Source organism: Nocardioides sp. (assembly GCF_036267815.1).
GTDB lineage: Bacteria > Actinomycetota > Actinomycetes > Propionibacteriales > Nocardioidaceae > Nocardioides.
Genome location: NZ_DATAVI010000058.1, coordinates 1 through 55,128, shown reverse-complemented (window position 1 = coordinate 55,128; position 55,128 = coordinate 1). Strand labels below are relative to the sequence as shown.

The following is a 55,128-nucleotide window of genomic DNA, read 5'->3' as shown; positions in this document are numbered from 1 at the left end:
GGCTCGGGTCTGCTGGAGTACGTCGACCGGGGATTCCTGCCCGAGGGGCTGCTCAACTACCTCGCGCTCCTGGGGTGGCGGATGGGTGACCGCGACGTGTTCACCATCGACGAGATGGCCGCGGCGTTCGACGTCCGTCAGGTGGGGCCCGAGCCCGCGCACTTCGACCTCCACAGGCTCGAGGCGGTCAACAGCGCGCACATGCGGCGGATCTCTCTGCCGGACATGACCGAGCGCGTGATCCCCTTCCTCGCCGACGACGGGCTCGTGAGCGAGCCGCTCACCCCCGACCAACGCCGGCTCCTGGACGCCGCGATGCCGTGGGTGGCCGGCCGGATGAGCACCCTGTCCGAGGTGGTGCCGATGCTGGGGTTCCTGTTCGTCGGGGAGACGGAGTTCGCGCCGGTCGACGAGATCGACGACGCCGACCGCGACGTCCTGCGAGCCTCCTACGAGGCCCTGTCCTCGCTCGGCGACTGGACGACGGCCGGGATCGAGAGGGCCCTTCAGGAGTCCTCCGCGCCGACGGAGGGCGACGAGGCACGCGAGGCGTTCGGCCCCGTCCGGGTCGCGGTGACGGGGCGACGGGTCAGCCCGCCCTTGTTCGAGTCCCTCGAGCTGCTCGGCCGCGAGCGGTCGCTGGGCCGTCTCCAGGCGGCCCTGGGATGACTCAGGCACGCAGGCCGGACGACATCGAGGTGCCGGCCGGGCTCCCGTACCACCGCATCCAGGAGGCCGGCCTTCCTGGGCTCTGGCGACCCCTGGCCGGCATCGTCTTGATGTTCCTGGGCTTCGCCGTGATCGGCGCCGTGGTGGCCGAGGCTGCGTTCGCCGCCTACTTCGCCGTCACCGGCCAGGCGCAGGTGCCCGTCAGCCAGCTCGCCGACCTCGACCATCCGTCGCCGGAGCGGCTCGCGTTCCTCAACGTCGCGCTTGCGACGTTCATCCCGCTGGCGATGGTGGGCAGCAGGCTGCTGCACGGGATCGCGCCGCGCTGGCTGGCCTCGGTGAGACCGGGGATCCGCTGGCGCTTCCTGGTCGCCTGCCTCGGGGTGTCTGTGGTCGCACTCCTGGCCACGCTGGTTGTCGGTGCGGTGCTGCCCGGTCAGGGCGGCGACGTCAGCGGCTCGGCCAACGCCTTCACGACCACGACGTTCCACTACCTGCTGGTGATCGCGCTCCTCACGCCGTTCCAGGCGGCGGGGGAGGAGTACGTCTTCCGTGGCTACCTCACCCAGGCCGTCGGCGGGATGTTCCGCTCGGCGTGGGTGGCGGTCCTGGTGCCGGCATTCCTGTTCGGCCTCGCACACGGACTCGGCCAGAGCGTGCCGGTCTTCTTCGACCGGTTCGCCTTCGGCGTCGTGGCCGGCATCCTGGTGATCCGGACCGGGGGACTCGAGGCCGGCATCGCGATGCACGTGCTCAACAACTTCCTCGCCTACGGCGCCGCCCTGGCCTTCGGTGACATGGCCACGACGCTGAACCCCACGGGCGGGAGCTGGTGGAGCATCCCGGTCACCCTGACCCAGTCGCTGGTCTACCTGTGGCTCGCCGTCGTGGTCTGCCGGAGGATGGGCCTGAGCACGACCACCGGCCCGCGCGTTTTGGAGGCCCCGCGCAGCCGCGTGTAGGGTTTCCCGGCGGTCGGCTGAGCGTCCGCCAGTCCCTGCCGGTCCCGGGTCGGAGTGGGTCGCGGAGCAGCGAAAGCCGCTCAACCATTGGGGTATGGTGTAATTGGCAGCACGGCTGATTCTGGTTCAGTTAGTCTAGGTTCGAGTCCTAGTACCCCAGCGACAGTCCCGGTCCGGGCCGGAATCGCTCAGAATTTTGTCGCCTCTGAGACCGACCGATACAGTCTCTCTTCGCGTGTCTCACGTGCCCGCCCCCGTTGTGTAGTGGCCTAGCACGCCGCCCTCTCAAGGCGGTAGCGCCGGTTCGAATCCGGTCGGGGGTACCGCTCCGAAGAGCGGTCCCGACCAGCGGAAACGCTGGACTTGACCGCTTCGTCATCTCCCGCGAAATCCGGCTCGGGCAACACTGGGGCAACACGGGGCAACGCGCTCAGACCGGCTCGCCGTGCTCGAGCCGCCTCCCGGGCGGCGTCCAGCGCGCTGCCGACCTCGTCGAGCCGGTCCTCGAAGAGGTGCCCGTAGGTGTCCAGCGTCATCGTCGCCGAGCTGTGCCCGAGCATCTGCTGGACGACCTTGACGTCCGCGCCGCTGGCGATCGCCAGACTGGCCGCGGTGTGCCGCAGCTGGTGCGGGTGCAGGTCCGGTACGCCGATCGCCCTGGCGGCCGAGCTGAACGCGGTCCGGAAGGTGCTGACGCGCAGGGGTTGGCCGCTGCGGATGCCCGCGAAGACCAGATCGTCCGGCTGCTTGCTCCAGATGTGTTCGCCAAGCTCGGTCGCGAGGAACTGCGGGATCGGGACCTCGCGGCGTGGTGTGAGGGACTTTGAACCGCTCCAGCTGGACACCGCCGGGATCGACCACGGCAACGGCGTGTTCGGTGCTGGCCCAATCGATGCCCGCGGTCGGAGCAGTCGGAACCGGGGTACCGGCCATCTCAATCTGATCAGGCTGGTCAATCTGATCAATCATAGTCTCGTGCTCCCTCGCTGTTGCCTCAGCAGGTGGCACCCCCAACGGTTCGGGACACGACTGCCGGTCGCTCACTGATCGGCGCTCTGATGGCGCACAGCCCTGTCGCCAGTCGGCGTGTCCTGGGCCGTTGGGCCCCGCATTACTCATCGGGGACCTCACAGGTCTCGCGGTCGTGGCGATGACCCAACGGGAACCAGGGATGCGCCGGTGACTCCATGTCACCGACACCCATCACGGTGCCGGATCACCCCACCGACCACCACACCTTCGACCAGTGAGCGGTCGGCTGGGCTCCCCGGCATCTAGTCTTCGTCCGTGCCGAGAATCGAGGGTGTCACGCTCTGGGACGCCTTCTGGTCTTCCGTCGCCTTGAACTTCGGCGCCTCGTGCGTAGGTCTGATAGTCGTGGTGACCGGCCACTTGGATGCTGGATTCCTCATCCCGCTCGTCTGTATGGCGCTATGCGGAGCGGTCAGCCTGGCCGCGACTCTTCCCGGACGCACTCGGCGCATCGGTGGCGGCGGCCTACTCGGCGTCTTCGTGTCCGTGCTCGGGTTCGTGGTCGTCGTGGTCGCAGTGTTCGTCGGCTACTTCGTGATCGGCGGAAATGAGGTCTCGTAGCGACCGCCGCTGACATGACGGTCGGAGGCCGTTGCTATCAAGTCGGGGTTGCCGACTCCCGCCGCATCTGTGAGGTGGGTGTGTAGCCTTCCGCGGCGAGCCAGGCTCGTGCTCGTCCGCGATGTCTGTCCTCGGAGTAGGCGTACCAGCGGCTTTGAAGGTCGGGCCAACGCGCCAGTTGGTCCTTGAATCGACGGAACGCACCTCGACCGTCCAAGGCCCTCCCGAGCCCGTCTGCGATATCGGGGTCCTCGATGCTGGCAGTGAACAGTTCCATGTCGTGGTAGCCGGCACGTGAGCCCTCGCTGTGGACCCACAACCAGTGCTCGGAATCGTCTTCGTCCGCCTCTTCGTCGCCGACCTCGATCGCGTACTCGACGGCCGGCATGGGCCACACCTCGCCGTCGTCTAGGTCGATCCGGCCGCCACTGGAGACCGGGTCCCCTTCGAGCACGTCGGCGAGTTGTTCGAGGTCGACTGGCAGCGGCTTCAACAGCCGCGTTGCCCCGGTACCGAGTCGGGCCGCCAGCGCGGTGGAAAGCTCCTCGTCACCCTCCCAGTCCCGCTCACCCAGCGCGGTCACGCACTCGACCGCCGCCTCCCGAGCACCGGTGGCTCCGCGAGCCAGCGCCTCCAGCAGCCCATCGCCGATCAGCTGGAGCGCGTGGTCGGGCCACGATCGCTGCAGCAGGGACAGCAACGTCTCGCCGTCTGCCGTGGCTACTGCGGCGCGCAGCTGGCGCCGGCGTTCCAGATCGTCCATCGAGACATTGTCCCCACCTCTGCGCGCCCCCGGCGCCGGGCGTCTGCCGCAACGGTCCACCGCCACACGCCGGAGGACAAGGCCGAACTCACGTCCGGACAGAGGCCGGAGGGGGTGCCACGCCGCGCCTACCCGGAGACGTGAGGACCACGGCGGAGGGACGATCCGCTCCGCGGCTTGTGAGTGCGATGCAGCCGTAGCCTGAGCGCATGTCGGACTGGCCTTCGCACGTGCTGGCTTCGGGAGTCCTGGTGTGGGACACCAGCGGGCGACTTCTGATGGTGAAGACTCACAACCGCGACACGCTGATCCTCCCTGGTGGGATTGTGGAGCCAGCCGAGTCACCGGCGGTCGCGGGTCAGCGCGAGGTCCTGGAAGAGGTCGGCCTTGAGGTGTCCGTCGGGCGACTGCTGGCGGTGCAGCACCTGGGGCCGGAGGGTGAAAAGCCCAGCAGCGTTCAGTTCGTGTTCGACAGCGAGCCGCTCGTGGGGTCACCCGAGTTGACGCTGCAGACGGAGGAGATCGAGGCTGCCCATTGGCTCGACCCTGGCGAGGCAGTCGCTCTTCACGGTGCGCGAGGTCAGGCTCGAATGAGTGCCGCGCTGCATGCGCACGCGGGAGGGCCTGTCGTGTTCCTCGACGCGACCCGTGCGCCGTAACAGGACGCCCTCACATCGGCAGATGAGTGCGTTTCGGGCAGATGTTTCAGGCCAGCTTTCGGGACTCGACCCAGGAATGCGCACGTTCGATTGCTGCCTTGTGCCCGCCCGCAACCCTTTCGACGCGACGCATGACCTCTTCGCCGTCGACGAGTCCATCATCGACGAGGGATCCGACGAAGTTGAGATCCTTCTCGCGGAAGGCGATCAGCTTCGCGACGCAGAGATCCTCCTTGTCGGGGCACCAGCCGGTGAAGCGCCGCTCTCCCGAGGGCGCGGCTGTGTTCGCGTTCTGCAGTGGGACGAGGCGGTCGCGCCAACCCTCGGGCAGGACGGCGGTGTCGAGGTCGACGCCGTCGATGCTGAAGCCGTGGAGTCCCTCGAAGGGGGAGAACTCGCCCGCGACGCCCTCGATGAGATCGGCCAGCCGAGCAGTTTCCTCATTGCTGTCAGCGATCGGAAGGATGTCGACCTCGATCGACATGGTCGCAGCAGCAGGAAGCTGCGACTCGTCGTAGGTGCCGAGGATGGCCTGCGAGCCGACCACGATCACCTCGGGCTCCTGGATGATCTGGCAGGTCGTACGGATCGCGTGCTCAAGCTGGTCGCGACGCATCAGCCAGCCAGCCTCAGGACTTCGCGGCGCTCCTCGTCGGGGAGCAGTCCGGACATGGGGGAGACCTCGCGCATCTCGATCGAGTCCCGGTCCAGGCCGGTCATGACCCGGTGCAGGCCGGGAAGATCGCCGCGGTCGATCAGGTGCCGCCACCGGTCGAGATTCTGCTCGTGCGGCTGGCCGGTCACCCGTTCGCCGAGACGGTCGAGGTTGCGCTCGATGGTCGGCTCCCAGTCCTTGAAGATCTCGCGGTTGAGCAGCGTCGAAAGTCGCCGGTGCAACTGCCAGGACCGGCGCTCGGAGCGAGTCAGCTTGGGGACGACCGGGCGCCTGACCACTTCGAGCCGGAACCCCATGCACGACAGCAGTCGGTCGAGCTGGTCGTCGCTGAGCTCGACCTTTCCGGACAGGAAGCCGCTGATGCTGGGCTGGCGCACACCGCTGAGCCGGGACAGGTCTGACTGGGTGGTGCTCGTCTCGAGCATCACGTCGCGCAGCACCTCGCCTCGGCCGGTCATGGTTCTAGTATAGCGGTTTCTGCTATAGGGCTCGGGCCGTCGATGTGGAACTCGGGCAACACTGGGGCGACACGCGGTCCAGAAACAGCCCTCGACGGCCAACCGCAGCCAATACCGCAAAGTGGCTCTGGCCTGCACGTTCATCGGCTCTCGTCATCCTTCGTTGACCCTTGAATCCCTCTCTCAAGGCGGTAGCGCCGGTTCGAATCCGGTCGGGGGTACCACTCCGAAAAGCTCTCCTAACCAGCGAGAACGCTGCCGAGGGCCGCTTCTGCGCTTCCGGTGAAGTCCCGCTCGGGCACACTCGGGCCGACACTGGGGCCACACCCGGCAACGCGCGCAGGCCGGGCCCGACGTGCCCGAGGCGCCTTCCGGGCGGCGTCCATCGCGGTACCGACCGGTGAGCCCGACGCCACTTGTGCGATCCCGGAGCGAGGGCCAATCTGAGGTCCGAGGCGCCGAGTCGGCGTTCGCGAGGGGGTCGGCGATGAGCTCACGTCTGCGAATGCTGGCGGTCGGCTCGGGGATCGTCGCCTTGATGGTCGGGGTCGGTGCCGCGAGCGCGCAGCCTCAGCTCCGGGCGCCCGATCGGGCACCAGTGCCGAGAGCCGTGTCGCCGGAAGCCTTGCTCGCGGCCGACCACGCGGCCGGCCACGCCGCCAGCGAGTTCCATCCGGTCAAGCTCTGTCGCATCGTGTCGACCAAGGGTCATGGAGGCCCGATCTCCAAGAGCGGCGGCCGTTCGTTCCATGCGGCCGGGAAGAGTGGTTTCTCCGGGCAAGGCGGCCACGGGTCCGGGTGCGGCATCCCCGTGGGGGCCACCCTGGTCCTCGCCCGGATCACGGCGATCAAGCCGCACAAGTCCGGAGTGATCGCCGCGTTCGCCACGGGGGCCTTCTCCCGTCTGGGAGCGTTGTACTACCAGGCGCACACGACCACCTCCACCGAGGCGACGGTCGGCATCGCGTCCGGCAACGGCAAGAGCCTGGCCGTGCACAACGGCGGCAAGAGCCCGGTCAACCTGACCATCGACGTCGTCGGCTACTACCGGCCGCCGATGCACGGGCTGATCTACACCGGTTCCTCGAGCACACCTGGAAGCGTGTACAGCGGGTCGCCGAGCATCGTGTCGGTCACCTGGGTATCCGTCGGCGTGGCAGACGTGACCTTCGATCGCGACGTCACCTACTGCACCCCGATCGCGGGGGCCTACTACGACTCCACCTACTACGCCAACGCGAAGGCGTTCGACGGCCGCACGGTCCGGGTGTACAGCTGGTACTTCGACGCCATCACCCAACAGATGGTCGAGGTCAACAACTACGTCTACCTCACCGTGATCTGCTGACACGCGGCAGCATCTGGCGAGCAGCCGCGCGGGCCTTCGGCGCGTCGGCCCTAGGATCGGCGCATGTCCTCCACCGCGCTCGTCCCGTCCCTGGTCCATCCCCGACACCGGGTCGCCGCCCTGGTCGCCGACCTCGTGCTGGTCGCCGTCGGCATCGGCGTGGTCGCGCTGTCGGCGCAGGTGTCGATCCCCCTGCCGCACACGCCGGTGCCGCTCACGGGCCAGACCTTCGCCGTGCTCCTGGTCGGCGGTGCCTACGGCGCGACCCGCGCGTCGGCCACCCTGGCCGGCTACCTCGTGGTGGGGGGCCTCGGGTACGGCGTCTTCGCCTCGCACGGATCGGGATGGGACGCCCTCCGGCTCTCGTCCGCGACGGGCGGCTATCTCGTCGGCATGCTGGTCGCAGCCGCCCTGGTGGGCTGGCTCGCCGATCGAGGGTGGGACCGTAGGGCGGCGCGTTCCCTGCCCGCGATGCTGCTCGGCAACGTCGTCATCTACGCGTTCGGTGCCACCTGGCTGGCCCACGCGTACCACCTGACGGCCGGCCAGGCCTGGGACGACGGCGTGAAGGACTTCCTGGTGGGCGACGCGATCAAGATCCTGCTGGCGGCCGGCCTGCTTCCCGCGGCGTGGAAGCTCGTCGACTCCATTCGTCGCTGACCCCTCGCAGGTCGGGGTGTCGCAGCCGAATGCCTCGACGGCCGTGTCCGATTCCCGCCAGAGACTGTCGGCGGCGTCGGTCATGATGGAGGCATGACATCGTCGACGGCCCCGATGCACCTGGACCGGGAGTCGTGCTACGGCGCGGTCAAGAGCCGCGACCGCAGGTTCGACGGCGTCTTCTACACCGCGGTGCGGACCACCGGCATCTACTGCCGCCCCTCATGCCCGGCGCGCACGCCGGCGTACCACAACGTCACCTTCCATGCGACCGCCGCGGCGGCGCAGGCCTCGGGCTACCGCGCCTGCAAGCGCTGCCTGCCGGACGCGACGCCGGGCAGCCCCGACTGGGACGTCGCGGCCGATGTCGCCGGCCGCGCGATGCGCCTCATCGGCGACGGGGTCGTCGACCGCGAGGGCGTTGACGGGCTGGCTCGCCGCGTGGGCTACACGACGCGTCACCTCTCGCGCATCCTGACCCAGGAGCTCGGTGCCGGCCCGCTCGCGCTGGCTCGCGCCAAACGCGCTCAGACCGCCCGCGTCCTGCTCGAGACCACGTCACTGGGGGCGGCCGACGTCGCTTTCGCGGCGGGGTTCAGCAGCGTGCGGCAGTTCAACGACACGGTGCGCGAGGTGTACGCCGCGACACCGACCCGGCTTCGAGGCGGACGCGGAAACTCTCGCGCCGCAGGGGCGCTCCAGCTGCGGCTGGCGGTCCGCACGCCGTTCGCCGGGCGGGCGCTGCACGAGTTCCTGGCCGCGCGCGCGGTGCCGGGGGTCGAGCTGGCGGCCGACACGACGTACTCGCGCACGCTGCGGCTGCCGCACGGATCCGGCGTGGTAACCCTCGCCCTTGTCGACGTCGACGACGCGGGAGCGACGGCGTTCGTTCCGGCGACGTTCCGATTGACCGACCTGCGCGACCTCTCGGCGGCCGTCGAGCGCGTACGCCGGCTCATCGACGCCGACTGTGACCCGGTCGCGATCACCGACGCCTTCGCCGGCGACCCGGTGCTCGGCCCCTTGGCGCGGCGGGCTCCCGGTCTGCGGGTGCCGGGGCACGTCGACGGCGACGAGCTGGCGGTGCGCGCGGTCCTCGGCCAGCAGGTCACGGTGGCAGCGGCGCGCACGGCCGCGGCCCGGCTCGCCCAGTCCTACGGCGAGCCGCTCGCCGAGCCCGTCGCCGGGCTCACCCATCTCTTCCCGGTCGCGTCCCGGCTCGGCTCGCTCGAGCCCGAGGCGCTGCCGATGCCGCGCTCGCGCGGCCGCGCCCTGATCGCCCTCACCCGAGCCCTGGGCGAGGGCGACCTGAGCCTCGACCGCGGTGCCGACCGTGACGACGTCCGGCGTCAGCTGCTGGCGATGCCGGGCATCGGCCCGTGGACCGCCGACTACGTCGCGCTGCGTGCGTTGGGACACCCCGACGTGTTCCTGCCCACCGACATCGGCATCCGCGACGCACTCCGTGCGTTGGGCATCGACCCGGCGGATGCGGAAGACCTGGCCGAGCGGTGGCGGCCCTGGCGCTCCTACGCCCAGCTCCAGCTGTGGCACTCACTGTCGGCAACGAAAGGACCCTGACCATGTGGACCCTCATGGACTCTCCCATCGGCGATCTGCGCATCGTCGAGCACGGCGGTGCGGTCAGCGCGATCGAGTTCTCGCCGTTCCGCGACCACGACGGCCGGCCGCGCGGCGACCGCGACGACACGGTGCCGGTCCTGGTCGAGACCGTGCGTCAGCTGCGGGCCTACTTCGAGCGCGACCTCAAGGAGTTCGACCTGCCACTCGACCCGGCGGGCACCGACTTCCAGAAGTCGGTGTGGGCCCAGCTGGTGCGCATCGGCTACGGCGAGACCGCGTCGTACGGCGAGATCGCGAGGCGGCTGGGCAAGTCGAACGCCGCGTCGCGCGCCGTCGGCCTTGCCAACGGCAGCAACCCCATCCCGATCGTGATCCCGTGCCACCGCGTCATCGGCGCCGACGGCACCCTCACCGGGTACGCCGGGGGGATCGAGCGCAAGCAGACGCTCCTCGAGATCGAGCAGGACGCCTTGTTCTAGGGACGTGCTGATCAATGGCGCCGGCGCGCAGCAGGCGGGATTGATCAGCACTTCCCCAGGCCGAGCCCGACTCGGCTACTCCGCGGCGGCGCGCCGTAGTGACTCCGAGAGGCGCTCGGCGGCCGCGACGACGGCGGGAGCGTGCATCCGGCCAGGCTGGCGCGAGAGTCGCTCCAGAGGGCCGCTCACCGAGACGGCGGCGACGATCTTGCCGGACGGCGAGCGGACCGGGGCCGACACCGACGCGACGCCCTGCTCTCGCTCGCCCACCGACTGTGCCCAGCCGCGGCGGCGGATGCCGGACAGCGCGGCCGCGGAGAAGGCGGCGTTCTGAAGGCCACGGTGGATGCGCTCGGCGTCCTCCCAGGCCAGCAGCACCTGAGCGGCCGAGCCGGCCCGCATCGTGAGCTGGGATCCGACCGGGATGGTGTCGCGCAGACCGGAGGGCCGCTCGGCCGCCGCGACGCACACCCGGTGCTCGCCCTGGCGGCGCCACAGCTGGGCCGACTCCCCGGTGATGTCGCGGAGCCGCGCCAGCACCGGTCCGGCGGTCGCCAGCAGGCGGTCCTCGCCTGCGGCGACGGAGAGCTCGGAGAGGCGAGGGCCCAGCACGAAGCGACCTTGCAGGTCACGCGCAACCAGTCGATGGTGCTCCAGCGCCACGGCGAGCCGGTGCGCCGTCGGCCGGGCCAGGCCGGTCGCGGTCACCAGCCCGGCCAGCGTGGCCGGCCCCGACTCGAGTGCGGTGAGCACCAGGGCAGCCTTGTCCAGCACCCCCACACCGCTCGTGTTGTCCATATGGCAATACTGACGTCTCAGATCATGGGACGCAAGATATACGATGGGGAGGTACCCCAAGAGTTCCTTGCAACCCCCGAGGGAGTAGTGATGGGCAGGACCCTGGCCGAGAAGGTGTGGGACGAGCACGTGGTCCGCTCCACCGAGGGGGAGCCCGATCTGCTCTACATCGACCTCCATCTCGTGCACGAGGTGACCTCCCCCCAGGCCTTCGACGGGCTGCGCCTCGCGGGCCGGCCGGTACGCCGTCCCGAGCTCACCCTGGCGACCGAGGACCACAACGTCCCGACCGTCGACTGGGACCAGCCGATCAAGGACCCCGTCAGCCGGGCCCAGGTCGAGACCTTGCGCACCAACGCGGAGGAGTTCGGCGTCCGCCTGCATCCTCTCGGCGATCTCGACCAGGGGATCGTGCACATCATCGGCCCGCAGCTCGGGCTCACCCAACCGGGGATGACCATCGTCTGCGGCGACTCCCACACCTCGACCCACGGTGCCTTCGGCGCGCTCGCGTTCGGGATCGGCACCTCCGAGGTCGAGCACGTGCTCGCCACCCAGACGCTGCCCCAGTCACGCCCCAAGACCATGGCCGTGACGGTCACCGGCGCTCTCCCCGACGGTGTCACGGCCAAGGACCTCGTGCTCACGCTGATCGCCCACGCCGGCACCGGCGGTGGGCAGGGGTACGTCGTCGAGTACCGCGGCCCCGCCATCGAGGCGCTCTCGATGGAGGGCCGGATGACGGTGTGCAACATGAGCATCGAGTGGGGCGCCAAGGCCGGCCTGATCGCACCCGACGAGACGACGTTCGGCTACTTGCACGACCGACCGGAGGCGCCGCGGGGCGCCGAGTGGGACAGCGCAGTCTCCCACTGGCGCACCCTGGTCACCGACGACGACGCGGAGTTCGACCGCGAGATCGAGCTGGACGCCGGTGCGATGGCGCCCTTCGTGACGTGGGGGACCAATCCCGGGCAAGGCGTCCCGCTCTCCGGTTCGGTGCCCGAGCCGGAGCTCTTCGAGGACGAGAGCGACCGCGTCGGAGCACGCAAAGCCCTGGAGTACATGGGGTTGCGGGCCGGAACGCCGATGCGTGAGATCCAGATCGACACGGTGTTCGTCGGCTCCTGCACCAACGGCCGCATCGAGGATCTCCGTGTTGCCGCCGACGTCGTCCGGGGTCGCAAGGTCGCCGACGGCACCAGGCTCCTGGTGGTCCCTGGCTCGGTCCGGGTCCGGCTCCAGGCCGAGGACGAGGGCCTCGACGTGATCTTCAAGGAGGCGGGCGCCGAGTGGCGCGGTGCCGGCTGCTCGATGTGCCTGGGCATGAACCCCGACCAGCTCGCCCCGCAGGAGCGCAGCGCCTCGACCTCCAACCGCAACTTCGAGGGCCGCCAGGGCAAGGGCGGGCGCACCCACCTGGTCTCGGTGCCGGTCGCCGCCGCCACCGCGGTCCGCGGCACCTTGAGCTCACCGGCAGATCTGGAGGCCCGGTGATGGAGGCGTTCACGACCCACACCGGCATCGGCGTTCCCCTGCGCCGCAGCAACGTCGACACCGACCAGATCATCCCGGCCGTCTATCTCAAGCGAGTGACCCGGCACGGTTTCGAGGACGGGCTGTTCGCGGCCTGGCGCAACGACCCGGCGTTCGTGCTCAACCACGCGCCGTACGACGCCGGCACGGTCCTGGTGGCGGGCCCCGACTTCGGCACGGGCTCCTCGCGCGAGCACGCCGTGTGGGCCTTGCAGGACCACGGGTTCAAGGTCGTGGTGTCACCACGCTTCGGCGACATCTTCCGCGGCAACTCCGGCAAGGCCGGGCTGCTGACCGCCCAGGTCGACGACAAGGTCGTGCAGCGGCTGTGGGAGCTGCTCGAGGCAGAGCCGGGCACGGCAGTGACCGTCGACCTGACGGCGCGGACCGTGCGGGCGGGCGATGGCCCGGGCGCGGTCGAGGACTCCTTCGACATCGACGACTACACCCGGTGGCGCCTGCTCGAGGGGCTCGACGACATCTCCCTCACCTTGGCCCACGAGGACGAGATCTCCGCATTCGAGTCGGGCCGACCGTCCTGGAAGCCCGCGACTCTGTAGGGTTGCCGAAGGCTCAGAGAGCCTCGGTTGAGCCTGATTGACTCGAAAAAACCGTCGAAAGACCCGGCGTGGTGATTGTGGCGAACGCCGCGAATACCTAGCGTTCACCGGGAAGCCGGGCAAAAGGTCGGCCATGATCGTTCATTGGAAGGGAAGCCGTGAACAAGTCTCAGCTCATTGACGCTCTCGCCGGGCGTTACGAGGGGAACCGCAAGCAGGCGCAGCATGCGCTGGAATCCGTCCTGGACACGATCACGCGCGAGGTGGCCAAGGGCGAGAAGGTCGCGATCACGGGTTTCGGCTCGTTCGAGAAGCGAGTGCGTGAGGCCCGCTGGGTGCGCAACCCCCAGACAGGTGCTCGGATCAAGGCGAAGAAGACAGCAGTGCCGAAGTTCACCGCGGGTGCCGATCTGAAGAACGTCGTGTCGGGTGCGAAGAAGCTGCCCAAGCTGACGTTCGCTGCCGGCGCGGCCGCTGCCAAGAAGGCGACCGCGTCGACCAAGAAGGCGGCGCCGGCGAAGAAGGCCGCGCCCGCCAAGAAGGCTGCGGCCAAGAAGGCGCCGGCGACGAAGGCCGCGCCCGCCAAGAAGGCACCGGCCAAGAAGGTGACGGCCAAGAAGGCCGCGCCCGCCAAGAAGGTGACGGCCAAGAAGGTGACGGCCAAGAAGGCCGCGCCCGCGAAGAGGGCACCGGCCAAGAAGGTGACGGCCAAGAAGGCGCCGGCGAAGAGGGCCGCGCCCGCGAAGAAGGCACCGGCCAAGAAGGTCGCGGCCAAGAAGGCGCCGGCGAAGAAGACCGCCAGGAAGCGCTGACGCACCAGCAGCACTCGACGTTGCAACGGGGTCGCCGCGGATCCGCGGCGGCCCCGTTGTCGGTGTCGGTGTCGTGGTCGGTGCCGTTGACGTCTCGTGGTCAGGGCCGGAGCAGCATCGCCAGGCGGGTATGAGCTCCCAGGCCGAGCGCCTCGGCCCCGGCGAGTGCGCGAGCGTCGTCGACGTCGGCGCGCAACGTGAGCAGCTCACCCGCGATCTCGCGGGCGCCCGCGTCGAGGTGGGCCTGTCGCGAGCCGGCTCCGAAGTGGGGGTCGAAGTCGTCGTACGGCGAGGTGTAGAGCGTCGTCCCGACGCCGTCGCGGTCGGCGACGAACGCAGTGACGCCCCACGTGCTCACGGTCGTGAGGGCTTCGTCGAGATCCGCTGCCCTCAGCGCCGGAAGGTCGGCGCAGACCACGACCGGCACGCGGTCCGGCCACCGACGACGTCCTTCGGCCGCCGCGAGACGCAGCGACTCGTTGAGGTCACCGGCGACGCCGTCCGGGATCGCGTCGCAGCCGGCATCGCGAAGCTCGTCGGCGAACCGGGCATCGTCGGTGACCGCGAGCACGGACGCGACCCGTGCGGCACCCAGACACGCGCGCGCCGTGTCGAGGGCGAACGCCGCTGCCAGAGCCCGACGGCGTCCGGGATCGACCTCGAGCCGCGACTTGCCGCGCGACGGCGGCTTCACCGGCAGCAGCACGACGTAGGACGCAGTCATCTCGGTGATCTTGTCAGGCCCGACGACCCCGCGGTCCGGCGGCCGCGACCGAGTAGCCTTTCCCGGACGCCGGCACGATGACGGGCGACGACGACGGCCCACGACGGGAGGGACGCAGGTGAGTGTGCGACCCGTGCGCAAGCTCCAGCAGAAGCGGGGCTGGGCGTTCGACCTCGCCGTGCCGGTGGTCAAGTCGGCCCTGTTCGCCACGACCAAGCGCACCTGGATCGATGGTGAGAAGATCCCGGCCACCGGTGGCTGCATCCTGGTCTTCAACCACGTCTCGCACGTCGACCCTCTGACATCGGCGCACATCGTCTACGACCACGGCCGGATGCCGCGCTACCTCGCGAAGTCGGGCCTGTTCAAGAACCCCGCGATGTCGCGCTTCCTCACGGCCGCGGGCCAGATCCCCGTCGAGCGGTTGAGCAAGAGCGCCAAGGGCGCCTTCGATGCCGCGGTAGCGGCCGTACGAGCGGGGGAGTGCGTCGTGGTCTACCCCGAGGGGACACTCACGCGCGACCCCGACCTGTGGCCGATGGCCGGAAAGTCCGGAGCGGCCCGGATCGCGCTGGAGACCGGGGCGCCGGTGATCCCGATCGGACAGTGGGGGGCGCACGACCTGCTCTACCCCTACGCCAAGAAGCCGCACCTGTTCCCGCGGACGCGGATCACGATGAAGGTCGGTGACCCGGTGGCACTCGACGACCTGCGCGAGCAGCCCCGCACGCTTGCGACCATCAACCAGGCGACCGAGCGCATCATGTCCGCACTGACCGCGCTCGTCGCCGAGCTCAGGCACGAGGTGCCGCCGGCCGAGCGCTTCGACGCGCGTCGGGCCGGCGTCCGCGCGACCGGCAACCCGCGCAAGGGCGGGCAGAAGCCGAGCGACGCATGACCCAGGTCTCCGTGCTCGGGGCAGGGAACTGGGGTACGGCGTTCTCGTTGGTCCTCGCCGACGCGGGCAACGACGTCACGCTGTGGGCACGGCGCGAGGAGCTGTGCCGGACCATCAACGAACGGCGTCAGAACCCCGACTACCTGCCCGGCGTCGAGCTGCCGGCCACGATCGCGGCCACCCACGATGCCGAGCAGGCGCTGACGGGAGCCGACGTCGTCGTCTTCGCCGTGCCCTCCCAGACCTTCCGCGGCAACCTGGAGCGCTGGGCGCCCTACATCTCCGCCACGTCGGTGATGGTCTCGTTGATGAAGGGCGTCGAGCTGGGCACCTTGCGGCGGATGAGCGAGGTCATCGGCGAGGTGACCGGAGCCGGTCCCGGTCGCGTGGCTGTGGTCAGCGGGCCCAACCTCTCGCACGAGATCGCCCAGCGCGAGCCGGCGGCCTCCGTCGTGGCCTGCGCCGACGAGGACGTCGCCAAGCAGGTGCAGGACCTCGTGCACGGCCCGACGTTCCGCCCCTACACCAGCGTGGACGTCGTGGGCTGCGAGCTCGGCGGCGCCTACAAGAACGTCGTGGCGCTGTCGGTCGGGATGGCGGTCGGCCTGGGGTTCGGCGACAACACGACGGCGTCGCTGATCACCCGCGGCCTGGCCGAGACCGCGCGGCTCGCCGCGGCGATGGACGCCAACCCCCTGACGCTGATGGGGTTGGCGGGGCTCGGTGACCTGGTGGCGACCTGCTCCTCGCCGCTGTCGCGGAACCGGACCTTCGGGGAGAAGCTCGGCCTGGGCATGACCACGGCCGAGATCCTCGCCTCGACCCGGGAGGTCGCCGAGGGAGCGAAGTCGTGCTCCTCGCTGCTGGCGCTCGCACGCAAGGTCGGTGTCGACGCGCCGATCGCCGAGCACGTCGAGGCTGTCGTCGACGGCCGGATGACGCCCCCCGAGATGATGGAGTCCTTCGTCCGTCGCGACACCAAGGCCGAGACCGACTAGCGCTGACCGGGTGTGCCGGGTCAGCGTTGCTGGTCGAGGGCGTGGGCCAGGTCGCGCCAGAGATCCTCGACGTCCTCGACTCCGACGCTGAGCCGCACCAGCGCGTCGGGGATCGTGGCCGGCTCGGAGTTCCAGCGACGTCGCCGCTCGAACGTCGACTCCACGCCGCCCAGCGACGTCGCGTGCACCCACAGGGAGGTCGCGCGCACGAGCCGGTCCGCGGCATCGGGACCGCCGGAGAGCACGACCGCCACGATCCCTCCGAAGCCGGGGTAGCGCACCTCGTCGACGGCGGCGTGCTCTCGCAGCCGATCGACCAGGGCGCGCGCGTTGGCCTCGGCACGGTCGACGCGGAGGTGCAGGGTGCGAAGGCCGCGCAGCGCCAGCCACGCCTCGAGTGTGCCCGGGACCGACCCGGTCAGGTCGCGGCGTCCCTTGAGGACCTCGTGGATCTGGTCGTCGGCCGTGACGACGGCACCGAGCATCGCGTCGGCGTGACCCGAGAGGTACTTCGTCGCCGAGTGCACCACCAGGTCGGCCCCCATCTCCAGGGGCCGCTGACGCAGGGGAGTGGCGAAGGTGTTGTCGACCACGACGTAGGCCCCGGCTTCGTGGGCGGCCCCGGCCACCGCCTCGATGTCGGCCAGCTCCAGGGCCGGGTTGGTCGGTGACTCGAGCCAGACCAGGGCGGCGTCCTCGCATGCCGCTGTCAGCTGGTGGGTGTCGGTCACGTCGACCAGCTGCACCGTGGCCCGGCCGCGCGCCTCGAGGTCGGTCAGCTGCATCACGGTGCCGTTGTAGGCATGCCGAGGAGCAACGACGCGCGCGCCCTGGCCGACCAGGTCCAGCACGGTGGCGACGGCGGCCAGGCCGGAGGAGAACGCCAGGCAGCGGCCGCCCTCGAGCGCGCCGAGGGCGTCCTCGAAGGCGGTCCAGGTCGGGTTGCCGTAGCGGCCGTACTCGAGCGCTCCGGTGGCGCCGTACGTGGAGGCCATGGTGATCGGGACGTTGAGCGGCTGGTCCGGCTCGTGGGGAGGGCGGCCCGCGGAGACGGCGATGGTGGCCAGGGACCAGGAGTCAGGGGCGGTCGGGTCCGGCATGAGGTGAGCGTAGGCGAGGCATGCGCGCCGTCGTCTCGGTAGGGTCGGGCTGATGAGCGAGTCACGCAAGCCCCGCGTCGCGATCGTCTTCGGCGGCCGGTCCAGTGAGCACGCCATCAGCTGCGTGACCGCCGGCAGCGTCCTGGAGGCGATCGACCGTTCGGCCTACGACGTGGTCCCGATCGGCATCGCCACCGACGGTCGATGGGTGCTCGAGTCGGAGGACCCGCAGCGCCTGCGGATCACGGGCCGTGACGAGCTGCCCAGCGTCGACGGCGACCGGGCGACGGTCGCCCTGCTGCGTGAGGCCGGCAGCACCGACCTGGTCGTCCACGAGTCGGCGCGTCCCCCGGAGACGCTCGGCGAGGTGGACGTGGTGTTCCCGCTCCTGCACGGCCCCTGGGGCGAGGACGGCACGATCCAGGGGATGTTCGAGATGGCCGGGGTGCGCTACGTGGGCGCCGGCGTGCTGGCCAGCGCCGTCGGGATGGACAAGACCTACGCCAAGATCGTGCTCCGTGACGCCGGGCTGCCCGTGCTCCCGTCGGTCACGGTCGGCGCGCGCGAGTGGTACCGCGATCCCGACGGCGTCCGGCATCGGCTGGCCGACCTCGGCTTCCCGCTCTTCGTCAAGCCCGCGCGCGCCGGCTCGAGCATGGGCATCTCCAAGGTGCACGACGCGAGCGAGCTCGACGCCGCGATCGAGGAAGCCCACCGGCACGACCCGAAGGCTCTCGTCGAGCCGGCCGCGATCGGTGCGCGCGAGGTCGAGTGCGGTGTCCTCCAGGCCCTGGACGGGACTCCGGAGACCAGCGTGCCGGCCGAGATCGTGGTGGGGGAGGGGCACGAGTTCTACGACTTCGCCGCGAAGTACCTCCCCGAGGAGCACACCGGGCTCGAGATCCCGGCCGGCCTCCCCGAGGCCACGTCGGCGCGGTTGCGCGAGCTGGCCGTCCGGGCCTTCGAGGCGATCGGGTGCGAGGGGCTCGCCCGCGTCGACTTCTTCGTGATGCCGGACGGCTCGTTGGTGCTCAACGAGATCAACACGATGCCCGGCTTCACCCCGACCTCGATGTACCCACGCATGTGGGCCGCCACCGGGGTGTCCTACCCAGAGCTCGTCGACCGCCTGATCCAGCTGGCGCTGCAACGGTCGACCGGTCTGCGCTGACCTCGGCCGGCCACGTCGTCCTACAGGCAGCGGCGGACGGCGCGGAGCTGTGCCTTGACGACCGGCGCGAGCTCGACCTCCGCGGCCGCCAGGACGCTACCGCGGTCTTGGGCAGGCACCGTGAGCTGGAGGACCGGCTTGTAGCCCACCGTGCTCAGCACCGCATCCGCCGAGGGGTCCGACTCCTCCTCGGGCGGGAGGAACCACCCCACGCCGTCCACGACCGTGCAGTGCGACGTACGGGTGAGCTCGGCGGGTGCCCCCACGCCGCACTGGACCACGAGCGGGGGATCGCCCCAGGCGCCGCCCAGCGCCTCGGCCGGCTGCGTCTTGCGACGCGACTTGCCGCCGAGGTGGGAGGGGAGAGCGTCGGCGACGCGCTGACAGACCGCCTCGTCGGCGGCGCTCAGGCGCAGGTTCGGGATGCTGACGGGGTCCTTGCCGCACGCGGAGACCAGCAGGACGGTGGCTGCCAGGACGATCGACAGACCCACGGACCTGGCCGCGCCCCGCCGCTGCCGAGGCGTCGCGGGACGCGGTGGGACTCTCCTCAAGGTGCGGTCGCGGCTCAGATGTGGACGACGGGGCAGGTCAGGGTGCGGGTGATCCCGTCGAGGTTCTGAACGCGGGAGACCACGAGCTTGCCCAGCTCGTCGACGTTGCGGGCCTCGGCGCGCACGATCACGTCGTAGGGACCGGTGACGTCCTCGGCGAGGGTCACGCCCTTGACCTGGGCGATCTCGCGAGCCACCTCAGCGGCCTTGCCGACGTCGGTCTGGATGAGGATGTACGCCTGGACGACCATCGTTGTCTCCTCTGCGCAGGTGCGGGGGGGCCTTGATGAGGCACAACCTACCGTGCAGTCCGCAGGACCCGACAGGACGTCCCGGGCTGTCATCGAGCCGGACGGGGCGCGGATCTGGTGGGATGGGCGCCATGGCCTTCCCACCTGACGCGACCGTCTCGGAGGCCGGCGAGTTCCCGCTCATCGACCAGCTGCGCGGACTCTTCCCCCAGGGCGAGCAGGTGCTGGTCGGGCCCGGCGACGACGCCGCGGTCCTGCGCATCCGAACCGGCCACGTGGTGGTCTCCACCGATCTGCTGGTGGAGGGTCGGCACTTCCGGCGGGAGTGGGCGACGGCGGCGGACGTCGGCCATCGCGCGGCTGCGGCGAACCTGTCCGACATCAACGCCATGGGGGGTCGAGCCCACTCGCTGACCCTCGGCGTAGCCGCCCCGCGGGACCTGCCCGCGCAGTGGGTCCTGGACTTCGCGACCGGCTTCGCCGAGGAGTGCGGGCGGGTGGGTGCCAGCGTCGTCGGTGGCGACCTGACCTCGGCGGACTCGCTGGTGCTCGCAGTGACCGTGCTCGGTGCCTGCACCCAGTCACCGGTGCTGAGGTCGGGTGCCGGGCCCGGCGACGTGCTCGCGCTCTGCGGGAGACAGGGCTGGGCCGCCGGTGGGCTCGCCGTCCTGGCCCGGGGCTTCCGCTCGCCGCGCGTCCTGGTCGAGGCCTACCGCCGTCCCGACCCGCCGTACGACGCCGGACCGGCGGCCGCGGAGGCCGGAGCGACCGCGATGATCGACGTCTCGGACGGGCTGCTCGCCGACGCCGGGCACCTCGCCGAGGAGTCCGGCGTGGCCATCGACGTGCGCCGCGAGGCGTTCGAGGTCCCCGAGCCGCTCCAGGCCGTGGCGGCCGCCACGGGGGTCGACCCGTTGCAGCTGGTGCTGGGCGGCGGCGACGACCACGCGCTGCTGGCGACGTTCGCCACCGGCGAGCTGCCGGCTGGCTGGCAGCCGGTCGGGTCGGTCGCGGCGGGCTCGGGCGTCACCGTCGACGGTCAGACGTACGACGGCCCGACCGGGTGGGCGCACTTCTAGGGAAGCGCTGAGCGCGAGGGCCCGACGATTCACCGGATCTGACGACCCGGGGATGGTCAGGCGCGCGAGACCTTGCCGGCCTTGAGACAGCCGGTGCACACGTTGAGGCGCTTGTGCGTGCCGTTGACCACGGCGCGGACGCGCTGGATGTTGGGGTCGAAGCGCCGCTTGGTGATCTTCTTCGACCAGGGTCGGTTGTTGCCGAAGGTCGGCTTCTTGGCGCAGATGTCGCACACGGCAGCCACGGGAGACACTCCTGGTCGAGACGGAACGCGGTCGAGGTTCGAGGGCCTGCGCACGGCAGGCAACCTCGAGAGGATATCCGACCCACCCGCACGCGGACGAATCTGCGTACCCGGCACTACCCTGGCAGCCGCCCGAGCGTCCGGGCGGACCGAGGAGCGTGCGACGGACCATGGAAGCACCCAAGGGCGGCGAGATCGACCTCGCGGTCGTGCGGCGCTTCGTGGACGTCGCGGTCGACGCGCTGGCCGATGCGCGTGAGGAGATCGACGCGCTCAACGTCTACCCCGTGCCGGACGGCGACACGGGCACGAACATGTACCTCACGATGAGCGCGGCCCGCGACGCCATCGCCGCGGCCGGGTCCGACGCGGACCTGTCGACCGCGCTGACGGCGTTCGCCCGCGGCGCGCTGCTCGGGGCCCGCGGCAACAGCGGGGTGATCCTGAGCCAGCTGCTGGGTGCCCTGGTCTCCCGGATCGGGCGCAGCGGGCCGGGCGAGCGCAGCGCCGTCGTGATGGCCGCCGCGATGGCCGAGGCCACGCAGGCGGCGTACGCCGCCGTCGGGACGCCGGTCGAGGGCACGATCCTGACCGTCGCTCGAGCCGCTTCCGATGCGGCCGTACGCCGCGCGGAGGAGGCCGGGGCGCGGGCTCGCGACGTCTTCGAGTCCTCGGCCGCGGCGGCCCGTGAGGCGTTGGCCCACACGCCGGAGCAGCTCGACCAGCTGCGTGCCGCCGGCGTCGTGGACGCCGGCGGGCGTGGGCTCAGCGTCATCCTCGACGCCGCCGAGACGGTGCTGACGGGGCGCCGCCGGGTCGCTGCCTCGCCCACGCTCGGCGCACCCGTGATCCCGTTGGCTGCCGACGTCGCCGACCTCCGCGCGGACGGGCCGTCGTATGAGGTGATGTACCTCCTCGACGCCGACGAGGCGTCCATCCCGGTGCTGCGCGGCGACCTCGGGCCTCTCGGCGACTCGCTGGTCGTCGTGGGCGGTGCGGGGCTGTGGAACGTCCATGTCCACGTCGATGACGTCGGTGCCGCGATCGAGGCCGGCCTCGCGGCCGGCCGCCCCCACCGGATCCAGGTCACGCACTTCGCCGAGCAGGTGGCGGCGCGGCCGCGGCGCGCCCGAGCGGGGCGCCGGATCGTCGCCGTCTCCGCGGGGCCCGGCCTGGCCCGGCTGTTCGGCGGTGCCGGTGCGATCGTCATCGAGGCGGGCCCCGGCAACCGCCCGTCCACCGGGATGATCCTGGACGCCGTGGCCGGCTCGGGCGCCTCCGAGGTCGTGGTCCTGCCCAACGACCCCGACTCCGTGCGTGCGGCCAGGGTCGCGGCACGAACGGCGGAGGAGGACCTCGGCATCCGGGTCGCCGTCATCGCGACCCAGGCCCAGGTGCAGGGAATCGCGGCCCTGGCCGTCCACGAGCCGGCGCGCGGGTTCGACGCCGACGTGCTGGAGATGACCGCGACGGCGCGGCACGCCCGCCACGGCGCGGTCACCGTTGCCGCGCGGCGGGCGATCACGATGGCCGGACCGTGCGAGCCCGGCGACGTGCTCGGGGTCGTCGAGGGCGACTTCGCCGTGGTCGGCTCGGACCTGGGCGACGTCGCCAACGAGGTCCTCGAGCGGATGCTGGGCGCGGGCGGCGAGCTGGTCACCCTGGTCAGCGGCGCCGGATCCGACGGGCTGGCCCGCCGGTGCGAGGCGTACGTCGCCGACCGCCATGCCCATGTCGACGTCGTGGTGTACGACGGAGGCCAGGACCGCTACCCCCTGCTCATGTCCGTGGAGTGACCGGAGACCGTGACCCGATGATCGCCCTCGACTCGCCCGTCGCCGCGGTGCTCGGTGCCCAGACCAAGAAGGGCTCGGCCAAGAAGATCAGCGAGGACATGGGTCTGCGCACGGTCGGAGACCTGCTCTACCACTTCCCGCGGCGCTACGTCCCCACCGGCGAGCTCACCCGGGTCAAGGAGCTGCGCGGCGGTCAGATGCTCACCGTCGTCGGCGAGATCGTCGAGAGCACGGTGAACACCTACCTCGACCGGCGCAGCCACCGCACGGCGTACCGGCTCGACACGACGGTGCAGACCGACGGACCGGGCCTGCGGATGTCGTTCTTCGCCAAGAACAAGCGCGTGAGCGACTGGCACGCCGGCAGGCTGCCGGTCGGCCAGCGGGGTGTCTTCGTCGGGCAGGTGAGCACCTTTCGCGGCCAGTGGCAGCTGACCAACCCCTCGATGGTCCTGTTCGGCCAGGTCGACGAGGCGTCCGGTGAGCAGGGGCTCGGCCCGGCGATCGACGCGGTGAAGGCGCTGTTCCCGCTCTACCCGCAGAGCAAGGGGGTCGACTCGTGGGACCTTCAGCGCGCGGTCGCCTTCGCGCTGACCGTCGTCGACGAGGTGCCCGACCCCCTGCCCGACGCCGTACGCCGTGAGTACGACCTCCCCGACCTGGCCACGGCGCTGCGACACGTGCACGCACCCGACTCCTGGCCCCAGCTGCGCGCCGCCCAGCGTCGCTTCCGCTTCGACGAGGCGCTGGTGACCCAGCTCGTGCTGGCTCGTCGTCGCGCTGCCGTGGCCGAGCAGGGCGGCCAGGCGCGCAGCGGCGGCGCCGGGCTGCTGGCGGCGTTCGACGAGCGGCTGCCCTTCACCCTGACCGCCGGGCAGGAGTCGGTCTCGGCCGAGATCATGGAGGACCTTGCCCGGCCTCGTCCGATGAACCGCCTGCTCCAGGGCGAGGTCGGCTCCGGGAAGACGCTGGTGGCCCTGCGGGCGATGCTGCGGGTCGTCGACTCCGGTGGACAGGCAGCCCTGCTGGCGCCCACCGAGGTCCTCGCCCAGCAGCACGTCCGGTCGATCGGCGCGCTGCTCGGCGATCTCGCCCAGGGTGGGATGCTCGGCGGCGCGGCCGAGGGCACGACCATCGCCCTGCTGACCGGCTCGATGCCCAAGTCGGCGCGGGCGGAGTCCCTGCTGGCCGCGGCGAGCGGCGAGGCCGGCATCGTCGTCGGCACGCACGCCCTGCTCCAGGAGGGCGTCGGGTTCGCCGACCTCGGTCTGGTGGTGGTCGACGAGCAGCACCGCTTCGGGGTCGAGCAGCGCGCGGCGCTGACGGACAAGGCCGGCACCCCGCCGCACGTCCTGGTGATGACGGCGACCCCGATCCCGCGCACCGTGGCGATGACGGTGTTCGGCGACCTCGAGGTCTCCACCCTGGCCGAGCTGCCCGCCGGCCGCGGCGAGATCCAGACCATCGTCGTCCCCCTCGCCGACCAGCCCGCCTGGATCGATCGGATCTGGGCGCGCGTGCGCGAGGAGGTCGAGAAGGGTCACCAGGTCTACGTCGTATGCCCCCGGATCGCCGGCGACGAGCTCGAGCAGGGCGAGTCGGACCTGCCGGAGGTGGACGCCGACGGCGAGCTCGTCGACGCGCCTGTCGCGCCCGGCTCGCTCAGCGCTGCCGAGGAGGTCGTGCGCTGGCTGGGCGAGGGCGCCTTGCGGGATCTCCGCCTCGGCCTCCTGCACGGGCGGCTCGCTCCCGACGAGAAGGACCGCGCGATGCGGGCCTTCGCGGCAGGCGAGACCGACGTGCTGGTCGCGACGACGGTGATCGAGGTCGGCGTCGACGTCGCGAACGCGACCACCATGGTGCTGCTCGACGCCGACCGGTTCGGGATCTCCCAGCTGCACCAGCTGCGAGGACGGGTCGGCCGTGGTGGGCTGCCGGGGCTCTGCCTCTTGGTGACGCACGCCGACGCTGAGAGCCCGGCGCGCGAACGGCTCGACGCCGTGGCCGCCACGACCGACGGGTTCGAGCTGAGCCGCGTCGATCTCGAGCAGCGGCGTGAAGGTGACGTGCTCGGCCGCTCGCAGTCGGGGTTCCACAGCTCGCTCCAGCGCCTGCGGGTGCTCCGCGACGAGAAGACCATCGTCGAGGCACGTGAGGCCGCGACGGCTCTGCTCGCCGCAGACCCCGGGCTCGACCGGGCCAGGGACCTCCACCGGCTCGTGACAGAACTGGAGCAGTCGCGGCACTCTGGCTTCATGGAGAAGTCGTGACCGAGCCGGGCACGTCGCGCGGCGCGCGGCGCGCGTGACCCGCATCATCGGCGGCAGCGTGGGCGGCCGCCGCATCGCCACGCCACGCGGGGTGAGCACCCGTCCCACCAGCGACCGCGTGCGCGAGGCGCTCTTCGCCACCATCGAGTCCTGGTGCGGCTCGCTGGGCGGCTTGCGCTTCCTCGACCTCTACGCCGGCTCCGGAGCCGTCGGGCTCGAGGCATGGTCGCGCGGCGCCGGCGTGGTCACCCTGGTGGAGAGGGACCGCCGGTCCGCTGCGATGATCAGGGCCAACGCCCAGGAGCTCGGCTTCAACCGCGCCCACATCGTGACCGGGGCGGTCTCCGGCGCCCTGGCGCGACAGCCCAGCGCGCCGTACGACGTGGCGTTCCTCGACCCGCCGTACGCCCTGGACGAGGAGGCCGTGGGCTCCGACCTCGTCGCCCTGGTGGAGCACGGGTGGCTCGTCCCCGGCGCGCTGGTGGTGGTCGAGCGCGGCTCGCGCGGGCCCGAGCCGCCGTGGCCGGAAAGCCTGCGAGAGGGTCGTCAGAAGCGGTACGGCGAGACCGTGCTCTGGTACGTTCACGCCGCCCACACCGCCGGTCCGGCCTAGCCGGCCGGACCCCTCGACCAGGAGGCCCCGTGCGCCGCGCCGTCGTTCCCGGCTCGTTCGACCCGGTCACCCTCGGACACCTCGACATCGTGCGGCGCGCGTCGCAGCTGTTCGACGACGTCGTGGTCGCGGTCGGCACCAACGTCTCGAAGTCGCGCCTGTTCGACGCCGACGAGCGGATCGCCATGATGCGCCGCGCGTGCTCCGATCTCGACAACGTGTCGGTGGAGGGGTTCACCGGCCTGGTCACGACGTTCTGCGCCGACCGTGGCGCGACCGCCATCGTCAAGGGGCTGCGGGCGGCCAGCGACTTCGACTACGAGCTTCAGATGGCCCAGATGAACTCCTCCCTGACCGCCGTCGAGACGGTGTTCCTCCCGACGAGCCCCGGTCGCGGCTTCGTGTCGTCGTCGCTGGTCAAGGAGGTCGCCGGCCTCGGCGGCGACGTGTCGGCGTTCGTCCCGGCGTTCGTCAGCGAGCAGCTCAGGGCCCGCCTCGGCTGACGACGCTCGCCGGAAGGGTCGGACGGCGCCGATCGGCGACGGGTCCGCGCAGGTCACCGACGGTTTTGTCGAACGGAATCGGCCCGATACAGTGATGGGCGATCTGACGTGGCCAGAAGTGAAAGTGATCCCCTGAGCAAACTGGACCCGAGAGCGCCGCTCGTGCTCGATACCCGCGAGCTCGGTCGCCGCCCGGGGTCCCAGCGCGGGGTGTCACGGACGGTTCCGGCTCCGGCAGATCTGGGCATCGAGGTCCTCGGCGTCCCCGAAGGCTCTCCGGTCGAGCTCGACCTGAGGCTGGAGGCGGTCATGGAGGGCGTCCTGGTCACCGGTGCGGCGAGGGCCGCGCTGACCGGTGAGTGCGCGCGGTGCCTGGAGCCGATCTCCGACGACGTCGAGGTGAGGTTCCAGGAGCTGTTCGTCTACGACGACCAGGACGTCGATCCGGATGAGGAGCTCGAGGTCAGCAAGCTCCAGGACGACCTGGTCGACCTGGAGCCCCTGCTGCGGGACGCGGTGGTGCTTGCACTGCCGTTCCAGCCGTTGTGCTCCGAGGACTGTCCGGGGCTGTGCACCGAGTGTGGTGCCCGGCTCGCCGACGATCCCGACCACGGGCACGACGAGCCGGTCGACCCGCGATGGGCGGCTCTGAGCACGCTGGCAGAGCCCGAGCAGCACGAAGACTGAGCAAGCACGCAGCGGGACCGGTCCGCGTGGCCGGCCCACCGACGTAGGAGATGACAGTGGCAGTCCCGAAGCGGAAGATGTCGCGCAGCAACACCCGGCACCGGCGCTCGCAGTGGAAGGCCGTGGCTCCGACTCTGGTGACCTGCGCCAACCCCGCGTGCGGTGCCAAGCACCTGCCGCACCGCGCCTGTGGCACCTGCGGCCAGTACGGCGCCCGGGGCGCCCGTCGCCAGGTCCTCTGAGACCGGGTCGACGACGCTGAACTACGCCTCCCTGCGCACCGCGCTCGGCGAGCCCACCTTGGACGCCGAGCTGCTCGAGCGTGCGCTCACCCACCGTTCGTACGCCTATGAGCACGGCGGTCTCCCGACCAACGAGCGCCTGGAGTTCCTGGGCGACTCGGTCCTCGGCGTCGTGGTCACCGAGACCCTCTACCGGATCCACCCCGACCTGTCGGAGGGCCACCTCGCCAAGCTCCGTGCGGCCGTGGTCAACGCCCGCGCTCTGGCCGGGGTAGGCCGCCGGATCAACCTCGGCTCCTACATCAAGCTCGGTCGTGGCGAGGACACCACGGGGGGCCGTGACAAGGCCTCGATCCTCTCCGACACCGTGGAGGCAGTGATCGGGGCCATCCACATGTCCGGTGGCCTGGAGAGCTCCGCCGTGGTCGTGCACCTGCTGTTCGACCCCCTGATCGAGGCGGCCTCGGCACTCGGTGCGGGGCTCGACTGGAAGACCTCGCTCCAAGAGCTCTCCGCCGAGCACGCCCTGGGCGTCCCCGAGTACCTCATCGCCGACGAGGGTCCCGACCACCTCAAGACCTTCACCGCTCAGGTGCGTGTCGGGGACCAGCGCTACGGCAACGGCGTGGGCCGGTCGAAGAAGGAGGCGGAGCAGGCCGCAGCCGAGACCGCCTACGGCGAGCTGGCGGCGTCGCTCGGCGTCACCGACAAGATGGTGCAGGCCGTGGCGGACCAGGTGGCCGGGGCGGCCGCCTCCGACGACTGAGCCGAGCCTCCGGTGCCAGAGCTGCCCGAGGTCGAGACCGTCCGCGACGGGCTCGAGCGGCACGTGGTCGGGCGAACCGTCGAGTCCGTCGACGTCCTCCACCCTCGTCCGGTACGCCGCGACCACCGCGGCCCCGCGGGCTTCGCGGCGACGCTGACCGGCCGTCGCTTCGAGGGCGCCCGGCGCCGGGGCAAGTACCTCTGGCTGCCGCTCGACTCCGGCGACGCCCTGCTGGGACACCTGGGCATGAGCGGGCAGCTGCTGGTCCAGCCCCTCGGGCGGGTCGACGAGCGGCACCTGCGGGTCAGGATCGGGCTCGGCGACGCCGAGCTGCGCTTCGTCGACCAGCGGATGTTCGGCGGCCTGGCCGTCTCGGAGGGCGGGGCTGAGCTGCCGCCCGAGATCGCCCACATCGCGCGTGACCCCTTCGACCCGGACTTCGACGACGAGCTGTTCGTGGCGAGGGTGCGCCGCCGCGCCGCCGGGATCAAGCGGCTGCTGCTCGACCAGACGCTCGTATCCGGGGTCGGGAACATCTACGCCGACGAGGCGCTGTGGCGCGCCCGGCTGCACGGCGAGCGAGCGGGGGAGCGGCTCCGGCCGGTCGACGTACGCCGCGTGCTTGCCGAGGCGCGGGCGGTGATGGGCGCGGCCCTGGTGGCCGGAGGCACGAGCTTCGACGCGCTCTACGTCAACGTGAACGGCCAGTCCGGGTACTTCGACCGTTCGCTGCATGCCTACGGTCGGGAGGGCGGGGCCTGCGACCGCTGTGGCACCCCGATCCGGCGGGTGGAGTTCATGAACCGCTCGTCGTTCTTCTGCCCGCGCTGCCAGCCGGTGCCGCGCGCGCGGCGCACCTCCTTGCGAGATTGACCCGCGCCACCTCAAGTGTCACTCTTGAAGACGGCCCCCCGGTCACGGCGGGTCACCCTCGTCGGAAGGCTCACAGACACATGGCCAAGGCTCTGATCGGCCACCTCCAGCAGGATCGCGGCCTCACCGCTCGGTTGGCCGCCGAGAACCACCAGCTGCGAGTCAGGGTTGCCGAGCTGGAGACACTGGTCACCCGGTTGATGGAGGAGAACGACCGCCTGGCGGTAGCCCAGGCCGCGCACGTTCTCGACCTCGACCCCGACCAGCTCGAGATGCAGCCAGCCTGACCCTGCCCGGGTCGCGACAGCGTGCGCCGCAGGCGTCGCTGCACCGCTGAGGCGCGCCCACCCCCTCAGCTGAGCGATAGTACGGATCAATCGGCTGGCTTTCCGGCGCGCAGAGGCAGCCGGGTGATCCGTACTATCGGTCAGGGGGCGCCGGCCTCAGGTTGCTCGCGCGCTCGCCTCGGGAGCAGGAACACGACCAGGAACGCGATCGCGAAGCACCCGAGCGACAGCAGCGGGAGCCAGTTCTCCTCCGGACCTGCCCGAGGACGAGTTCCCGGTGCTGGCCTCGATCGCCGAGGCGCTCGCGCGCGGCGACCACGACGACCGCTTCGGATTCAGTCTCGACATCCTGATCTTCGGGCTCGCGGCCTACGGCGCGCCGTCCCGGACCACTGACAAGTAGTGACAAGAAGGTGCGGTCAGCCCCTGCCGCTGGCGCCGATCCCTCGCTAGCCTCACACGTTTGTGGGAGGGCTCGGCCGACGTGCGGTGGAAGCGGTGGCTCCGGCGCGCCTGGGCCCGAGCTTCCGCTGGCTGCTGGCGTCGTCGTGGGTCGCCGCCGCCGGTGACGGACTGGCCCTGTCCGCGGGCCCCCTGCTGGTCGCCAGCCAGTCGCACAACGCGATCCTGGTGGCCTCGGCCACGCTGCTCCAGCGGCTGCCCTGGCTCGTGCTCGGGCTGCACGCCGGTGCGATCGCCGACCGCTTCGACCGACGGGTGATGGTGGCCCTGTGCGACGGCATGCGCGCCGTGGTGCTGTTCGTGCTCAGCACGACCATCCTCACCGGCGAGGTGAGCATCGTGGTCGTCCTCGTCGCGATGCTCCTGCTCGGGATCGCCGAGGTCTTCTCCGAGACCGCCGCGCGCACCCTGCTCCCGATGGTCGTCGACAAGGACGACCTGGGCATCGGGAACGCCCGCCTCCAGACCGGCTTCGTCGGGTTCGGCCAGCTGCTCGGGCCGGCCCTCGGAGCCGTGCTGTTCACCGCCGGCCATGCCGTTCCGTTCGTGACCCAGACCGTGTGCGTCGCCCTCGGCGTGCTCCTGATCTGGCAGATCGCGACGCCCAAGGGCGGCGTGGCCACGACGCCCCGCAGGCCGATCGGCACCGAGATCCGGGAGGGAATCGCCTGGCTGATGGGTCACCCCGCGATCCGGACCCTGGCGCTGGTGATCGTGACCTTCAACATCACCTTCGCCACCGCCTGGTCGACGCTGGTGCTGTATGCCACCCAGCACCTCCACATGAGCGAGAGCGCCTACGGCCTGCTCGCGACCTCGGCGGCGGTCGGTGGCCTGGTGTCCACCTCGTTCTACGGGTGGCTGGAGCGCCGCATCCGGCTGGGGACCCTGATGCGCGCCTGCCTGATCATGGAGGTCCTGCTCCACCTCAGCTTCGCCCTGAACAGCTCGCCGGTGATCGCGGTGGGCCTGATGTTCGTCTTCGGCCTCTACGCCTTCGTCTGGAACACCCTGTCCCAGTCGGTGCGGCAGCGGGCGGTGCCCACGGAGTTCCAGGGGCGCGTCGGCAGCGTGTACTCCGTCGGCTCCTACGGCGGGCTCGTCGTCGGGCTGGCCCTCGGCGGTCCGATCGCCCACATCTGGGGCCTGACGGCGCCGTTCTGGGTCGGGTTCGTCGGCTCGGCGCTGACCTTGGCCGTGATGTGGCGCTCGCTGACCTCTGTCGCCCACCTCGGAGAGACGCCCGTGCCGGCCGACGAGGCGGCCTGAGGCTCGGCGCCGGGGGTGGGTGCCCGATAGCGTGGACCCCGTGAGCATGAGATGGGGGATGTCACGGCCCGGGCGCGGGTCTGACGACGGCTGGTTCCGGCTCGGGAGCATCGAGGTCACCACGACCGTGCTGGTCGTCGTGATCGCCGTCCTGTCCGTGGTCGAGTGGGCGTTCGAGGGCAACTACGGACCGGTCCAGTCGCACCTCGCGCTCACGCCCGACTCTGTCGTGCACGGTCAGGTCTGGCAGCTGGTGACCTGGCCGATCGCCTATCCCTTCGGGCTGGTCAGCATCTTCGGTGCGATCGCGATCGCCCTGTTCTGGTACTTCGGGTCCGAGATCGAGGGCCTCCTCGGCAAGCGCCGGATGGCGTGGTTCCTCGGCCTGGTCGCTGCCGGGCTGGGGCTGATCTGGGTCGCCCTGGTCGAGCTGACGTCGATCTCCAACGGCCTTCTCCAGGGCGCCGGCCAGCTCGAGACCCTCAACGTGCTCGAGCTGATGATGATCCTGGTCTTCATCGCCGAGTACCCCAACCGCCGCTTCTTCTTCAACATCCCGGGCTGGGTGATCGGCGTCGTCATCGTCGCGGTCTACGTGCTGGGATATGTCGGCAACCGGCAGTGGCTCTACCTCATCGACTTCCTGTTGGGCCTGCTGCTGACCGCCATGATCGCCCGCGCGCTCGGGCTGATGTCGGAGTGGTCCCAGGTGCCGCGAGTGTCGTGGCACCGACGGTCGCGCAGGTCCAAGCGACAGCGGCAGGGCTCTGCGGGTCCCACGGTGGTCCAGGGTCCGTGGCAGCCGCCGGAGCCACCGCCCGTCTCGGGCGACCAGGCGGAGTTCGACGCCCTGCTGGACAAGATCAGCGCCACCGGCATGGACTCCCTGTCCGACCGCGAGCGCGAGCAGCTGCTGGTGCTGCGCGAGCGGCTGCGGCGAGGCTGAGAGCGGGCGCGGATGTCTCTCGGCGACGGGCTGACCACGTTCCTCTCCGTCTTCGTCGCGGCCCTGCTCGCCTTCTACCTCGACGGCCTGCGCGAGCGCCGGGCCAGCCGGGGCTGGGTCCGCGAGTACCTCGCCTTCTGGCGGGGCCTTCATGGAGCCCCTCGGCGACGAGGGGGAGCAGAACGAGGCCGGCGTACACCGGATCGAGGCCGCGCTCGACGGCTGGCTGGCGGCCCCTCCCGCCCACCAGCCCGAGTGGGCCGACATCGACGCGATCAACGTCGACGCCACGGTGAGGTTCACCGACCACCTGCTTCGCGAGAGCGCCGGCCTGCTTCCGGCCGACCTCATGCACCGGCTGTTCATCGCCGACGCGATGGCCCCGATGCTCACGGCTCGCAGCCGGTTCGTCACCCGGCTCTTCGAGGCCGACCTCAGGCCCCTGGCGCCCGACCGGGTGGCCCCGCTCACCGGGCGCGACCGGCGTGCCGTCGAGCTCGACCGGGTCGAGCTCCTGCTGCTCTTCGAGCAGCTCCGGGCCTACTCCGGGCACATGCGAGGGATCCAGCTGGAGCTGACCAGGCTGGGCTTCTGACCCGGCCCGGCCCCTGCCGCTGACCCGGCCCGGCCCGCCGTCCACGCCGGGGGCCCGGATGCCGGAACTGGGGGGTGGCTCTGGGTAGGGTGAGCACCGCTGCACTTCCCCCGCTCGTCCTCCGCGCGCGCCGCAGTCCGATCGCCATCAGGCGTCGCCAGCGCCGTCGAGGTCTAGGAGCCACGTTGTACCTGAAGAGCCTGACCCTCAAGGGGTTCAAGTCCTTCGCGTCCTCCACGACCCTCCAGCTGGAGCCGGGGATCACCTGCATCGTGGGACCCAACGGCTCGGGCAAGTCCAACGTCGTGGACGCCCTGGCGTGGGTGATGGGCGAGCAGGGCGCCAAGAGCCTGCGCGGCGGCAAGATGGAGGACGTCATCTTCGCCGGTACGGCGGGCCGCCCGCCCCTGGGCCGCGCCGAGGTGCTGCTGACCATCGACAACGCCGACGGTGCGCTTCCGATCGAGTACGCCGAGGTCACGATCAGCCGCACGATGTTCCGCTCCGGCGGCTCGGAGTACGCCATCAACGGCACGCCGTGCCGCCTGCTCGACGTCCAGGAGCTGCTCAGCGACTCCGGCATCGGGCGCGAGATGCACGTGATCGTCGGGCAGGGCCAGCTCGACTCGATCCTGCACGCCACCCCGGAGGACCGGCGCGGGTTCATCGAGGAGGCGGCCGGCGTCCTCAAGCACCGCAAGCGCAAGGAGAAGGCGCTTCGCAAGCTCGACTCCACCGACGGCAACCTGACCCGTCTGGGTGACCTCCTCAGCGAGATCCGCCGCCAGCTCAAGCCGCTCGGCCGCCAGGCCGAGGTGGCGAGGAGGGCCGCGGTGGTCCAGGCCGACGCCCGCGACGCCCGGGCCCGCATCCTGGCCGACGACATGGTCACCGCCCGCACCGCGCTGGAGCAGGAGCTGGCCGACGAGACGATCCTGGTCGAGCGCCGCGCGGAGGTCGAGGCCGCGATGGAGCAGGCTCGCGCCGCGGAGGGTCGGCTGGAGGCGGCGCTGCGCGAGGACCTCCCGGCGCTGGCCCAGGCCCAGGAGACGTGGTTCGGGCTGTCCGGGATGCGCGAGCGGCTCCGCGGCACGGCGTCGCTGGCTGCCGAGCGGGTCCGCAACGCCGCGGGGTCGGAGGAGGAGTCCGCCCTGATGGGCGAGACCGGCCGCGACCCCGACGAGCTCGAGGCCGAGGCCGAGCGGGTCCGCGTCCAGGAGGCCGAGATCGGGCGCGAGGTCGAGACCCACCGCGCGGCGCTCGAGCACGCGGTGACCCACCGTCGCACCTGTGAGGAGGCCGCGGTCGAGGAGGACCGCCGGATCGCGGCTCTCCAGCGGGCCGCCGCCGACCGCCGCGAGGGGCTGGCCCGGCTCGCCGGCCAGGTCAACGCCGTGAAGTCGCGCGCCGCCGCGGCCGACGAGGAGATCGGCCGCCTGGAGTCCGCCCGGGCGGCGGCCGGTGCGCGCGCCGACCGCGCCCAGCACGACTTCACCGCCCTCGAGACCCGCATCGCCGGCCTCGACGCGGGCGAGGAGGGCCTCGATGCCGAGCACGAAGCGGCGGTGGCGTCCTACGACGACGTCAGCGAGCGCCTGGCCAAGGTGCGCGAGGAGGCGGCGCAGGCCGACCGCGACCGCTCCGCCCTGCTGGGCCGCAAGGACGCTCTCGAGCTGGGGCTGAGCCGCAAGGACGGCGCCGGCGCGCTGCTTGCCGCGTCCGGCTCGGTCTCCGGGCTGCTCGGCTCGGTCGCCGCCGTGCTGACCGTCGAGACCGGCTTCGAGACCGCGGTCGCGGCCGCGCTCGGCTCGGCTGCCGACGCCGTGGCGGTCACCGACGGCGACGCCGCCGTGGCCGCGCTCGACCACCTCAAGTCGGCCGACCTCGGCCGTGCCGGGCTCCTCCTGGGCGGCGCGTCGTTGGCCGCGGACGCCCCTTGGCCCGCCCTGCCCGGTCACGCGACGTACGCCGTGGACGTCGTGCGCTGCCCCGAGACGCTGCGTCCCGCGCTCTCGCGCCTGCTGTTCAAGACCGCGGTCGTGGCCGACCTCGACGCCGCACGGACCCTGGTCCAGGCTCTGCCCGACCTCGTGGCCGTGACCCGCGACGGCGACGTCCTGGCCCCGCATTTCGCCTCCGGCGGCTCGCAGAGCCAGCCCAGCCTGCTCGAGATCCAGGCGGCCTACGACGAGGCGTCGGCCGCACTGGCCGAGGCCGTGGCGGCATCGGAGCGCCTCGGCTTCGACATCTCACGCCTGGAGTCGGAGAAGCAGGACGCGCAGCGTCGGGCCGACGTGGCGCTGGCGAAGCTGCACGAGTCCGACGCCACGCTCGCGGCCGTCGCCGAGGAGCTCGGCCACCACGGCTCGCAGACGCGCGCGGCCCGCGCCGAGGCGGACCGCATCGCCCAGGCCATCGCCGACGCGCAAGCGGCCCGGGAGCGCGACCTGGCCGGCCAGGCCGAGCTCGAGGCCAGGCTCACCACGGCGGAGGAGATCACCGACGGGCCGGACTTCGAGCCGGACACCGCCGAGCGTGAGCGGCTGGCCGACGCTGCCCGCGATGCCAGACAGGGCGAGATGGACGCGCGACTGGCCCTGCGCACGAGCGAGGAGCGTGCTCGGGCCCTGCATGGCCGGGCCGACTCCCTGGTCCGCGCCGCCCACGCCGAGCGGGAGGCCCGAGCGCGAGCGATCGAGCGCCGCGAGCGCCTGCTTCGCGAGGGCCGGGCCGCCCAGGCCGTGAGCATCGCGGTGGGCCACGTCCTGGCGAGGCTCGAGGTGTCCGTCCACCGCGCCGCCGAGGCGCGGGCCGCGGTCGAGGCATCGCGGGCCGGTCGTGAGGAGGAGCTGCTCGGGGTCCGGGCCTCGATGCGCGACCTCACCCGCGAGCACGACGAGCTGGTGAGCTCGGTGCACCGCGACGAGATGGCTCGCACCCAGCAGCGGATGCGGCTCGAGCAGCTGGCCGAGCGTGCGCTGGAGGAGCTCGGCCTCGACGAGGAGTCGCTCGTCGTCGAGTACGGCCCCGACCAGCTCGTGCCCCCGGTGCTCGTGGATGCGAACGGCGAGATGACCGGCCAGGTGACCGGCCAGGTGACCGGCCAGGTGGACGGCCAGGTGGACGGCCAGGTGAACGGCCGGGCGACCCGTCCGGACACCGATGACGCCGAGGGCGGGCAGCGACCCGAGCCGACGCCGTACGACCGCGACGAGCAGACCAAGCGGCTCAGGGCCGCCGAGCGGGCGCTGGCGATGCTCGGCAAGGTCAACCCGCTGGCGTTGGAGGAGTTCTCGGCGCTCGAGGAGCGACACAAGTTCCTGACCGAGCAGCTGGAGGACCTCAAGGCGACCCGCAAGGACCTCCTCGACATCGTCCGCGAGGTCGATGCGCGCGTCGAGCAGGTCTTCACCGAGGCCTACGCCGACGTCTGCGTGGCCTTCGAGCAGACCTTCGCACGGCTGTTCCCCGGTGGCGAGGGGCGGCTGGTTCTCACCGACCCCGCCGACATGCTGGGCACCGGTGTCGAGGTCGAGGCCCGCCCGCCCGGCAAGAGGGTCAAGCGGCTCTCGCTGCTCTCGGGGGGTGAGCGGTCGCTGGTGGCCGTGGCCTTCCTGGTGGCGCTCTTCAAGGCCCGACCCTCGCCGTTCTACATCCTCGACGAGGTCGAGGCGGCCCTCGACGACACCAACCTCGGACGCCTGCTGGAGATCTACGAGGAGCTGCGCGAGGACAGCCAGCTGCTGGTGATCACCCACCAGAAGCGCACGATGGAGGTCGGCGACGCGCTCTACGGCGTCACGATGCGCGGTGACGGTGTCTCGACCGTGATCAGCCAGCGCCTGCGCGAGCCGGCCTGAGGCCGGGCCGCGATGAGCTCCGAGCGGCCGCCCCCTCCGACCCGGGCGGACTTCGTGCACTGGTCGACCGCGACGACCCGCTGGGCCGACATGGACGGGTTCGGCCATCTGAACAACGCGCGCTACTTCGAGCTGGTCGACACCGCGATCGACACCCACCTCCAGGACGCGGTCGGGGCGGCTGCCGACAACGCGGACACGATCGGGGTGTTCGCCGAGGCGTCGTGCCGCTTCTTCCGCGAGCTGGCCTACCCCAGGCCGATCGAGCTGGGAGTGGCGGTCGAGCGCCTGGGTCGCAGCTCGATCGTCTACCGCGTCGGCCTGTTCCAGGGCTCGGACGAGGCGGCCGCCGAGGCGCGGGTGGTCGTCGTGTACGTCGACGACACCGCCGCGCAGCGCCCTGTCACCGCCATCCCCGAGCCGATCCGCCACGCTGCGGAGGCGATCCTCAGGTGAGCGCGGGCGACCCTCGGGTCGCCGACTACACCAGGCTCCTCGCCGACAACGCGCCAGCGGCTTGCGTCCCTCGAGGACCGCCCGGGTGGGGTGAGGACACGCCTGCCCGGGTGGGTCGGTGTCCGCGGGTGGTCTGTCAGGGTGGAGAGCATGTTGTTCCTGGTGGTCACCATGCTCGTGATCCTGGTTCTGGCGGGGCTCGTCGTGCTCTACGTCGCCTTCCCGCACCGGGGCGAGGACGTCCCCTACGCCGGCTGGCTGGGGCGCCTGCTGCGCAGGGGTGTCGAGACGGCGCCGACGCTGGACAACACCGAGGCCCCCGACGCTTCTGCCCGGCACTTCGACCTGGCGAGCCTGGGTCGGCGGCCGGGGGAGCATCGCGGCTGAGCGACGCCGTACCTCAGTGATTGGATGGGCGCCATGACTCTGCTGTGGCTCGTCCTCGGTGTCGCGGTGGTCGCGGTGCTGGTCGTCGTGGCGCTGGTGACCAGCGGCGGACGCCGGCAGCAGCCCCCGCCGCTCGACAGCAGGCCCACCGCTCCCCAGACGCCGGCCCCGCCGACGCCAGAACCCGACCAAGCGACCGAAGCGTCACCTCCCGTCGCGACGCTGGAGCGCCCCGAGGGCACGGCCTCCAGGCTGGTGCGGCTGCGGGAGCGGCTGGCCGGCGCGCAGGGCGGCTTGGGTCGCGGGCTGCTCACCCTGCTCTCCCGCGACCATCTCGACGAGGGGACCTGGGAGGCGATCGAGGACACGCTGCTCACCGCCGACGTCGGCGTCGCCCCCACCCAGCAGCTGGTCGACAACCTGCGAACGCGACTCCGCGTCGACGGCAAGGCGTCGGCGGACCCCCGGACCGTCCTGCGCGAGGAGCTGGTCAAGCTCGTCGGGCCCGACCTCGATCGCCGGCTCCGGGTGTCCGGCGCCGACGGCTTGCCGGGCGTCGTCCTGGTGGTGGGTGTCAACGGCACCGGCAAGACCACGACCGTCGGCAAGCTCGCCCGGATCCTGGTCGCCGAGGACCGGTCGGTCGTCCTCGGCGCCGCCGACACCTTCCGGGCCGCGGCCGTGGACCAGCTCGCGACCTGGGCGGAGCGGGTCGGCGTCGAGGTCGTGCGCGGCCCCGAGGGCGCCGACCCGGCCAGCGTCGGCTTCCAAGCCGTCGAGGACGGCATCCGGCGCGGCACCGACACGGTCCTGATCGACACCGCGGGACGACTCCAGAACAAGGCCGGCCTGATGGACGAGCTCGGCAAGGTCAAGCGCGTGATCGAGAAGCAGGCCCCGGTCACCGAGGTGCTGCTGGTCCTGGACGCCACCACCGGTCAGAACGGCCTCGTCCAGGCCCGGGTCTTCAGCGAGGTCGTCGACGTCACCGGGATCGTCCTGACCAAGCTCGACGGCTCGGCCAAGGGCGGGATCGTGGTCGCCGTACAACGCGAGCTCGGCGTCCCGGTCAAGCTGGTGGGACTCGGCGAGGGACCCGACGACCTGGCGCCGTTCGACCCGGGGGCCTTCGTCGACGCGCTGCTCGGCTGACCGCTCCTGCGCGCCGCTCTGCGGCCGGACGGCGGGCCCCGGAGTTCACAGGGGCGTAACACGGTGGCGCTCGAACGTTGCACCACCGCAACACGACGCGTCGTCGATCGAAACGTCTGCCGCGCAGGCTGTGGGCACGTGCTCTCACACCTCGTGGAGGTCCCATGGACGGCTACTACGCTTGGATGATCGTCGCCACGGCGCTGGTCCTGATGATGACGACACCGGCCCTGGCGCTCTTCTACGGCGGCATGACCCGGTCGAAGTCCGTGCTCAACATGATGATGATGTCCTACCTCGCGATGGGTGTCGTGGGGCTCGTGTTCGTCCTCTGGGGCTGGTCTGAGGGCTGGGGCGCAGACGGGGTCGGCAACGGGAACGGCGACCTCATCGCCAGCCCGTTCCACATGTTCGGTCTGCACCACGTCAGCCCGGGCAACTACATCTACGTCCTCTTCCAGCTGACGTTCGCCGTCATCACCGCCGCCCTCATCTCCGGGTCGATCGCCGACCGGGTCAAGGTGTCGGCGTGGGTGGTCTTCGTCGTGGCCTGGGTGACCCTGGTCTACTTCCCGATCGCCCACAACGTCTGGGGCGGCGGCTGGTTCTACACCCACTTCCCCAACCTCGACTACGCCGGCGGGACGGTCGTGCACATCAACGCCGGTGTCGCGGGCGGCATCTTGGCGCTGGTGATCGGACGTCGTGTCGGGTGGCCCAAGGACGTCGGGCGGCCTCACAACCTCACGCTCACGATGATCGGCGCCGGGCTGCTGTGGACGGGCTGGTACGGCTTCAACGTGGGCTCGATCGTCTTCACGACCGTCGGCTCGAGCAAGCAGGGCTGGGGCTCGGTCACCGACCAGTTCATGGGTGAGACGGGAGTGACCTTCATGAACACCACCGTCGCCACGATGGCGGCGATGCTGGGCTGGCTTGCGGTGGAGCGGATCGTCCACGGCAAGGCGACCTCGCTGGGTGCCGCCTCGGGGGTGGTCGCCGGCCTGGTCGCGATCACCCCGTCGTGCGGGTCGGTGAGCACGGTCGGCGCGATGGCGGTCGGTGCGATCGCCGGCGCCGTCTGCGCGATGGCGATCGGCCTGAAGTACAAGCTCGGGCTGGACGACTCGCTCGACGTCGTGGGTGTCCACCTCACCGGCGGGATCCTGGGCGCGCTCCTGATCGGCTTCCTCGGCACGACCTCCTCGCCGCAGGGCATCGACGGTCTCTTCCCCAGCGGCGGCGGGGGCCTGCTGTACGGCGGCAACGCGAACCTGCTGTGGCACCAGTTCCTCGGGGTCATCTTCACCGTCGTCTGGTGCGGCGTGCTGACGGCGGTGATCGGGATGGCGATCAAGTACACGATCGGCTGGCGGGTCAGCGACGACGACGAGGTCGACGGCATCGACTTCGCCGAGCACGGTGAGTCGGCCTACGACCTCGACGGCCGTTCGGGTGGCATGCTCGCCGGCACGGGCGTCGTGGCGGCCGCGCATCCGAAGACCGAGTCGCGGGAAGGAGCGATGGCATGAAGCTGGTCACCGCGGTGGTCAAGCCGCACAAGTGGGACGACGTCCGCGAGGCCCTGGAGACCTTCGGGGTCACCGGGATGACGGTCTCGGAGGTCAGTGGCTACGGGCGGCAGAAGGGCCACACCGAGGTCTACCGGGGCGCGGAGTACGACATCGCCCTGGTCCCGAAGATCCGGATCGAGGTCGTCGCGGACGACGGGGACGTCGACGACATCGTCGGCATCATCGCGAAGACCGCGCAGACCGGGCGGATCGGTGACGGGAAGGTCTGGGTGACTCCCGTCGAGACCATCGTCCGGGTGCGCACCGGCGACCGCGACGCCGCTGCGCTCTAGCCGGGTGTCGCGGGGAGACGGGTGAGCCGCGCAGCCCGCACGGAGGCCGCCGACGCGTTGTGCCGGGGGGCCTACGACGCGTCGGCGGCACCACGCGCGGGGTGCGCGCTCGTCGCGGTGGGCGGGTATGGCCGCGGCGAGCTCGCGCCGTACTCCGACCTCGACGTCGTCCTCGTCTACGACGCGGACGTCGATCCGGGTGAGGTCGCCCAGCGGATCTGGTACCCGATCTGGGACGCCGGGGCGCTGCTCGACCACTCCGTGCGCACCGCGCAAGAGATGCTCGAGCAGGCCGGTGCCGACCTCCGGGTCGCGCTGGGTCTGCTCGACATCCGGCATGTCGCCGGCGACGAGGAGCTGACGCGTCGGGTGCGCTCGGAGGTGCTGGCGCGGTGGCGGCGTACGGCGCGCGACCGGCTGCCGGCCCTGAAGGCGCTGGTGAGCAGACGTCACGAGGTGGTCGGAGAGCTCGCCCACCAGGCGGTGCCGGACCTGAAGGAGGCCGAGGGCGGGCTCCGCGACGCGACCGTCCTGACCGCCCTGGTCTCGACATGGCTCGTCGACGTGCCCCACGTCGACCTCGAGCGCTCGCGGCTCGCCCTGCTGGAGGTTCGAGACGCCCTCCACGACCTCGCCGGCCGGGCCACCGACCGGGTGGCCCCCGAGCTCTGGGAGGACCTGGCCACGGCGCTCGGAGCGGCGGACGCGGCGGCGGCGCAGCGACACGTGCGCGGGCTGGGACGCCGGATCACCCACCTCTCGCGGCTCACCTGGCGTCGCGTCGACGGCGTGCTCGAGCGCCGTAGCGCCTCGGCACACGGGGTACGCCGACCGGAGCTCGAGGTCGTGTCACCGGGGATCGCGCGGTCGGGCGCGGAGGTCGTGCTGACGCTCGACGCGCGTCCGGCGTCCGACCCCACCCTCTTGCTCCGGGCGGCGGCCGAGGCCGCCCGCCGGGACCTCGAGCTGGCGCCGTCGACCGTGGCCCGGCTCCTGACCGAGTCGGCGGCGCTGCCCGAGCCGTGGCCGGATTCGGCTCGGCAGGCCCTGGTCCGGCTGCTCGCCGCGGGACCCGGCCTGCTTCCGGTGTGGGAGACGCTCGAGGAGACGGGGGCGCTGGCGGCGTTCCTGCCCGAGTGGGAGCGGATCCGGCTGCTGCCGCACGCCTCGCAGATCCACCGGTTCACCGTCGACCGGCACGTCGTCGAGACGTGCATCGAGGCGGGCCGCCTGATCCGGCGGGTCGCACGCCCCGACGTGCTGGTCGTGGCTGCTCTGCTGCACGACATCGGCAAGGGCGGTCTGACCGAGCACAGCGTGGCGGGCGAGCCGCTGGCGCGGGCGGTCGCCGGCCGGATGGGCTTCGCCGTCCCCGACGCCGACCTGGTGGGCCTGCTCGTACGCCGCCACCTGCTGGTGGCCCAGATCGCGACCACCCGGGACCCCCAGGACCCCGCCACGGCGGCGTACGTCGTCGAGCGGGTCGGGTCTCCCGAGGCGCTGGCACTGCTGGCGGCGCTCACGGAGGCTGACGCCAGGGCTACGGCTCCACAGGCGTGGACCGCGTGGCGCGCCGCCCTGGTGCGTGACGTCGTGGAGGGGGCGGCAGCGGCCCAGGGCGAGGCAGGAGCTCGGCCCGAGGAGCGGCCCCGCGGACCGGTCGCGACGCGTGGGTCTCGCGGCGGCATCTCCATCGGTGTCGAGCCCGCCGAGGGCGGCTCACGGGTGACGGTCCAGGCACCCGACCGCGTCGGGCTGCTCGCCGACGCCGCCGGGCTGTTCGCGCTTCAGCGGGTCTCCGTGCGATCGGCCCGGGCGTGGTCTGCGGGCGCGGTCGGCGTGTCGGTCTGGGAGGTCGCCGATCAGGACCTCGACGAGCGGGTGCTGCGGCAGCGGTTCGACGCCATCGTCGCCGGCCGCGTCGACCCCGCAGGGCGCCTGCGACCCACCGCCGGGTCGATCGCGCCGTCGGTCGTCGTCCACCCGGAGGCATCGACGAGGGCCACCGTGATGGAGGTGCGGGCCGTGGACCGACCGGGCGTGGTCCACCTCGTGTGTCGCGCCCTCGCGAACCTCGACCTCAGCGTCCGGTCCGCGCATGTCGACACCCTCGGCCCGCAGGCCGTCGACGTGTTCTACGTCCAGGAGGCCTCCGCCGGCGCCCTGGGCGAGATTCGTGCTGCCGAGGCGGTCCACGCCGTCCGCGCAGCGCTGACCGCGGACGTCGGCGAGGAGTCGGAGCGACGGGGGCGGCCCGGTTAGGCTGGAAGCCCATCACGACCAGAGGACCGACTTGTTCGCCACGCTCTCCGACCGGCTTGCCGAGACCTTCAAGAACCTCCGCGGCAAGGGCCGCCTCTCCGAGGCCGACATCGACGCGACCGCGCGCGAGATCCGGATCGCCCTGCTGGAGGCCGACGTCGCGCTGCCCGTCGTCCGCGAGTTCGTCGACGCCGTCAAGGAGCGTGCCCGCGGCGAGGAGGTCAGCCAGGCGCTGAACCCCGCCCAGCAGGTCGTCAAGATCGTCGACGAGGAGCTCGTGGCGATCCTCGGCGGAGAGACGCGGCGGTTGCGCTACGCCAAGAACCCGCCGACGGTGATCATGCTGGCCGGGCTCCAGGGCGCGGGCAAGACGACGCTGGCCGCCAAGCTGGCGCTCTGGCTCAAGTCGGAGGGCAAACAGCCGATGCTGGTCGCCGCCGACCTCCAGCGTCCCAATGCCGTCAACCAGCTCCAGGTCAACGGCGAGCGCGCGGGGGTCCCGGTCTTCGCACCCGAGCCCGGCAACGGCGTCGGCGATCCGGTGCGCGTGGCGCGCGACTCCATCGAGGAGGCCCGCCGCAAGCTCTACGACGTGGTCATCGTCGACACGGCCGGCCGGCTCGGCGTCGACGCCGAGATGATGCGGCAGGCCGCCGACATCAGAGACGCCGTCCAGCCCGACGAGATCCTCTTCGTCGTCGACGCGATGATCGGTCAGGACGCCGTCGGCACCGCCCAGGCCTTCCTCGAGGGCGTCGGCTACGACGGCGTGGTGCTCACCAAGCTCGACGGCGACGCCCGGGGCGGCGCCGCGCTCTCGATCCGCAGCGTGACCGGCAAGCCGGTGATGTTCGCCTCCGCCGGTGAGAAGCTCACCGACTTCGACGTCTTCCACCCCGACCGGATGGCCTCGCGGATCCTCGACATGGGCGACGTGATGACCCTGATCGAGCAGGCCGAGAAGACCTTCGACCAGGAGCAGGCGCTCAAGGCGGCGGAGAAGCTGACCTCCGGCGGCGACTTCACCCTCGAGGACTTCCTGGAGCAGATGCAGCAGGTCCGCAAGCTCGGTTCCATGTCGAAGATCATGGGGATGCTGCCGGGCATGGGTCAGTTCCGCGACCAGATCGAGAGCTTCGACGAGCGCGAGGTCGACCGGATCCAGGCGGTCATCCAGTCGATGACCCCCGCCGAGCGGGCCAACCCGAAGATGATCGACGGCTCCCGTCGTGCCCGGATCGCCCGTGGGTCCGGACGCCAGGTCTCCGACGTCAACAGCCTCGTCGACCGGTTCTTCGAGGCTCGCAAGATGATGCAGTCCTTCGCCAAGGGCGGCATGCCCGGGGTGCCGGGGATGCCGGGCATGGCCGGGGGCGGCAGGCGCGGCCGCGCCAAGCAGGCTGCGAAGAACAAGCCCGCCAAGGGACGCCGCGTCAGTGGCAACCCCGCCAAGGCCGCCGCCGCTGCCAAGGCCGCGGAGGACAAGGGCGATGCGGCTCCGGCCAACCCGTTCGGCAACCCCGATGGCGACCCCGTCGACTACGAGAAGGCCGCCGCGGCCCTCGAGCTGCCGGGCGACTTCTCGAAGTACCTGACATAGCGGCCATGACGTCGCGTGCGAAGGGGGCCCGGCTGCTCGTGGTCGACGGCGCCAACGTCGTCGGGGCGCGGGCCGACGGGTGGTGGAAGGACCGCGCGGGCGCGGCGCGGCGGCTCCACGAGCAGCTGGTCACCGCCGACGTCGAGGGGGACGTCGTCCTGGTGCTGGAGGGCCAGGCCAAGGCCGGCGTCAGGCCCGGCCGGGACGGACACGTCACCGTCGTCCACGCACCGCAGGACGGCGACAGCGAGGTCGTCCGGCAGGCGCACAAGGCGGCCGACGCGGGCCAGGTGGTGACGGTGGTGACGGCGGACCGGCTGCTTGCCGCCCGGGTCGCCAAGGCGGGCGGGACGGTCGGTCCCACCTGGCTGCTCGACCGGCTGGGGGAGTAGCGGACCGATCCTGTCCGCAATTGCCCCTAGCGTCGCGCCCATGACGGCCCTCCCCAGACCAGCCGGCACCCTCCGCCCCGACACGGTCGTGTGGCCCGTGCGTGGCCGCTTCGACCTCCGCCAGTCCGTGGGCTTCGGCTTCGGGTCCACGGTGCCGAGCACGGGTGCGGTCATGCGCCTGGGCTTCGTGCTCGACGGGTACGCCGAGCAGGCCGGCGTCGCCGTGACGCAACCGGCCCCCGACGTGGTGTCCTTCGAGGTGACCGGCGACGTCGATCCCGGCGCCGCCGCTGCTCAGGCCGCGCGGATCCTGTCGCTGGACGAGGACGCCACCGGCTACGACCGGATGGTCGACCGCGACCCCGTCCTGCGCTCGGCATACGCCGCGCTTCCCGGCCTGCGGCCGCCGCTGTTCGCCTCGGCCTACGAGGCGCTGGTGTGGGCGGTGCTCTCGGCGCGACGTCCGGCGGCGCAGATGCGGCTGGTCCGCGAGCGCCTCGCCCGGGCACACGGTCGCGTGCTCGACGTCGCGGGGGAGTCCGTGGCGGTGCTGCCGACGCCGGCGCAGCTGCTCGAGGTGCGGGAGGTGCCGGGCCTGCCGTCGGTCAAGCTGCGCCGGATGCACGCGATCGCGGAGGCCGCCCGAGCGGGCGACCTCGACACGGAGTCGCTGCGGATCCTCGAGGTCGACCTGGCGGCCACGCGACTGCGGACGTTCGAAGGCATCGGCCCGTTCTACTCCGAGCTGGTCACGGTCCGCGCGCTCGGGCACACCGACGTCCTGCCGCGGACCGAGCCGCGCGTCCTCGCCGCCACGGCTGCGCGGCTGGGCCGCGAGCAGGTCACCCCCGAGGACCTTGCGGAGATCGCCCGGGCCTGGCGCCCGTGGCGCACCTGGGCGTGTGTCGCCCTCCGCGCCGCTGCCTGATCGCCGAGGTGGGACTCAAGAACGCCGAGTCGTCGCAAAAGTGCAAGAAAATGACGCCGAGTCGTCATAGGACGACTCGGCGTTCTTGGGTCCGGCCTGGGCGATCAGGCGAGCTCTCCCGCGCGGCTGATCGCCAGGGCCAGCGACCCCATCAGCTCTGCCCGGCCGCCGAACCTGCCGGACACGACCTCGCAGGACGCCGCGGCCTCGGGGTGGGCATAGCGGTCGACGCCGACGCGGATCGCCGCGACCAGGCTGGGCGACGCGCCCAGAGACCCGCCGACCACGATCCGCGCGGGGTTCAACGTCGTGCAGACTCCGGCGAGCACGCGGCCCGCGGTGTGGCCCGCGCCGGTGAGCACGCTGCGTACCGTGGGGTCGCCGTCGGCATCGAGGGCCAGCAGCCCGAGCAGGTCGAGCGCCGCGCCGAGCTTGGGCCGTAGCAGGGCGAGCAGGTGCCGCGTCGAGACCTCGGTCTCCAGGCAGCCGCGGCTGCCGCACCGGCACAGGTCACCGTCCTCGCGGGCCAGCACATGGCCGATCTCCCCGGCCAGGCCGGTACTGCCGCGGTGCAGTCGCCCGCCGAGCACGAGGCCCGCGCCCACGCCGCTGGCGAGCTTGACGTAGAGCAGGTCGGCGGTGCCGCGTCCGGCGCCGTGCTGGTGCTCGGCGATGGCCCCGAGGTTGGCGTCGTTGTCGACCACGACCGGGAGCCCGACCCGGCGCGAGAGCTCCTCGGCCGGCGCCAGCTCGTGCCATCCCGGCAGGACCGACTGGTCGACACGCGCGGAGCGCCGGTCGATCGGAGCCGGGACGCACAACCCGACCATCAGCAGCTCGGAGAGCGGCAGCCCAGCCTCGGTGCGGGCACGCTCGACGAGGTCGGCGGCGATGTCCAGGGTCGCGTTGCCATGAGGATCGGCGTCGGTCTGCGTCTCGACCTCGGCCAGGATCCTCGCGCTGCGGTCCGATACTGCCACTCGGATGTGTCGGTGGCCGATGTCGACGCCGGCCACGCCACCGGGGCGCAGGGCCAGGGCGACGAGCAGCGGAGGTCGCCCGCTCCCGCCCTTGTACGGCGTGCCGCGGTCCTCGGTCTCGACGACCAGGCCGTTGTCGAGCAGCTCGCTGACCAGGCTGGAGACCGTCGTCCGGGACAGGCCGGAGCCTCGGGCGAGGTCGGCCCGGCTCTGCGGACCCGCGGAGCCGAGCAGGGCCGTGATAGCGCGGAGGTTCGAGCCGCGCAGCTGGGCCAGGGAATGTCCGGGCACCAGCGCAGCCTAGTGTCGCGACGGCGAATTATCCGGCCGCTTCCCCGCGCACTGCTCGCCGTCGGTGTGCTGAAGCGTCCGACAGGCGGAGAAGGGCGGGGCGGCCAGCTCAGCGGGCGTCGCCCTCGTCGACCCCGAGGTGCTCCAGCTCCTTGCCGGCCGCGGGGTGCGCGGGTACGGCGTCCAGGTGGTGGGTGCGGACCGCGGCGAACGTCCACAGCTTGTTCAGGACGAACGACAGGGGCGTCACCACCGTGATCACGATCAGCTGCGCCCAGTAGAGCCGCGTGCGCAGTCCCGAGGAGTCGTCGAGGACGCCGGTCGGCAGCGAGAGCGGCGAGCCGCGATGCATCAGCAGCGTGAGGAGGACCAGCCCGACGGCCTGCCCCAGCATGCCGACGGCGAGGAACGGCCAGTACTCCCGCCACCACCTGGAGTGCCGCGCACTCCGGAAGGTCCACGACCGGTTGAGCTGGAAGTTCCAGAGGTTCGCGACCAGGAACGCGGCCGTGGAGTACACGTGGTACCACCGGATGTGGAACGCCGTCGGCGGCAGCGCGGCGATCGCGTCCTCGGGGCCGGGTCCGAGCCGCTTGACGGCGATCAGCACCACCAGGTTGACCACGACGCCGGTGCCGCCGACGAGCGCGAACCGGCCGAACTGGAGGGCATTGCCCCGGTGCCGGCGCAGCGTGGAGGTCCCCGTCGTGCTCACGACCCGGAACCCTAGCCGGGTTCACCTGACCGGATCCTGGCCGCGATAGCGTCGCGGCATGGCGACCCTGCGCTTCCGCGGACCGGTCCTGCCCGACGCCGAGCCGCGCGACCTCTATGTCGGCGACGGGGTCGTCTCGCTCGAGCCCGTGGCCGGCGCCGAGACCGCCGCGCAGGGTTGGATCGTGCCCGGCCTCGTCGACGCCCACTGCCACATCGGGCTGGACCAGCACGGCGCCGTCGACGACGCGACGACCGAGCGCCAGGCCCTCGCCGACCGGGACTCCGGCTCGCTCCTGCTGCGCGACTGCGGCTCCCCGGCCGACACCCGATGGGTCCACGACCGGGCCGACCTGCCGCGTCTCATCCGGTGCGGACGCCACCTGGCCCGCACGCGTCGCTACATCCGCAACTTCGCCCACGAGATCGAGCCCGACCAGCTCGCGGAGTACGCCGCGCAGGAGGCGGAGGCGGGCGACGGCTGGGTCAAGCTCGTGGGGGACTGGATCTCCCGCGACGACGGCGACCTCGCGCCGTCGTTCCCCGCCGACGCCTTCGCGTCGGCCATCGCCGCGGCCCACGAGCACGGCGCCAGGGTGACCGCCCACTGCTTCGGCGAGGCGGTGCTGCCCGGCCTGGTCGAGGCCGGCATCGACTGCATCGAGCACGGCACCGGCCTGACCACCGACCTGGTCGAGACGATGGCGGCGCGTGGCACCGCGCTCGTCCCCACGGCCTACCAGCTGCGCAGCTTCCCGACGTACGCCGAGCAGGGCGCAGAGCGCTTCCCCGCCTACGCCGAGCACATGCTCGACCTGTACGCCAGGCGTCGCGAGACGGTGATGGCCGCCTACGAGGCCGGGGTGGCGATCTTCGCCGGCACCGATGCGGGCGGCGTCCTGCCGCACGGGATCATCGCCGACGAGGTCGCCGAGCTGGCGTCGTACGGCATGCCCGCGGAGTACGCACTGGGCGCGGCGAGCTGGCGCGCCCGGGCCTGGCTGGGGTGGAACGCCGGGCTCGACGAGGGCGCCCCGGCCGACTTCGTCGTCTACCCCCGAGACCCGCGCGCCGACCTGTCGGTGCTGCGCGAGCCGACCGCGGTGGTGCTGCGCGGGCAGGTCGTGTGAACGAGGCGCAGCTCGTGGCGGCCCTGCGCTCGGCCGGCTGCGTCTTCGCCGAGGAGGAGGCGCGGCTGATCCTGGAGGAGGCCACCTCGCCGGCCGAGGTGATGGCATGGACCGCTCGCCGGATGGCGGGCGAGCCGCTGGAGCTGATCGTGGGCTGGGCCGACTTCGCGGGGCAGCGGATCGCGGTCGAGCGCGGAGTGTTCGTGCCGCGGCTGCGCAGCACCATCGTGGTCGAGATCGCCGTCCGCGAGCCCGCCGACGTCGTCGTCGACCTGTGCTGCGGCACGGCCGCGCTCGGAGCGGCTCTGGCCGCACGCTGGCCCTCCGCCGAGGTGCATGCGGCCGACTCCGATCCCGCCGCCGTGGCCTGCGCGCGGCGCAACCTGACACCCGAGCGGGTGCATCAGGGTGACCTCTACGACGCGCTCCCCGACGACCTGCGAGGACGCGTCGACCTGCTGGTCGTGAACGCGCCGTACGTCCCGACCGCCGCCATCGCGACCATGCCGCGCGAGGCACGCGAGCACGAGCACCACGTCGCCCTCGACGGGGGAGCCGATGGCCTCGACATCCAGCGCCGGGTCGCCGAGGACGCCCGGGAGTGGCTGCGCCCGGGCGGCCGCGTGGTGCTCGAGACCGGACGAGGTCAGGCCGAGCAGTCGGCCGCGCTGCTGCGGGATGCCGGGCTCTCCGCCTCGGTGGAGATCGACGACGACATCGACGGCACGGCGGTGCTGGCCCGGGCGTGACAGCACGCACATCGGACGACGCCCCGCGTCAGGGGGCGTTCGGAGCTGGGCTCATGCTCCCGCCGGCGGCGTGCCGGGAGGGGTGTACGGCGGCCCGGGAGGCACGTACGGCGGAGGCGGCGGGGGTCGGCGCCGACTGACCCAGAGGATCCCGGTCACCAGGACGACGACGAAGCCGGCGAACCCCAGCAGGCCCGGGACCACGGCGCCGAGCAGCCCGAGCCGCGCCAGGTCGCTGCCGTCGGGGGCCGCGGCGATCCGCACGTCCCGACCACCTCCACCGCCGCCGTCGCCGCCGCCGTCGCAGGAGAAGGTGAGGTGACCGTCGCCGGTGTCGAACCGCGCCACCAGCACCCAGCCGTTGACGTCGTCGCCGTCGTCGGTCAGCCGCATCGCGACGCGCCCGCCGCGGTCGTCCCGTGCGGTGCAGGGGTTGCCCAGGGGGCCGAGGTCGTCGACGAACAGCCCCCGCTCGTCGTGTGCCGGGAGCACGACCTGATGGGTCCCCTCGGCAGCGAACCTGGCGTCGGTGTGGGCGAGCTCGTGCACGAACGACGCGACCGTCACCGCGAAGACGATCAGCGCGGCGAGCATCAGACCGCCGCCGAGCACGAACCACCAGGCCCGAGGGCGGCGCCTCTGGGCGGCGTACGGCATGCTCACGGGCAGCAGCCTGCACGATTTCTGCCGATCCGAGGTGGTCTGGCACAATCCGAGGCTGAGTCTGCCCGGTCCGGTCCCTCTCAACCGCGACCCGTGCAGCCCATCGAGGCGGGTGCCACGTGACCCCACAGGCGGCGCCGGTCCTCACCACACACAACGTTCGAGGAGACACCACAACCGTGGCCGTCAAGATCCGCTTGAAGCGCATGGGCAAGGTCCGTGCGCCGCACTACCGCATCGTCGTCGTCGACTCCCGCAAGAAGCGTGACGGCAGGGTCCTCGAGGAGATCGGGCTGTACCACCCGAAGGAGGAGCCGTCCTTCATCCGGGTCGAGTCCGAGCGGGCCCAGTACTGGCTCGGCGTCGGCGCTCAGCCGTCCGAGGCCGTCGCCCAGATCCTCAAGATCACCGGTGACTGGCAGAGGTTCAAGGGCTACAAGAACACCGAGGGCACGCTCCGGGTGGCCGAGCCCAAGCGTGACAAGCTCGAGATCTTCAACGAGGCGCTCAAGGACTCCGCCGGCGAGCCGAGGGGCGAGGCCGTGACCAAGCGGACCGCCAAGAAGGCCGCCGAGAAGCCGGCCGAGAAGGCCGCCGAGGCCAAGGCCGAGGAGCCTGCTGTCGAGGCCCCGGCTGTCGAGGAGCCTGCCGCTGTCGAGGCCCCTGCTGTCGAGGAGGCCGCCGCCGAGGCGCCGGTCGCCGAGGAGGCCGTGCCGGTTCCGGCCGACGAGACTCCGCAGGGTGCCGCGGACGTCGCTGAGACCGCCGAGACCGCGGAAGTCGACGCCGACGCCAAGAGCGACGAGGGCTGATCGTGCTCGCCGACGCGCTGGAGCACCTCGTGCGCGGGGTCGTCGACCATCCGGACGACGTCGTCGTGCGCGACAAGCAGACCCGACGCGGGCCGCTGCTCGAAGTCCGGGTCCACCCCGACGACCTCGGCAAGGTGATCGGCCGCAGTGGCCGCACCGCCACGGCGTTCCGTACGGTGATCGCGGCCCTGGCGGGCAGGGAAGGCTCCCGGATCGACTTCGTCGACGTCGACCGGGAACGATGAGCGCCACTCCTCGAGCCTGACGCCGTGGAGGGTCCGGAGACGATCGAGGTCGTGATCGGGCGCGTCGGCAAGCCACACGGCCTGCGCGGTGAGGTCACCGTCGAGCTGCGCACCGACGAGCCCGAACGCCGCTTCGGCACGGGCGCGAGTGTCCGTGCCGAGCGGCCCCACGGCACAACGGCGCCGTGGACCGCGCTGACCGTGGCCTCCACCCGGTGGCACCAGTCCACGCTGCTGGTCCGCTTCGAGGAGCTCCCCGACCGGACGACGGCCGAGGCGGCCCGAGGGCTGCTCCTGTACGCGAGCGTGCCGGCCGGGGAGTCTCCCGACGAGCCCGACGAGTTCTACGACCACCAGCTGATCGGGCTCCTCGCCGTCGACCTCGACGGCCACGGCCTGGGCGAGGTCTCGGCCGTGGTGCACGGCGCACAGGACCTCCTCCAGATCCACACCCCGGACGGTCGGGAGGCGCTGGTGCCGTTCGTGTCCGCGCTGGTGCCGGAGGTCGACCTCGCGGGTGGCCGGGTCGTGGTGGCCGATCGGCCGGGTCTGGTGACGCCCTTCCCCGAGGACGAGGCGTGAGGCCGGCATGAGGATCGACGTCGTCACGATCTTCCCGGCCTACCTCGACGTGCTCGACGTCTCGCTGACGGGTCGGGCGCGAGACTCGGGCCTGCTCGACGTCCGGGTACACGACCTGCGCGCCTTCACCCACGACCGCCACCGCACGGTCGACGACACGCCCTACGGCGGGGGTGCCGGCATGGTGATGAAGCCGGAGCCCTGGGGCGAGGCGCTCGACTCTCTGGTCGCGGATAGCCCGGCCCCAGCTCACCGGCCGACCCTCGTCGTGCCCACGCCGAGCGGGACGCCGTTCACCCAGGCGGTCGCCCGCGAGCTGGCCGAGACGGCACACCTCGTGGTCGCCTGCGGGCGCTACGAAGGCATCGACCAGCGCGTCGTCGAAGAGGCCGCCGCGGCCTACGACGTCCGCGAGCTCTCGCTCGGCGACTTCGTGCTGAACGGCGGAGAGGCCGCGGCCGCCGCGTTCATCGAGGCCGTCGTCCGCCTGCTGCCCGGCTTCGTCGGCAACCCCGACTCGCTGGTCGAGGAGTCCCACGAGGAGGGGCTCCTGGAGTACCCCGTCTACACCAAGCCGGCCGCGTGGCGCGGGCGTCAGGTCCCCGGAGTGCTCCTGTCCGGCGACCACGGGGCGATCGCGACCTGGCGCCACGCCGAGTCGGTCCGCCGTACGGTCGCCCGCCGCCCCGACCTCGCCCACCGCGCCGCGAGGGTGGGCCTCGGTGGTCTCGACCTCGAGGTCCGGCTCGCGGCCCGCGCCGACGCCGGCGAGCTCTTCACCCTGACCAGGGCGTGCTGGCTGCAGGAGCTGTGGGCCAACCCGGGTGTGCACGTCCCCGCGCTCGAGGAGTCCTTCGAGGAGGCGGTCCGCGGGCTCGACGACTGGACGACGTTCGTGGCGGTCGCCGGCGGCCGGATCGTCGGCTCGGCCCGTGGCCGCGTCGCCGGGGACGGCGTCGGCGGGGGCGCCGGCGAGGGTGACGGTGACGACGGCACGACGTGGGACGTCGGCCGGGTGATGGTGGCCCCCGACCTCCAGGGCCGGGGCCTGGGCCGCCACCTCCTGCGGGTCGTCGAGGACGCCGCTCCCGCCGAGGTCACGACGTACGTGCTGTGGACGGGCGCGAAGAGCGTCGACAACCTGCGGATGTACAAGAAGGCCGGGTATCGCCTCCGAGGCCCGGCCCCGGGCTCCCCCGGCGCCGTCGTCCTGACCAAGCCCGCGCCCCGTCGGTCGGGCTGACCCACCCGCCCTCCGTCGGTCGCGGGCTGCGCGGCCGTTTTCACACAAACTGGCTTACAAACGACTCGCAGTGGCGCCTCGAGGCGTCGTTTGTAGGCCAGTTTGTTCCCGGCGACCACCGAGCCGGCCCCTCACCGCTGGTCGAGCCGGTGGAGGCCTCGGCGACCGTGGATTTCCTCGGGCCCGGTCGGGTCTGGCAGACTCACCCCTTGGTCCGTCCGGCCAAACAGGGAGTTCCTGACACCTCTGCGCAGAGCTCCGCACCACCTCCTGCCACAGGGGGAGCGTGGTGCCGCCGGCCACCTGGGCAGGCCGCCAACTCCACACCTTTTCCCACCACGGCTGACCTGTGGCACTCGTGAGGAGAGACATGACCGTCAACAACATCGGCGCTGTCGCCGGCCTCGGCAACGCCGCCAAGCGTGACGACCTCCCGGAGTTCCGCGCCGGCGACACCGTCAAGGTCCACGTGAAGGTCACCGAGGGCACCCGATCCCGCGTGCAGATCTTTCAGGGCGTCGTGATCAGGCTCCAGGGCTCCGGCATCGGCCGCACCTTCACCGTTCGCAAGGTCTCCTTCGGCGTGGGTGTCGAGCGCACCTTCCCGCTCCACTCGCCGATCTTCGCGGAGATCGAGATCGTCACCCGCGGTGACGTCCGCCGCGCGAAGCTGTACTACCTGCGCAACCTGCGTGGGAAGGCCGCCAAGATCAAGGAGCGCCGGGAGGCCTGAGGGCAGCGACCGGCCGTAGCAGGTAACACCCACTGGCTAGGCTCCGTGACGTGACCGACGACCGCTCCGCCATCTCCGTGGAACGCAACGATCCGGAGCCCTCGGTGCCCAAGACCAAGAAGCACCTGCCGCTGTGGCAGGAGACGATCCTGCTGCTCACGATCGCGATCGTGCTGGCGATCGTGATCAAGGCGTTCTTCGTGCAGGCCTTCTACATCCCGTCGGAGTCGATGGAGCCCGGTCTGGTCAAGAACGACCGGATCCTGGTGGAGAAGACGTCGTACTGGTTCGGGGGTACGCCGCAGCGCGGCGACGTCATCGTCTTCAAGGACCCCGGTGGCTGGCTGAGCGAGGCCGAGGACGCCGGGCCCACCAACCCCCTTGGGAAGCTGATGGCCAAGATCGGCCTCTACCCCTCGGGCGGCCATCTCGTGAAGCGCGTCATCGGCGTCGCCGGCGACACCATCCACTGCTGCGACAAGAAGGGCCGGGTCCTCGTCAACGGGCATCCGCTCGACGAGGACTCCTACATCAAGCACACGCCCGGGATGCCGTGTAACGGGCCGATGACGACGACCTGCGACTGGACCGCGGGTCCGGTGCCCAAGGACACGGTGTTCGTGATGGGTGACAACCGCGACAACTCTGACGACTCCACGATGCATCTGTGCCAGGGCCCGGCCAGATCGACCGACTGCACGGCAGATCCCTACATCCCGGTCGACGACGTCGTCGGGAAGGTGTTCGTGCTGCTGTGGCCCCACAGCCGGTTCCACATCCTGCATCGGCCGGCCGACTTCGCCGGCGTCCCCGCTCCCACCGCCACGAACAACTCCGGCACCGTCGGACAGTGACGCGTCTGCCCCTCGGAGCGACCGTCCGGCGTGACGCCGGGCTGTACGGCTACGAGCGCGCCCTGCGCAGAGCCGGGATGGGAGTGATCGCCGGCGTCGATGAGGCCGGGCGCGGAGCGTGCGCCGGTCCCCTCGTCGCCGGAGCGGCGATCCTCAGGCCGGGCAAGTCCGGCGAGATCGCGGGGCTGGCCGACTCCAAGCTCCTCACCGAGAAGGCCCGCGAGCGCTGCTATGCGCAGATCGTGCGCAAGGCGGTGGCCTGGGCCGTGGTCGCGATCGAGTCCGACGAGTGCGACCGGCTCGGCATGCACGTCGCGAACGTCGAGGCTCTGCGCCGCGCTGTCGCCCTCCTGAGCGTCCCGCCGGAGTACGTCCTGACCGACGGGTTCCCGGTCGACGGGCTCGGTGTCCCGGGCCTGGCGATGTGGAAGGGCGACCGGGTCGCGGCCTGCATCAGCGCCGCCTCCGTGTTGGCCAAGGTCACCCGCGACCGGATCATGGTCGACCTCGACGGCGAGCACCCGGCGTACGACTTCAAGACGCACAAGGGCTACGTCACCGAGGTCCACAACGCCGCGCTCGTCGAGCACGGCCCGTGTCCTCAGCACCGGACGAGGTTCGTCAACGTGCGCCGGGCGGCGGGTCTCGAGGTCGACCTGTCGGACCCGACCGTCGAGGAGCCGAGTCCCTCCCTCGCCGAGCTGGTCGAGACCACTAGTGTCGGCAGCGCAGTGGCGCCAGGGGAGCGAGGAGAGTCGGCATGAGCGCGGAGGATCTCGAGAAGTACGAGACCGAGATGGAGCTGACCCTCTACCGGGAGTACCGCGACGTCGTCGGCATCTTCAAGTACGTCGTGGAGACCGACCGCCGCTTCTACCTGTGCAACCAGGTCGACGTGAAGGCGCGCACCGAGTCGGGTGACGTCTTCTTCGAGGTCTCGATGAGCGACGCATGGGTGTGGGACATGTACCGCCCCGCCCGGTTCGCCAAGAACGTGAAGGTGCTGACCTTCAAGGACGTCAACGTCGAGGAGCTCAGCCAGCAGGAGATCGACCCGCCCAAGGTCTGAGGCTCGGCGGAGGCGGAAAGACTGGTCTGGACCAGCCGAAATTCGCGGTTTCGGGCGTTCGACAAAAATTCCTCATTCCGCCACGGGGGGCATCTCCACCCACCTACGCTTTCGCCCGAGGATCGGTGTTTCGGGGGAGCACCGGACTCAACAGAGTCTGATGGGAGAAGCCGGTGGCCCGTGCCATGAGGCGGTTGCTTCGTCGTCGTCGTGACGAACGCGGGGCCGTAGCGGTGGAAGCTGCGCTGATCACGCCTATCCTCGTCCTGCTCG

Annotated in this window: 59 protein-coding genes, 2 tRNA genes and 2 pseudogenes (1 of these 63 only partly in view); 50 read left to right on the top strand and 13 right to left on the bottom strand. The window is 71.6% G+C overall.

Annotated features, from left to right (window positions below; translation table 11 throughout):
* The 4 genes from gltX to VHW64_RS12215 all read left to right on the top strand — a co-directional run.
* Nucleotides 1-669, top strand: partial view of a glutamate--tRNA ligase gene (gltX, locus tag VHW64_RS12230; RefSeq protein WP_329650833.1) — the end only. 807 nt of this gene lie to the left of the window's left edge; the window shows 669 of its 1,476 coding nt (coding positions 808-1,476); the start codon falls outside the window, past its left edge; the stop codon is at nt 667-669.
* The gene (locus VHW64_RS12225) at nt 666-1,631 is read left to right on the top strand and encodes a CPBP family intramembrane glutamic endopeptidase (protein ID WP_329650832.1); all 966 of its coding nucleotides are present in this window, start codon (nt 666-668) and stop codon (nt 1,629-1,631) included. The genes gltX and VHW64_RS12225 overlap by 4 nt, the downstream gene beginning before the upstream one ends.
* Before the next feature lie 88 nt (nt 1,632-1,719).
* Nucleotides 1,720-1,791: transfer RNA gene (locus tag VHW64_RS12220), tRNA-Gln, on the top strand.
* Between the two features lie 90 nt (nt 1,792-1,881).
* Nucleotides 1,882-1,954 (top strand) — tRNA-Glu (locus VHW64_RS12215).
* 240 nt (nt 1,955-2,194) lie between these two features.
* Here the strand turns inward: VHW64_RS12215 and VHW64_RS12210 are convergent.
* Nucleotides 2,195-2,476, bottom strand: a pseudogene (locus VHW64_RS12210) (tyrosine-type recombinase/integrase); the annotation flags it as partial.
* A gap of 442 nt (nt 2,477-2,918) precedes the next feature.
* Here VHW64_RS12210 and VHW64_RS12205 point away from each other — a divergent pair.
* Nucleotides 2,919-3,224 carry a hypothetical protein gene (locus tag VHW64_RS12205; protein WP_329650831.1) on the top strand — a complete coding sequence of 102 codons (306 nt, stop codon included), beginning with the start codon at nt 2,919-2,921 and terminating at the stop codon, nt 3,222-3,224.
* A gap of 37 nt (nt 3,225-3,261) precedes the next feature.
* On the opposite strand, the gene VHW64_RS12200 is transcribed toward VHW64_RS12205, so the two are convergent.
* Nucleotides 3,262-3,987 carry a UPF0158 family protein gene (locus VHW64_RS12200; protein WP_329650830.1) on the bottom strand — a complete coding sequence of 242 codons (726 nt, stop codon included), beginning with the start codon at nt 3,985-3,987 and terminating at the stop codon, nt 3,262-3,264.
* Between the two features lie 209 nt (nt 3,988-4,196).
* Here VHW64_RS12200 and VHW64_RS12195 point away from each other — a divergent pair, with 209 nt between their 5' ends.
* Nucleotides 4,197-4,646, top strand: coding sequence for an NUDIX hydrolase (locus VHW64_RS12195; RefSeq protein ID WP_329650829.1), 450 nt, complete (start codon nt 4,197-4,199; stop codon nt 4,644-4,646).
* Nucleotides 4,647-4,692: 46 nt separating this feature from the next.
* Here VHW64_RS12195 and VHW64_RS12190 read toward each other — a convergent pair whose 3' ends face one another.
* Nucleotides 4,693-5,262 carry a DUF6036 family nucleotidyltransferase gene (locus VHW64_RS12190; protein WP_329650828.1) on the bottom strand — a complete coding sequence of 190 codons (570 nt, stop codon included), beginning with the start codon at nt 5,260-5,262 and terminating at the stop codon, nt 4,693-4,695.
* Complete coding sequence (locus VHW64_RS12185) at nt 5,262-5,924, bottom strand: helix-turn-helix transcriptional regulator (RefSeq protein WP_329650827.1); 663 nt, start codon at nt 5,922-5,924, stop codon at nt 5,262-5,264. Before VHW64_RS12185 ends, VHW64_RS12190 begins: the two co-directional genes overlap by 1 nt.
* 343 nt (nt 5,925-6,267) lie before the next feature.
* Between VHW64_RS12185 and VHW64_RS12180 the strand changes: the two genes are divergently transcribed.
* The 4 genes from VHW64_RS12180 (at nt 6,268) to VHW64_RS12165 (ending at nt 9,851) form a co-directional block, all read left to right on the top strand.
* Nucleotides 6,268-7,128, top strand: a complete 861-nt coding sequence (locus tag VHW64_RS12180; protein ID WP_329650826.1) for a hypothetical protein — start codon at nt 6,268-6,270, stop codon at nt 7,126-7,128.
* Between the two features lie 63 nt (nt 7,129-7,191).
* Nucleotides 7,192-7,788, top strand: a complete 597-nt coding sequence (locus VHW64_RS12175) for a biotin transporter BioY (protein WP_329650825.1) — start codon at nt 7,192-7,194, stop codon at nt 7,786-7,788.
* 93 nt (nt 7,789-7,881) lie between these two features.
* Nucleotides 7,882-9,369 carry an AlkA N-terminal domain-containing protein gene (locus VHW64_RS12170; protein WP_329650824.1) on the top strand — a complete coding sequence of 496 codons (1,488 nt, stop codon included), beginning with the start codon at nt 7,882-7,884 and terminating at the stop codon, nt 9,367-9,369.
* A 14-nt stretch (nt 9,370-9,383) separates the two neighbouring features.
* Nucleotides 9,384-9,851, top strand: a complete 468-nt coding sequence (locus VHW64_RS12165) for a methylated-DNA--[protein]-cysteine S-methyltransferase (RefSeq protein ID WP_329650823.1) — start codon at nt 9,384-9,386, stop codon at nt 9,849-9,851.
* 75 nt (nt 9,852-9,926) lie between these two features.
* Here VHW64_RS12165 and VHW64_RS12160 read toward each other — a convergent pair whose 3' ends face one another.
* Nucleotides 9,927-10,649, bottom strand: coding sequence for an IclR family transcriptional regulator (locus VHW64_RS12160; RefSeq protein ID WP_329650822.1), 723 nt, complete (start codon nt 10,647-10,649; stop codon nt 9,927-9,929).
* 90 nt (nt 10,650-10,739) lie between these two features.
* On the opposite strand from VHW64_RS12160, the gene leuC reads away from it, so the two are divergent.
* The 3 genes from leuC to VHW64_RS12145 all read left to right on the top strand — a co-directional run bounded on the left by leuC (nt 10,740) and on the right by VHW64_RS12145 (nt 13,557).
* Complete coding sequence (gene leuC, locus VHW64_RS12155) at nt 10,740-12,146, top strand: 3-isopropylmalate dehydratase large subunit (protein WP_329650821.1); 1,407 nt, start codon at nt 10,740-10,742, stop codon at nt 12,144-12,146.
* Nucleotides 12,146-12,745, top strand: a complete 600-nt coding sequence (leuD, locus tag VHW64_RS12150; protein ID WP_329650820.1) for a 3-isopropylmalate dehydratase small subunit — start codon at nt 12,146-12,148, stop codon at nt 12,743-12,745. The genes leuC and leuD overlap by 1 nt, the downstream gene beginning before the upstream one ends.
* Nucleotides 12,746-12,903: 158 nt before the next feature.
* Nucleotides 12,904-13,557: an HU family DNA-binding protein gene (locus tag VHW64_RS12145; RefSeq protein ID WP_329650819.1), complete on the top strand. Its 654-nt coding sequence runs from the start codon at nt 12,904-12,906 to the stop codon at nt 13,555-13,557.
* Between the two features lie 100 nt (nt 13,558-13,657).
* Here the strand turns inward: VHW64_RS12145 and cofC are convergent, their stop codons facing one another.
* Entirely contained in the window at nt 13,658-14,281 is a 624-nt protein-coding gene (gene cofC, locus VHW64_RS12140; protein WP_329650818.1) for a 2-phospho-L-lactate guanylyltransferase, read from the bottom strand.
* A gap of 118 nt (nt 14,282-14,399) precedes the next feature.
* On the opposite strand from cofC, the gene VHW64_RS12135 reads away from it, so the two are divergent.
* Together VHW64_RS12135 and VHW64_RS12130 are read left to right on the top strand one after the other, a co-directional pair.
* Nucleotides 14,400-15,179 (top strand): lysophospholipid acyltransferase family protein, encoded by a 780-nt coding sequence (locus VHW64_RS12135; RefSeq protein ID WP_329650817.1) that lies wholly within the window; start codon nt 14,400-14,402, stop codon nt 15,177-15,179.
* Nucleotides 15,176-16,177, top strand: coding sequence for an NAD(P)H-dependent glycerol-3-phosphate dehydrogenase (locus tag VHW64_RS12130; RefSeq protein WP_329650816.1), 1,002 nt, complete (start codon nt 15,176-15,178; stop codon nt 16,175-16,177). The genes VHW64_RS12135 and VHW64_RS12130 overlap by 4 nt, the downstream gene beginning before the upstream one ends.
* Nucleotides 16,178-16,197: 20 nt before the next feature.
* Here VHW64_RS12130 and VHW64_RS12125 read toward each other — a convergent pair whose 3' ends face one another.
* Entirely contained in the window at nt 16,198-17,277 is a 1,080-nt protein-coding gene (locus VHW64_RS12125) for a trans-sulfuration enzyme family protein (RefSeq protein WP_329650815.1), read from the bottom strand.
* A gap of 52 nt (nt 17,278-17,329) precedes the next feature.
* Between VHW64_RS12125 and VHW64_RS12120 the strand changes: the two genes are divergently transcribed.
* Nucleotides 17,330-18,448, top strand: a complete 1,119-nt coding sequence (locus VHW64_RS12120) for a D-alanine--D-alanine ligase family protein (RefSeq protein WP_329650814.1) — start codon at nt 17,330-17,332, stop codon at nt 18,446-18,448.
* Between the two features lie 20 nt (nt 18,449-18,468).
* Here VHW64_RS12120 and VHW64_RS12115 read toward each other — a convergent pair whose 3' ends face one another.
* Both VHW64_RS12115 and VHW64_RS12110 read right to left on the bottom strand, forming a co-directional pair.
* The gene (locus VHW64_RS12115; protein WP_329650813.1) at nt 18,469-18,942 is read right to left on the bottom strand and encodes a DUF3515 domain-containing protein; all 474 of its coding nucleotides are present in this window, start codon (nt 18,940-18,942) and stop codon (nt 18,469-18,471) included.
* Nucleotides 18,943-19,016: 74 nt separating this feature from the next.
* Nucleotides 19,017-19,253: an Lrp/AsnC ligand binding domain-containing protein gene (locus tag VHW64_RS12110; protein WP_329650812.1), complete on the bottom strand. Its 237-nt coding sequence runs from the start codon at nt 19,251-19,253 to the stop codon at nt 19,017-19,019.
* Between the two features lie 131 nt (nt 19,254-19,384).
* Between VHW64_RS12110 and VHW64_RS12105 the strand changes: the two genes are divergently transcribed.
* The gene (locus VHW64_RS12105; RefSeq protein WP_329650811.1) at nt 19,385-20,332 is read left to right on the top strand and encodes a thiamine-phosphate kinase; all 948 of its coding nucleotides are present in this window, start codon (nt 19,385-19,387) and stop codon (nt 20,330-20,332) included.
* Nucleotides 20,333-20,388: 56 nt separating this feature from the next.
* Here VHW64_RS12105 and rpmB read toward each other — a convergent pair whose 3' ends face one another.
* Nucleotides 20,389-20,577 (bottom strand): 50S ribosomal protein L28, encoded by a 189-nt coding sequence (gene rpmB / locus VHW64_RS12100; RefSeq protein WP_329650810.1) that lies wholly within the window; start codon nt 20,575-20,577, stop codon nt 20,389-20,391.
* Between the two features lie 170 nt (nt 20,578-20,747).
* Between rpmB and VHW64_RS12095 the strand changes: the two genes are divergently transcribed.
* The 23 genes and pseudogenes from VHW64_RS12095 to VHW64_RS11985 all read left to right on the top strand — a co-directional run bounded on the left by VHW64_RS12095 (nt 20,748) and on the right by VHW64_RS11985 (nt 44,790).
* Nucleotides 20,748-22,373, top strand: coding sequence for a DAK2 domain-containing protein (locus VHW64_RS12095; protein WP_329650809.1), 1,626 nt, complete (start codon nt 20,748-20,750; stop codon nt 22,371-22,373).
* 17 nt (nt 22,374-22,390) lie between these two features.
* Nucleotides 22,391-24,643: an ATP-dependent DNA helicase RecG gene (locus VHW64_RS12090; protein ID WP_329650808.1), complete on the top strand. Its 2,253-nt coding sequence runs from the start codon at nt 22,391-22,393 to the stop codon at nt 24,641-24,643.
* 34 nt (nt 24,644-24,677) lie between these two features.
* Entirely contained in the window at nt 24,678-25,256 is a 579-nt protein-coding gene (rsmD, locus tag VHW64_RS12085) for a 16S rRNA (guanine(966)-N(2))-methyltransferase RsmD (protein WP_329650807.1), read from the top strand.
* Between the two features lie 29 nt (nt 25,257-25,285).
* A complete protein-coding gene (coaD, locus tag VHW64_RS12080) occupies nt 25,286-25,759 on the top strand; it encodes a pantetheine-phosphate adenylyltransferase (protein ID WP_329650806.1) in 474 nt (157 codons plus the stop codon).
* Nucleotides 25,760-25,891: 132 nt separating this feature from the next.
* Entirely contained in the window at nt 25,892-26,446 is a 555-nt protein-coding gene (locus VHW64_RS12075; protein ID WP_329650836.1) for a DUF177 domain-containing protein, read from the top strand.
* A gap of 56 nt (nt 26,447-26,502) precedes the next feature.
* Nucleotides 26,503-26,688, top strand: a complete 186-nt coding sequence (gene rpmF / locus VHW64_RS12070; protein WP_329650805.1) for a 50S ribosomal protein L32 — start codon at nt 26,503-26,505, stop codon at nt 26,686-26,688.
* Between the two features lie 58 nt (nt 26,689-26,746).
* A complete protein-coding gene (gene rnc, locus VHW64_RS12065) occupies nt 26,747-27,454 on the top strand; it encodes a ribonuclease III (RefSeq protein ID WP_329650804.1) in 708 nt (235 codons plus the stop codon).
* Nucleotides 27,455-27,466: 12 nt separating this feature from the next.
* Entirely contained in the window at nt 27,467-28,327 is an 861-nt protein-coding gene (gene mutM / locus VHW64_RS12060; protein ID WP_329650803.1) for a bifunctional DNA-formamidopyrimidine glycosylase/DNA-(apurinic or apyrimidinic site) lyase, read from the top strand.
* An 80-nt stretch (nt 28,328-28,407) separates the two neighbouring features.
* Nucleotides 28,408-28,614 (top strand): hypothetical protein, encoded by a 207-nt coding sequence (locus VHW64_RS12055; protein WP_329650802.1) that lies wholly within the window; start codon nt 28,408-28,410, stop codon nt 28,612-28,614.
* Between the two features lie 238 nt (nt 28,615-28,852).
* Nucleotides 28,853-29,017, top strand: a pseudogene (locus VHW64_RS12050) (hypothetical protein); the annotation flags it as partial.
* Nucleotides 29,018-29,112: 95 nt separating this feature from the next.
* Nucleotides 29,113-30,345, top strand: coding sequence for an MFS transporter (locus VHW64_RS12045; protein WP_329650801.1), 1,233 nt, complete (start codon nt 29,113-29,115; stop codon nt 30,343-30,345).
* A 46-nt stretch (nt 30,346-30,391) separates the two neighbouring features.
* A complete protein-coding gene (locus tag VHW64_RS12040) occupies nt 30,392-31,291 on the top strand; it encodes a DUF6576 domain-containing protein (protein ID WP_329650835.1) in 900 nt (299 codons plus the stop codon).
* 151 nt (nt 31,292-31,442) lie between these two features.
* A complete protein-coding gene (locus tag VHW64_RS12035) occupies nt 31,443-31,886 on the top strand; it encodes a hypothetical protein (RefSeq protein ID WP_329650800.1) in 444 nt (147 codons plus the stop codon).
* Between the two features lie 185 nt (nt 31,887-32,071).
* Nucleotides 32,072-35,746 (top strand): chromosome segregation protein SMC, encoded by a 3,675-nt coding sequence (smc, locus tag VHW64_RS12030; protein ID WP_329650799.1) that lies wholly within the window; start codon nt 32,072-32,074, stop codon nt 35,744-35,746.
* A 12-nt stretch (nt 35,747-35,758) separates the two neighbouring features.
* A complete protein-coding gene (locus VHW64_RS12025) occupies nt 35,759-36,202 on the top strand; it encodes an acyl-CoA thioesterase (protein ID WP_329650798.1) in 444 nt (147 codons plus the stop codon).
* A 141-nt stretch (nt 36,203-36,343) separates the two neighbouring features.
* On the top strand, nt 36,344-36,589 hold the full coding sequence (locus VHW64_RS12020; protein WP_329650797.1) for a hypothetical protein: 246 nt from the start codon (nt 36,344-36,346) through the stop codon (nt 36,587-36,589).
* 24 nt (nt 36,590-36,613) lie between these two features.
* Nucleotides 36,614-37,741, top strand: a complete 1,128-nt coding sequence (gene ftsY, locus VHW64_RS12015) for a signal recognition particle-docking protein FtsY (protein WP_329650796.1) — start codon at nt 36,614-36,616, stop codon at nt 37,739-37,741.
* Nucleotides 37,742-37,905: 164 nt separating this feature from the next.
* Complete coding sequence (locus VHW64_RS12010; RefSeq protein WP_329650795.1) at nt 37,906-39,273, top strand: ammonium transporter; 1,368 nt, start codon at nt 37,906-37,908, stop codon at nt 39,271-39,273.
* Nucleotides 39,270-39,608: a P-II family nitrogen regulator gene (locus VHW64_RS12005; protein ID WP_329650794.1), complete on the top strand. Its 339-nt coding sequence runs from the start codon at nt 39,270-39,272 to the stop codon at nt 39,606-39,608. Before VHW64_RS12010 ends, VHW64_RS12005 begins: the two co-directional genes overlap by 4 nt.
* Nucleotides 39,609-39,629: 21 nt before the next feature.
* Nucleotides 39,630-41,870 carry a [protein-PII] uridylyltransferase gene (locus VHW64_RS12000; protein WP_329650793.1) on the top strand — a complete coding sequence of 747 codons (2,241 nt, stop codon included), beginning with the start codon at nt 39,630-39,632 and terminating at the stop codon, nt 41,868-41,870.
* 31 nt (nt 41,871-41,901) lie between these two features.
* Nucleotides 41,902-43,470: a signal recognition particle protein gene (gene ffh / locus VHW64_RS11995; protein WP_329650792.1), complete on the top strand. Its 1,569-nt coding sequence runs from the start codon at nt 41,902-41,904 to the stop codon at nt 43,468-43,470.
* 5 nt (nt 43,471-43,475) lie between these two features.
* Nucleotides 43,476-43,862, top strand: coding sequence for a hypothetical protein (locus VHW64_RS11990; protein ID WP_329650791.1), 387 nt, complete (start codon nt 43,476-43,478; stop codon nt 43,860-43,862).
* Between the two features lie 40 nt (nt 43,863-43,902).
* Nucleotides 43,903-44,790 (top strand): hypothetical protein, encoded by an 888-nt coding sequence (locus VHW64_RS11985; protein ID WP_329650790.1) that lies wholly within the window; start codon nt 43,903-43,905, stop codon nt 44,788-44,790.
* A gap of 104 nt (nt 44,791-44,894) precedes the next feature.
* Here VHW64_RS11985 and VHW64_RS11980 read toward each other — a convergent pair whose 3' ends face one another.
* Nucleotides 44,895-46,061 (bottom strand): ROK family transcriptional regulator, encoded by a 1,167-nt coding sequence (locus VHW64_RS11980; RefSeq protein ID WP_329650789.1) that lies wholly within the window; start codon nt 46,059-46,061, stop codon nt 44,895-44,897.
* Nucleotides 46,062-46,170: 109 nt separating this feature from the next.
* Nucleotides 46,171-46,776, bottom strand: coding sequence for a GtrA family protein (locus VHW64_RS11975; RefSeq protein ID WP_329650788.1), 606 nt, complete (start codon nt 46,774-46,776; stop codon nt 46,171-46,173).
* Between the two features lie 58 nt (nt 46,777-46,834).
* Between VHW64_RS11975 and VHW64_RS11970 the strand changes: the two genes are divergently transcribed.
* Both VHW64_RS11970 and VHW64_RS11965 read left to right on the top strand, forming a co-directional pair.
* On the top strand, nt 46,835-47,905 hold the full coding sequence (locus VHW64_RS11970) for an amidohydrolase family protein (RefSeq protein WP_329650787.1): 1,071 nt from the start codon (nt 46,835-46,837) through the stop codon (nt 47,903-47,905).
* 14 nt (nt 47,906-47,919) lie between these two features.
* Nucleotides 47,920-48,654, top strand: a complete 735-nt coding sequence (locus tag VHW64_RS11965; RefSeq protein ID WP_329650786.1) for a putative protein N(5)-glutamine methyltransferase — start codon at nt 47,920-47,922, stop codon at nt 48,652-48,654.
* Between the two features lie 51 nt (nt 48,655-48,705).
* Here the strand turns inward: VHW64_RS11965 and VHW64_RS11960 are convergent, their stop codons facing one another.
* Nucleotides 48,706-49,317 carry a hypothetical protein gene (locus VHW64_RS11960; RefSeq protein WP_329650785.1) on the bottom strand — a complete coding sequence of 204 codons (612 nt, stop codon included), beginning with the start codon at nt 49,315-49,317 and terminating at the stop codon, nt 48,706-48,708.
* Nucleotides 49,318-49,496: 179 nt separating this feature from the next.
* Here VHW64_RS11960 and rpsP point away from each other — a divergent pair, with 179 nt between their 5' ends.
* The 8 genes from rpsP to VHW64_RS11920 all read left to right on the top strand — a co-directional run bounded on the left by rpsP (nt 49,497) and on the right by VHW64_RS11920 (nt 54,855).
* Entirely contained in the window at nt 49,497-50,129 is a 633-nt protein-coding gene (rpsP, locus tag VHW64_RS11955) for a 30S ribosomal protein S16 (RefSeq protein WP_329650784.1), read from the top strand.
* 2 nt (nt 50,130-50,131) lie between these two features.
* Nucleotides 50,132-50,374 (top strand): RNA-binding protein, encoded by a 243-nt coding sequence (locus tag VHW64_RS11950; protein ID WP_329650783.1) that lies wholly within the window; start codon nt 50,132-50,134, stop codon nt 50,372-50,374.
* Nucleotides 50,375-50,398: 24 nt separating this feature from the next.
* On the top strand, nt 50,399-50,956 hold the full coding sequence (gene rimM / locus VHW64_RS11945; RefSeq protein WP_329650782.1) for a ribosome maturation factor RimM: 558 nt from the start codon (nt 50,399-50,401) through the stop codon (nt 50,954-50,956).
* A 7-nt stretch (nt 50,957-50,963) separates the two neighbouring features.
* Nucleotides 50,964-52,199 (top strand): tRNA (guanosine(37)-N1)-methyltransferase TrmD, encoded by a 1,236-nt coding sequence (gene trmD / locus VHW64_RS11940; RefSeq protein ID WP_329650781.1) that lies wholly within the window; start codon nt 50,964-50,966, stop codon nt 52,197-52,199.
* A 370-nt stretch (nt 52,200-52,569) separates the two neighbouring features.
* Nucleotides 52,570-52,932 (top strand): 50S ribosomal protein L19, encoded by a 363-nt coding sequence (gene rplS / locus VHW64_RS11935; RefSeq protein WP_329650780.1) that lies wholly within the window; start codon nt 52,570-52,572, stop codon nt 52,930-52,932.
* Nucleotides 52,933-52,982: 50 nt separating this feature from the next.
* Nucleotides 52,983-53,786, top strand: a complete 804-nt coding sequence (lepB, locus tag VHW64_RS11930) for a signal peptidase I (RefSeq protein WP_329650779.1) — start codon at nt 52,983-52,985, stop codon at nt 53,784-53,786.
* Entirely contained in the window at nt 53,783-54,550 is a 768-nt protein-coding gene (locus VHW64_RS11925) for a ribonuclease HII (protein ID WP_329650778.1), read from the top strand. The genes lepB and VHW64_RS11925 overlap by 4 nt, the downstream gene beginning before the upstream one ends.
* On the top strand, nt 54,547-54,855 hold the full coding sequence (locus VHW64_RS11920; RefSeq protein WP_329650777.1) for a DUF2469 domain-containing protein: 309 nt from the start codon (nt 54,547-54,549) through the stop codon (nt 54,853-54,855). The genes VHW64_RS11925 and VHW64_RS11920 overlap by 4 nt, the downstream gene beginning before the upstream one ends.
* Nucleotides 54,856-55,128: the final 273 nt, after the last annotated feature.

Excerpts from the sequence above, each read along its gene's own strand:
- VHW64_RS12195 (WP_329650829.1), top strand. The coding sequence starts at position 4,197 with ATGTCGGACTGGCCTTCGCACGTGCTGGCTTCGGGAGTCCTGGTGTGG.
- VHW64_RS12185 (WP_329650827.1), bottom strand. The coding sequence starts at position 5,924 with ATGAACGTGCAGGCCAGAGCCACTTTGCGGTATTGGCTGCGGTTGGCC.
- VHW64_RS11970 (WP_329650787.1), top strand. The coding sequence starts at position 46,835 with ATGGCGACCCTGCGCTTCCGCGGACCGGTCCTGCCCGACGCCGAGCCG.
- VHW64_RS12165 (WP_329650823.1), top strand. The coding sequence starts at position 9,384 with ATGGACTCTCCCATCGGCGATCTGCGCATCGTCGAGCACGGCGGTGCG.
- VHW64_RS12040 (WP_329650835.1), top strand. The coding sequence starts at position 30,392 with ATGAGATGGGGGATGTCACGGCCCGGGCGCGGGTCTGACGACGGCTGG.
- VHW64_RS12170 (WP_329650824.1), top strand. The coding sequence starts at position 7,882 with ATGACATCGTCGACGGCCCCGATGCACCTGGACCGGGAGTCGTGCTAC.
- VHW64_RS12200 (WP_329650830.1), bottom strand. The coding sequence starts at position 3,987 with ATGGACGATCTGGAACGCCGGCGCCAGCTGCGCGCCGCAGTAGCCACG.
- VHW64_RS12025 (WP_329650798.1), top strand. The coding sequence starts at position 35,759 with ATGAGCTCCGAGCGGCCGCCCCCTCCGACCCGGGCGGACTTCGTGCAC.
- VHW64_RS12095 (WP_329650809.1), top strand. The coding sequence starts at position 20,748 with ATGGAAGCACCCAAGGGCGGCGAGATCGACCTCGCGGTCGTGCGGCGC.
- VHW64_RS12010 (WP_329650795.1), top strand. The coding sequence starts at position 37,906 with ATGGACGGCTACTACGCTTGGATGATCGTCGCCACGGCGCTGGTCCTG.
- rplS (WP_329650780.1), top strand. The coding sequence starts at position 52,570 with ATGACCGTCAACAACATCGGCGCTGTCGCCGGCCTCGGCAACGCCGCC.
- leuC (WP_329650821.1), top strand. The coding sequence starts at position 10,740 with ATGGGCAGGACCCTGGCCGAGAAGGTGTGGGACGAGCACGTGGTCCGC.
- VHW64_RS11990 (WP_329650791.1), top strand. The coding sequence starts at position 43,476 with ATGACGTCGCGTGCGAAGGGGGCCCGGCTGCTCGTGGTCGACGGCGCC.
- VHW64_RS11920 (WP_329650777.1), top strand. The coding sequence starts at position 54,547 with ATGAGCGCGGAGGATCTCGAGAAGTACGAGACCGAGATGGAGCTGACC.
- VHW64_RS12180 (WP_329650826.1), top strand. The coding sequence starts at position 6,268 with ATGAGCTCACGTCTGCGAATGCTGGCGGTCGGCTCGGGGATCGTCGCC.
- leuD (WP_329650820.1), top strand. The coding sequence starts at position 12,146 with ATGGAGGCGTTCACGACCCACACCGGCATCGGCGTTCCCCTGCGCCGC.
- trmD (WP_329650781.1), top strand. The coding sequence starts at position 50,964 with ATGAGGATCGACGTCGTCACGATCTTCCCGGCCTACCTCGACGTGCTC.
- VHW64_RS12175 (WP_329650825.1), top strand. The coding sequence starts at position 7,192 with ATGTCCTCCACCGCGCTCGTCCCGTCCCTGGTCCATCCCCGACACCGG.
- VHW64_RS12005 (WP_329650794.1), top strand. The coding sequence starts at position 39,270 with ATGAAGCTGGTCACCGCGGTGGTCAAGCCGCACAAGTGGGACGACGTC.
- VHW64_RS12190 (WP_329650828.1), bottom strand. The coding sequence starts at position 5,262 with ATGCGTCGCGACCAGCTTGAGCACGCGATCCGTACGACCTGCCAGATC.
- cofC (WP_329650818.1), bottom strand. The coding sequence starts at position 14,281 with ATGACTGCGTCCTACGTCGTGCTGCTGCCGGTGAAGCCGCCGTCGCGC.
- VHW64_RS12120 (WP_329650814.1), top strand. The coding sequence starts at position 17,330 with ATGAGCGAGTCACGCAAGCCCCGCGTCGCGATCGTCTTCGGCGGCCGG.
- VHW64_RS12125 (WP_329650815.1), bottom strand. The coding sequence starts at position 17,277 with ATGCCGGACCCGACCGCCCCTGACTCCTGGTCCCTGGCCACCATCGCC.
- VHW64_RS12105 (WP_329650811.1), top strand. The coding sequence starts at position 19,385 with ATGGCCTTCCCACCTGACGCGACCGTCTCGGAGGCCGGCGAGTTCCCG.
- VHW64_RS12130 (WP_329650816.1), top strand. The coding sequence starts at position 15,176 with ATGACCCAGGTCTCCGTGCTCGGGGCAGGGAACTGGGGTACGGCGTTC.
- VHW64_RS12110 (WP_329650812.1), bottom strand. The coding sequence starts at position 19,253 with ATGGTCGTCCAGGCGTACATCCTCATCCAGACCGACGTCGGCAAGGCC.
- ftsY (WP_329650796.1), top strand. The coding sequence starts at position 36,614 with ATGGGCGCCATGACTCTGCTGTGGCTCGTCCTCGGTGTCGCGGTGGTC.
- VHW64_RS12090 (WP_329650808.1), top strand. The coding sequence starts at position 22,391 with ATGATCGCCCTCGACTCGCCCGTCGCCGCGGTGCTCGGTGCCCAGACC.
- VHW64_RS12225 (WP_329650832.1), top strand. The coding sequence starts at position 666 with ATGACTCAGGCACGCAGGCCGGACGACATCGAGGTGCCGGCCGGGCTC.
- VHW64_RS12035 (WP_329650800.1), top strand. The coding sequence starts at position 31,443 with ATGGAGCCCCTCGGCGACGAGGGGGAGCAGAACGAGGCCGGCGTACAC.
- VHW64_RS11985 (WP_329650790.1), top strand. The coding sequence starts at position 43,903 with ATGACGGCCCTCCCCAGACCAGCCGGCACCCTCCGCCCCGACACGGTC.
- VHW64_RS12055 (WP_329650802.1), top strand. The coding sequence starts at position 28,408 with ATGGCCAAGGCTCTGATCGGCCACCTCCAGCAGGATCGCGGCCTCACC.
- VHW64_RS12160 (WP_329650822.1), bottom strand. The coding sequence starts at position 10,649 with ATGGACAACACGAGCGGTGTGGGGGTGCTGGACAAGGCTGCCCTGGTG.